The organism is Streptomyces sp. NRRL B-1347 (assembly GCF_000720325.1).
Taxonomy (GTDB): domain Bacteria; phylum Actinomycetota; class Actinomycetes; order Streptomycetales; family Streptomycetaceae; genus Streptomyces.
The window spans coordinates 1-57671 of sequence record NZ_JOJM01000049.1; the positions used below are offsets into that span (position 1 = coordinate 1).

Annotated in this window: 48 protein-coding genes (1 of these 48 running past the window's edge); 26 read left to right on the plus strand and 22 right to left on the minus strand. The window is 71.1% G+C overall.

Annotation, left to right across the window (positions count from 1 at the left end; translation table 11 throughout):
* The first annotated feature begins 373 nt into the window (after positions 1–373).
* The 3 genes from IG74_RS0131670 to IG74_RS48190 all read left to right on the plus strand — a co-directional run bounded on the left by IG74_RS0131670 (position 374) and on the right by IG74_RS48190 (position 5363).
* On the plus strand, positions 374–892 hold the full coding sequence (locus tag IG74_RS0131670) for a flavodoxin domain-containing protein (protein WP_030684358.1): 519 nt from the start codon (positions 374–376) through the stop codon (positions 890–892).
* Positions 893–1538: 646 nt separating this feature from the next.
* Positions 1539–4715, plus strand: a complete 3177-nt coding sequence (locus IG74_RS0131680; RefSeq protein ID WP_051855722.1) for a S8 family peptidase — start codon at positions 1539–1541, stop codon at positions 4713–4715.
* Between the two features lie 222 nt (positions 4716–4937).
* The gene (locus tag IG74_RS48190; RefSeq protein WP_234334514.1) at positions 4938–5363 is read left to right on the plus strand and encodes an STAS domain-containing protein; all 426 of its coding nucleotides are present in this window, start codon (positions 4938–4940) and stop codon (positions 5361–5363) included.
* On the opposite strand, the gene IG74_RS46410 is transcribed toward IG74_RS48190, so the two are convergent.
* The 3 genes from IG74_RS46410 to IG74_RS0131700 form a co-directional block, all read right to left on the minus strand.
* Complete coding sequence (locus IG74_RS46410) at positions 5309–5746, minus strand: cyclic nucleotide-binding/CBS domain-containing protein (protein ID WP_030684361.1); 438 nt, start codon at positions 5744–5746, stop codon at positions 5309–5311. The genes IG74_RS48190 and IG74_RS46410 overlap by 55 nt on opposite strands.
* 140 nt (positions 5747–5886) lie before the next feature.
* Positions 5887–6321: an Hsp20/alpha crystallin family protein gene (locus IG74_RS0131695; RefSeq protein ID WP_030684362.1), complete on the minus strand. Its 435-nt coding sequence runs from the start codon at positions 6319–6321 to the stop codon at positions 5887–5889.
* Positions 6318–7310: a CapA family protein gene (locus tag IG74_RS0131700; protein WP_051855726.1), complete on the minus strand. Its 993-nt coding sequence runs from the start codon at positions 7308–7310 to the stop codon at positions 6318–6320. The genes IG74_RS0131695 and IG74_RS0131700 overlap by 4 nt, the downstream gene beginning before the upstream one ends.
* A 981-nt stretch (positions 7311–8291) precedes the next feature.
* Between IG74_RS0131700 and IG74_RS54250 the strand changes: the two genes are divergently transcribed.
* The 5 genes from IG74_RS54250 (at position 8292) to IG74_RS0131725 (ending at position 16593) form a co-directional block, all read left to right on the plus strand.
* Complete coding sequence (locus IG74_RS54250) at positions 8292–8420, plus strand: hypothetical protein (protein ID WP_267885617.1); 129 nt, start codon at positions 8292–8294, stop codon at positions 8418–8420.
* Between the two features lie 142 nt (positions 8421–8562).
* Positions 8563–11247, plus strand: a complete 2685-nt coding sequence (gene ppdK, locus IG74_RS0131710) for a pyruvate, phosphate dikinase (protein ID WP_030684364.1) — start codon at positions 8563–8565, stop codon at positions 11245–11247.
* Positions 11248–11435: 188 nt separating this feature from the next.
* On the plus strand, positions 11436–14111 hold the full coding sequence (adhE, locus tag IG74_RS0131715) for a bifunctional acetaldehyde-CoA/alcohol dehydrogenase (protein WP_030684365.1): 2676 nt from the start codon (positions 11436–11438) through the stop codon (positions 14109–14111).
* A gap of 572 nt (positions 14112–14683) precedes the next feature.
* A complete protein-coding gene (locus IG74_RS0131720) occupies positions 14684–15904 on the plus strand; it encodes a sensor histidine kinase (protein ID WP_051855740.1) in 1221 nt (406 codons plus the stop codon).
* Positions 15901–16593: a response regulator transcription factor gene (locus tag IG74_RS0131725; protein WP_037826363.1), complete on the plus strand. Its 693-nt coding sequence runs from the start codon at positions 15901–15903 to the stop codon at positions 16591–16593. Before IG74_RS0131720 ends, IG74_RS0131725 begins: the two co-directional genes overlap by 4 nt.
* Before the next feature lie 204 nt (positions 16594–16797).
* Here the strand turns inward: IG74_RS0131725 and IG74_RS52305 are convergent, their stop codons facing one another.
* A complete protein-coding gene (locus IG74_RS52305) occupies positions 16798–17085 on the minus strand; it encodes a hypothetical protein (RefSeq protein ID WP_158857843.1) in 288 nt (95 codons plus the stop codon).
* A 380-nt stretch (positions 17086–17465) separates the two neighbouring features.
* Here IG74_RS52305 and IG74_RS0131735 point away from each other — a divergent pair, with 380 nt between their 5' ends.
* Positions 17466–18656, plus strand: a complete 1191-nt coding sequence (locus IG74_RS0131735) for a serine hydrolase domain-containing protein (protein WP_051855728.1) — start codon at positions 17466–17468, stop codon at positions 18654–18656.
* Between the two features lie 513 nt (positions 18657–19169).
* Positions 19170–20294, plus strand: coding sequence for a serine hydrolase domain-containing protein (locus IG74_RS0131740; protein ID WP_051855729.1), 1125 nt, complete (start codon positions 19170–19172; stop codon positions 20292–20294).
* 436 nt (positions 20295–20730) lie between these two features.
* On the opposite strand, the gene pflA is transcribed toward IG74_RS0131740, so the two are convergent.
* The 4 genes from pflA to IG74_RS52310 form a co-directional block, all read right to left on the minus strand.
* Entirely contained in the window at positions 20731–21477 is a 747-nt protein-coding gene (gene pflA, locus IG74_RS0131745; protein ID WP_030684371.1) for a pyruvate formate-lyase-activating protein, read from the minus strand.
* Positions 21474–23735, minus strand: coding sequence for a formate C-acetyltransferase (gene pflB / locus IG74_RS0131750; protein WP_037826364.1), 2262 nt, complete (start codon positions 23733–23735; stop codon positions 21474–21476). The genes pflA and pflB overlap by 4 nt, the downstream gene beginning before the upstream one ends.
* Before the next feature lie 626 nt (positions 23736–24361).
* Positions 24362–24949, minus strand: a complete 588-nt coding sequence (locus IG74_RS0131760) for a GNAT family N-acetyltransferase (protein ID WP_030684373.1) — start codon at positions 24947–24949, stop codon at positions 24362–24364.
* Between the two features lie 817 nt (positions 24950–25766).
* Positions 25767–26348 carry a DUF305 domain-containing protein gene (locus IG74_RS52310; RefSeq protein ID WP_158857845.1) on the minus strand — a complete coding sequence of 194 codons (582 nt, stop codon included), beginning with the start codon at positions 26346–26348 and terminating at the stop codon, positions 25767–25769.
* Between the two features lie 616 nt (positions 26349–26964).
* Here IG74_RS52310 and IG74_RS0131775 point away from each other — a divergent pair.
* The 3 genes from IG74_RS0131775 (at position 26965) to IG74_RS0131790 (ending at position 29875) form a co-directional block, all read left to right on the plus strand.
* The gene (locus IG74_RS0131775) at positions 26965–27687 is read left to right on the plus strand and encodes a DUF998 domain-containing protein (protein ID WP_030684376.1); all 723 of its coding nucleotides are present in this window, start codon (positions 26965–26967) and stop codon (positions 27685–27687) included.
* Positions 27688–28398: 711 nt separating this feature from the next.
* A complete protein-coding gene (locus IG74_RS0131785; protein ID WP_030684377.1) occupies positions 28399–29295 on the plus strand; it encodes a universal stress protein in 897 nt (298 codons plus the stop codon).
* Between the two features lie 187 nt (positions 29296–29482).
* The gene (locus tag IG74_RS0131790) at positions 29483–29875 is read left to right on the plus strand and encodes a DUF2934 domain-containing protein (RefSeq protein WP_030684378.1); all 393 of its coding nucleotides are present in this window, start codon (positions 29483–29485) and stop codon (positions 29873–29875) included.
* A gap of 30 nt (positions 29876–29905) precedes the next feature.
* On the opposite strand, the gene IG74_RS0131795 is transcribed toward IG74_RS0131790, so the two are convergent.
* The 7 genes from IG74_RS0131795 to IG74_RS0131825 all read right to left on the minus strand — a co-directional run bounded on the left by IG74_RS0131795 (position 29906) and on the right by IG74_RS0131825 (position 37122).
* Positions 29906–32728: a hypothetical protein gene (locus IG74_RS0131795; protein ID WP_030684379.1), complete on the minus strand. Its 2823-nt coding sequence runs from the start codon at positions 32726–32728 to the stop codon at positions 29906–29908.
* Positions 32712–34622: a S1 family peptidase gene (locus IG74_RS0131800; protein ID WP_078869175.1), complete on the minus strand. Its 1911-nt coding sequence runs from the start codon at positions 34620–34622 to the stop codon at positions 32712–32714. Before IG74_RS0131800 ends, IG74_RS0131795 begins: the two co-directional genes overlap by 17 nt.
* A complete protein-coding gene (locus tag IG74_RS48195; RefSeq protein ID WP_158857847.1) occupies positions 34609–34941 on the minus strand; it encodes a CU044_2847 family protein in 333 nt (110 codons plus the stop codon). Before IG74_RS48195 ends, IG74_RS0131800 begins: the two co-directional genes overlap by 14 nt.
* Before the next feature lie 214 nt (positions 34942–35155).
* Positions 35156–35674 carry a universal stress protein gene (locus IG74_RS0131810; protein ID WP_051855733.1) on the minus strand — a complete coding sequence of 173 codons (519 nt, stop codon included), beginning with the start codon at positions 35672–35674 and terminating at the stop codon, positions 35156–35158.
* Between the two features lie 97 nt (positions 35675–35771).
* Positions 35772–36107, minus strand: coding sequence for a hypothetical protein (locus IG74_RS0131815; RefSeq protein WP_030684384.1), 336 nt, complete (start codon positions 36105–36107; stop codon positions 35772–35774).
* 227 nt (positions 36108–36334) lie between these two features.
* Complete coding sequence (locus tag IG74_RS0131820; RefSeq protein ID WP_030684385.1) at positions 36335–36550, minus strand: hypothetical protein; 216 nt, start codon at positions 36548–36550, stop codon at positions 36335–36337.
* Positions 36551–36657: 107 nt separating this feature from the next.
* Positions 36658–37122 (minus strand): OsmC family protein, encoded by a 465-nt coding sequence (locus IG74_RS0131825; protein WP_078869177.1) that lies wholly within the window; start codon positions 37120–37122, stop codon positions 36658–36660.
* Between the two features lie 732 nt (positions 37123–37854).
* On the opposite strand from IG74_RS0131825, the gene IG74_RS0131830 reads away from it, so the two are divergent.
* The gene (locus IG74_RS0131830) at positions 37855–38880 is read left to right on the plus strand and encodes an Acg family FMN-binding oxidoreductase (RefSeq protein WP_051855735.1); all 1026 of its coding nucleotides are present in this window, start codon (positions 37855–37857) and stop codon (positions 38878–38880) included.
* Between the two features lie 28 nt (positions 38881–38908).
* Here the strand turns inward: IG74_RS0131830 and IG74_RS0131835 are convergent, their stop codons facing one another.
* Positions 38909–39778, minus strand: coding sequence for a universal stress protein (locus IG74_RS0131835; RefSeq protein ID WP_030684388.1), 870 nt, complete (start codon positions 39776–39778; stop codon positions 38909–38911).
* 397 nt (positions 39779–40175) lie between these two features.
* Between IG74_RS0131835 and IG74_RS0131840 the strand changes: the two genes are divergently transcribed.
* The gene (locus tag IG74_RS0131840) at positions 40176–40460 is read left to right on the plus strand and encodes a hypothetical protein (protein ID WP_030684389.1); all 285 of its coding nucleotides are present in this window, start codon (positions 40176–40178) and stop codon (positions 40458–40460) included.
* A gap of 273 nt (positions 40461–40733) precedes the next feature.
* On the plus strand, positions 40734–41186 hold the full coding sequence (locus IG74_RS0131845) for an STAS domain-containing protein (protein WP_078869179.1): 453 nt from the start codon (positions 40734–40736) through the stop codon (positions 41184–41186).
* A gap of 36 nt (positions 41187–41222) precedes the next feature.
* Here IG74_RS0131845 and IG74_RS0131850 read toward each other — a convergent pair whose 3' ends face one another.
* The gene (locus IG74_RS0131850) at positions 41223–41729 is read right to left on the minus strand and encodes a hypothetical protein (RefSeq protein WP_030684391.1); all 507 of its coding nucleotides are present in this window, start codon (positions 41727–41729) and stop codon (positions 41223–41225) included.
* 221 nt (positions 41730–41950) lie between these two features.
* Between IG74_RS0131850 and IG74_RS0131855 the strand changes: the two genes are divergently transcribed.
* The 6 genes from IG74_RS0131855 to IG74_RS0131880 all read left to right on the plus strand — a co-directional run bounded on the left by IG74_RS0131855 (position 41951) and on the right by IG74_RS0131880 (position 48785).
* Positions 41951–42442: a Gmad2 immunoglobulin-like domain-containing protein gene (locus IG74_RS0131855; RefSeq protein ID WP_030684392.1), complete on the plus strand. Its 492-nt coding sequence runs from the start codon at positions 41951–41953 to the stop codon at positions 42440–42442.
* A gap of 650 nt (positions 42443–43092) precedes the next feature.
* Positions 43093–44931 carry an acetate--CoA ligase gene (gene acsA / locus IG74_RS0131860; RefSeq protein ID WP_037826366.1) on the plus strand — a complete coding sequence of 613 codons (1839 nt, stop codon included), beginning with the start codon at positions 43093–43095 and terminating at the stop codon, positions 44929–44931.
* Entirely contained in the window at positions 44928–45953 is a 1026-nt protein-coding gene (gene pdhA / locus IG74_RS0131865) for a pyruvate dehydrogenase (acetyl-transferring) E1 component subunit alpha (RefSeq protein WP_030684396.1), read from the plus strand. Before acsA ends, pdhA begins: the two co-directional genes overlap by 4 nt.
* Entirely contained in the window at positions 45950–46930 is a 981-nt protein-coding gene (locus IG74_RS0131870) for an alpha-ketoacid dehydrogenase subunit beta (RefSeq protein ID WP_030684397.1), read from the plus strand. The genes pdhA and IG74_RS0131870 overlap by 4 nt, the downstream gene beginning before the upstream one ends.
* Positions 46923–48506 (plus strand): dihydrolipoamide acetyltransferase family protein, encoded by a 1584-nt coding sequence (locus IG74_RS0131875; RefSeq protein WP_030684398.1) that lies wholly within the window; start codon positions 46923–46925, stop codon positions 48504–48506. Before IG74_RS0131870 ends, IG74_RS0131875 begins: the two co-directional genes overlap by 8 nt.
* 36 nt (positions 48507–48542) lie before the next feature.
* Positions 48543–48785: an acyl carrier protein gene (locus IG74_RS0131880; RefSeq protein WP_030684399.1), complete on the plus strand. Its 243-nt coding sequence runs from the start codon at positions 48543–48545 to the stop codon at positions 48783–48785.
* Between the two features lie 177 nt (positions 48786–48962).
* Here the strand turns inward: IG74_RS0131880 and IG74_RS0131885 are convergent, their stop codons facing one another.
* Both IG74_RS0131885 and IG74_RS0131890 read right to left on the minus strand, forming a co-directional pair.
* Positions 48963–49394: an Hsp20/alpha crystallin family protein gene (locus tag IG74_RS0131885; RefSeq protein ID WP_030684400.1), complete on the minus strand. Its 432-nt coding sequence runs from the start codon at positions 49392–49394 to the stop codon at positions 48963–48965.
* Between the two features lie 69 nt (positions 49395–49463).
* Positions 49464–50360 carry a universal stress protein gene (locus tag IG74_RS0131890; protein WP_030684401.1) on the minus strand — a complete coding sequence of 299 codons (897 nt, stop codon included), beginning with the start codon at positions 50358–50360 and terminating at the stop codon, positions 49464–49466.
* Positions 50361–50720: 360 nt separating this feature from the next.
* Between IG74_RS0131890 and IG74_RS0131895 the strand changes: the two genes are divergently transcribed.
* Positions 50721–52463, plus strand: coding sequence for a GAF domain-containing protein (locus IG74_RS0131895; protein WP_030684402.1), 1743 nt, complete (start codon positions 50721–50723; stop codon positions 52461–52463).
* Here the strand turns inward: IG74_RS0131895 and IG74_RS0131900 are convergent.
* The 3 genes from IG74_RS0131900 to IG74_RS0131910 form a co-directional block, all read right to left on the minus strand.
* Positions 52449–53441 (minus strand): Acg family FMN-binding oxidoreductase, encoded by a 993-nt coding sequence (locus IG74_RS0131900; protein ID WP_030684404.1) that lies wholly within the window; start codon positions 53439–53441, stop codon positions 52449–52451. The genes IG74_RS0131895 and IG74_RS0131900 overlap by 15 nt on opposite strands.
* A gap of 171 nt (positions 53442–53612) precedes the next feature.
* Positions 53613–54314 (minus strand): response regulator, encoded by a 702-nt coding sequence (locus tag IG74_RS0131905; protein ID WP_030684405.1) that lies wholly within the window; start codon positions 54312–54314, stop codon positions 53613–53615.
* A gap of 100 nt (positions 54315–54414) precedes the next feature.
* On the minus strand, positions 54415–54879 hold the full coding sequence (locus tag IG74_RS0131910) for a cyclic nucleotide-binding domain-containing protein (protein WP_030684406.1): 465 nt from the start codon (positions 54877–54879) through the stop codon (positions 54415–54417).
* A 269-nt stretch (positions 54880–55148) separates the two neighbouring features.
* Here IG74_RS0131910 and IG74_RS0131915 point away from each other — a divergent pair, with 269 nt between their 5' ends.
* The 3 genes from IG74_RS0131915 to IG74_RS0131925 form a co-directional block, all read left to right on the plus strand.
* Entirely contained in the window at positions 55149–56039 is an 891-nt protein-coding gene (locus tag IG74_RS0131915) for a universal stress protein (RefSeq protein WP_030684407.1), read from the plus strand.
* 291 nt (positions 56040–56330) lie between these two features.
* Entirely contained in the window at positions 56331–56945 is a 615-nt protein-coding gene (locus IG74_RS0131920; RefSeq protein WP_030684408.1) for a DoxX family membrane protein, read from the plus strand.
* A gap of 130 nt (positions 56946–57075) precedes the next feature.
* On the plus strand, positions 57076–57671 hold the 5' portion of the coding sequence (locus IG74_RS0131925; RefSeq protein ID WP_030684409.1) for a universal stress protein. It continues 256 nt past the right edge of the window; 596 of the gene's 852 nt are visible here — the first part of the coding sequence; its start codon is at positions 57076–57078; its stop codon lies off the right edge, out of view.

Consider the following 57671-nt stretch of genomic DNA (forward strand, 5'->3'; position numbering starts at 1 on the left):
GAGACAAGCCATCACCCGAACGCGAGGGTCCATACGCCACCCCGGAATCCTCCCACCCACACCACCACAACACCCACCGAACTTACGAAAAGATCAGTAAGGTGCACGGTGTGGTGCCCCAGTCCCCTGGCACCCGCACAACCACGGCTTCTGCTCCTGGACATCACCCGGCCGCACACCACTGGTCACTCGTGCCTCTCCGGGTGCCCCTCACCACAGGAAGTGCCCTCGGGAAACCGGGAGAACGCCAGGACCCGGCCCCACACGGGTCACGGTGAGCGAAGAGCCCGTCCGGGAGCGGCACGCGTCCCCCGTCGTGCCGCTCCCTGGCAAGCGGCCGACGTGCCCCCTCCCGCACAGAGGAATTCGCCCCATGGCCGTCCTCGTGGGATACGCCAGCGCACACGGCTGCACCCGGTACGTCGCGAAACGCATCGCCGCCCGGCTCACCGAACACGATCTGACCGCCGACGTCAGAGCCCTGCGTCCGCACCGGGAGAACGGCGCCTACGACGCCTTCGTTCTGGGCAGCGCCATCCACCAGGCCTCCTGGCTACCGGAGGCCCAGGGCTACCTGCGTCACCACACCTCCCTGCTCATCCGATATCTGGTGCGGCTGTTCCGCACCGGCGTAGCACATGTGACAGGCCGTACGGCCCGTGTGGGCGTCATCCCACCCCGCCAGCTGAGCCGCTACCACCGCGTCCTCGAACCGCGCGGCTACCATCTGTTCGCCGGTGTCGTGGAACGCAGTCACTACGACTTCCTGGGGCGTTTGGTGTTCCGCGCGCTCGGCGGTCGTTACGACGACTACCGCGACTGGCGGAACCACACAAAGGGAGCGCCCGGCTCCGAGGATCCCGTGGGGGGAGCCGGGCGCTCCGTACGATGAGGCCGACGCCGCCGGGCCGGATCGCGGCGTGCACGTCCTTGGACCGCTGCTGACCGTCTGCCCGCGAACCGCCGACGGCATCCGTCTCAAGGACTGGCGTAACGCCTCCACAGGCCACCCCTCGCGCACGACGAGGCCCGCGCGCGGAGGACGGTGCCGCAGCAAGGTACAGGACGGACCACGACAAGGACCGCCCGGCCTCATGTCATGCCCTCCGCCCGCCCTGAACAGTTGAAGTACGCCCGGCGACCCGAGGGAGGGCTCAGATGAATGCGCTCGTCCCGATCGGGTCGTTGGTCGCGGTCGCCTGTCCGGTGTTCGGCGACAGCTCGTTCGCCATCGGTGTCACGCACCGCCGCTGATCACCTGCGGTGCAGGGAACCGGGCCCCGAACGGGGAGGTTCGAGGTCGTCAGGCGCCGCGTTGTTCGTGCTGTGCGCTCGATAAAGAGCGCCGGTTGGGAGGGGACATGCGCAAGACGAAGAAAGGGCTCCTCAGAGCCTCGCTGGCTGCGGCACTGACCACAACGGCGCTGGTGATGCCCTCCGGGGCCAGTGCCGTCGGCGGGGGGCGAGAGGCTGACACCGCTGAAGCCGCACCGTCAGCAGCGATCACTGCCGAGGCCCGTACGGACGCGCCGAAGCAGTTGACACTGATCACAGGCGACCGGGTCACCACGAATGCCGAGGGCGCCCTCACCGGGTTCCGCCCCGCGAAGGGCCGGGAGGACGTTCCCGTGTCCGTCTCCCGCTCCGGGGCACACACCTACGTCATCCCCAGGGACGCCGTCACCCTGATCCGCGCGGGCCGACTCGACCTGCGCCTCTTCGACATCCGCGCTCTCGTCACATCCGGCTACGACGACGGGAGCCGGGCACGGCTTCCGTTGATCGTCGGCTATCGGGGCGCGGGCGGCACCGCCAAGAAGGAGTTGCGACACTCCCCCGCCCAGGTCGGTCGCGCCCTGCCCGCCATCAACGCCGAAACCGCGAGCGTCCGGAGGAAGGACGCGGGAAGCGTGTGGGAAGCCCTCACCGACGAGAAGCACGAGGGCGACCGCCGCGCGGTCGGAGGGCTCGAGACCCTGTGGCTGGACGGCAAGCGACGGGCCACCATCGACAGGAGCGTGCCGCAGGTCGGCGCACCCAAGGCCTGGCAGGCAGGCTATGACGGCAAGGGCGTCACCATCGCCGTGCTGGACACCGGCGTCGATCAGAGCCACCCGGACCTCTCAACCCGCGAGGTCGCGGAGCGCAACTTCTCCGACTCTCCCGACAGCCTCGACCGCTTCGGGCACGGCACGCATGTCGCGTCCATCGCCACGGGCTCGGGTGCGAAGTCGGACGGCACGTACAAAGGCGTCGCACCAGGCGCGCGCGTGCTCGACGGCAAGGTCCTCAACGACGGGGGCATGGGCTACGAGTCCTGGATCATCGCCGGGATGCAGTGGGCCGCCGACGAGGGAGCGAAGGTCGTCAACATGAGCCTCGGCGGCGGGGACACGCCGCAGACCGATCCGATGGAGGAGGCGGTCAACACGCTGTCGGCCGAGCACGGCACGCTGTTCGTGATCGCGGCCGGGAACAACGGGCCCAGTGAGCGGAGCGTCCTGACACCGGGCAGCGCGGACGCGGCGCTGACCGTGGGCGCGGTGGGCCGGGCCGAGGAACTCGCCGAATTCTCCAGCCGCGGACCGACGGCGGCCGGCGCGCTCAAGCCCGATCTGACCGCCCCAGGCGTCGGCATCGTCGCGGCGAAGTCGGCCCACGGACAGATCGGGGACCCGGTCGTAGACGGTTACGTGTCGCTGTCGGGCACCTCGATGGCCACCCCGCACGTGGCCGGTGCGGCCGCGATCCTGGCCCAGGAGCACCCGTCCTGGTCCGGAGCGCGCATCAAGGCGGCGCTCACCGCCACCGCTCGGGGCGACGCGGCGTCGTCACCCCTGTCACCGTTCCAGCAGGGCACGGGGCGGCTGGACGTCGCCCGAGCCGTCGAGCAGAGCACTGTGGCCGAGCCCGGCGTGCTCGACTTCGGTCTCCAACGCTGGCCGCACGGCGACGACGAGCCCCTGCGCAAGTCCCTCACGTACCGCAACGACGGCACCGCGTCGGTCCGACTGGATCTGGCCGCCACCACGTACGCGCCGGACAACAATTCCCAGCCCACGAGCCTGTTCACCGTCGAACCGACGACCCTGACCGTGCCCGCGGGCGGCACCGCGACAGCGACCGTCACCGCGGACACCAGGACGGGCACCGTGACCGGCGTCTTCTCCGGGGTGCTTCAGGCGACCGGCGACGGCCAGTCGGTGCGGACCGCGCTGACCGTGGACCGCGAGCACGAGTCGTACAGCCTGACGCTCCGGCACACCGGGCGCTCCGGCAAAGCGACCGGGGACTATTCGACGTCCCTCTCCGGCCTGGACCAGGACTACTACGACTTCCCGTACGACGCGGACGGCACGGTCACCCTGCATCTGCGCAGGGGCCACTACACGCTGGACAGCACCTTGCTGACCATGGCCGGAGGACGGATCACCGGGACCGACTGGCTCGCCCAGCCGATGCTCAACCTCACCAAGGACACCACCGTGCAGCTGGATGCACGCAAGGCCAAGCCGATCACCGTCTCAGTACCCGACGCCAAGGCGGAACAGCGGTGGGGGTCCGTCGGCTACAACGGCTCCTACAACGGTCGTGGATTCGCCGCCTCCCAGTGGCTGGAGGACTTCCGCGGCCTGCGCACCGCGCACCTCGGCCCCCAGCTGCCCGCCGGAGACCTGATGGCGTACGTCAGCGGAGTCTGGCAGCGCGCGGCCTCGACCGGCACGGTCGTCAACTACCGTCTGCCGTACACCCGCACCGGCTCCGTGTACACCGGCTTCAACCACAAGACGTCGGTCAAGGAACTGGCCAAGGTCACCCTCGGTCTCGGCGCCTCGGTACGGAACAGGTCCGGGGCGCTGGTCGTGACTCCGCACATGGACCGCGTCTGGACCGGTGGCCTCAGCGTCCGTCACAGCCTGCCCGGCACGTCGGTCGAATACCTCAAGACGTCCGGGGTCCGGTGGGGCTTCGAGTTCCAGCAGCTCAACGCATGGCAGGAGCCGGACACTTCGTACAGCTGCGGGCCCAAGGCCTACACCGCGGGCAAGAGTTACGCCGACCGGTTCAATACGGCGGTCTTCGGCCCGTCCCTGTCGGGCGAGGCCGGCATCCTTCGCTCCGGTGACGGCATCCGCGCCTCGATTCCGCTGTTCACCGACGGGAAGGGGCACTCCGGCTACTCCGCCTTCCGGACCGCCAAGACAGCGCTCTACCAGGACGGCAAGCAGGTCTGGCGGAGCGACTGGCTGCCGGAGACCGACTGGATCCCGGTTCCCGCGGGGAAGGCGGCCTATCGACTGACGACCGACGTGTACCGGCCGTCGACCGTCACGGCCGTCACCACCCGCGTCACGGGGGCCTGGACGTTCACCTCTCAGCGGACGCCTCCCGGCCAGGAGAGCCGGCTCGCCGCTTCGGCGGTGCGGTTCAGCCCGATCCTGAGCCTGGCGGGTACGGCCAAGGCGGGCACCACGTTGAAGGTCCCGTTCGCCGTCCAGGGCAGCGCCCAGGGCAAGAACCTCAAGAAGCTCACGCTCGAGGTCTCGTACGACGGCGGCGCGACCTGGAAGGCCACGAAGGTCGTCAACGGCGCGTACACCACGCTGACGCACCCCAAGGCCCCCGGCTCGGTCTCCTTGCGGGCCAAGGTGACCGACGTGCACGGCAACACCCTCACCCAGACCGTCTACGGCGCCTACACCACGACCAAGTAGTACCGGAGCCAGGCGTCCTGAGCGTGCCGCCACCAGCGGCGCGCTCAGGACGGCGTGCGACTCCACGGACGAGAGAATGGCCGGTTCCGGGTGTGTGGCGGCACGTGACAGCGGCAATAGTGCGAACGTCGGCAGCCGCGTCGCCCTCAGGGGCCGCCGGCCGCCTCCATGAGGTCGAAACGGCAGAGTCGAGGACCCATGCCCCAGCGGGACGCCTTCCGAATGAGACGACGGCAAGCGGGCCAGGCCCTGGTGGCCGAGCTGCACGGCGAAGTGGACATCGCCGCTGTGAAGGCGCTGGCACGCACCCTGCACGAGCTGACGGGCGACCAGAAACGGGAGCTGATCGTGGACCTGCGCCACGTGACGTTCATCGACTGCAGCGGCCTCGGAGTGCTGTGTGCCGCGCACAACCGACTGGCCGCGCGAGGGCTGCGGCTACGGCTCGTGGTGGACCGGCCGTTCACCCTACGCATGCTGCGGATGTGTAAGCTCGACCGCGCTTTTCTCGTCTTCGACTCGCTGTCCGCCGCGCAGCACCGTGTACAGGACGGGCAGCGGCTGCTCACTGAGCACGTGAGCCTACGGCGGCCTCACGTGGCCCGGAACGGAGCGGCCTGCTCCAGCAGGCTGTCCACCGCGCCCTGAGGCTCCGCGAGCCCCCGCGTCGAGAGCCGGACCAGCTCGTCGAAGGTCACCACCCCCACGAGCCGGCTCCCGGAGACGACGGGAACGCACAGCACCCGCCGTGCGCGCATGGTGCGGTAGGCGGCCATGAGGTCGTCTTCGACGTCGACGGCGACCGGCCGCTCGGTCATCACCGTGCCCACCCGGACCTGCGCCGATGCACCTCGCGCAAGGACGCGGATGACCAGGTCGCGGTCGGTCACCGTGCCGAGCAGACGGTTGTCGTCGGCGACGACGAACAGGGTCCCGACGCCCGAACGCCTCATGCGCCGGGCCACGTCCTGCACCGAAGCCGTGTCCGGCACGGCGACGGCAGGTGAGGACATGGCGTGCTGGATCCGCATGGCGCACCTCCAGGCTGAGCATGCCGAAAGACTGCCTGCGGCGCAGGCCTACAGGCGCGGGGCCGAAGTGCGGGCACCTCCGTGGTGTGCGGACGCCGGGCGTCCGGCGTCCGCACACCGCGGGCGGCGCGGCCACCGCGTCAGCCGGTGACGCGGCGGACCGGAATGGTCTTCCCCTCGGTCTTCTTCGTGGCGGTGAGCGGGACGGTCACGATGAGGATGCCGTCCTTGTACTCCGCCTGGATCTCGTCCTCCCGCGCTCCGGCGGGCAGCCGTACGGCACGGGCGAAGGAGCCGTAGCGGAACTCACTGTGGTGCTTGCGCTCAGTCTGCTCGCTGCGCTCCGCCCGCAGCGTGAGCACGCCTTGGGCAACGGTCATCTCGATGTCCTTCTCCGGGTCCAGGCCGGGGAGCTCGGCTCGCATGCGGTAGGCGTCGTCCGTGAGCTGTTCCTCGATCCGGATGCCGTGCAGCGCGGCGGCGGTCCGCCGCATCGGCAGCCCTGTGAGGCCCGATTCGAGCCAGTCGAAAACGTCCGGCAGCACGGGTGGCCGCCATTCCAGCAGGTTGGTCATTTCGATTCCTCCTTCGAGCGCCCGGACGGCCAGTTCACGACGAGGGAGTTGCCCCGGCGCTTGACCGTGGTTCCCAGCGCGGAACAGGCGCCGGTGAGCCGGTCCGCGATCCAGTCGTACTCAGCCTGGTCGGCCAGGCGGGTGTGGGCGTGGTCCAGGGCGATGGGAACGGCCTCCGTGCGCTGCGGTCCGTCCTCGTCGAGCGTCACCAGCCAGAGCAGCCCCAGGTCGTTGCGGAGCGCGGGATGCGTGGCGTAATCGTCGATGAAACCGCCCAGGTCGAACAGGACATGACGGGTGAACCCGTGGAAGAGATGGGCCGCGTGGCCTGCCACCAGCGTCGCCCCCGCCTCGACGAAGGCGTCGGCCGCGCGGCGCACGTACGGTGCCGGGCGGCCCACCATCGCCGGTCCCCAGTGCACGCTGACCAGGGTGACGTCGGTGTCGCGGCGTACAGCCAGGATGCGGTCGGCCAGCCAGTCCGGTACGCCGCGTCTGAGGTCGGCGTGTGCCACACCGGGCCTGCCGGGTCCGGCGGCACAGTCCGCGGGGTGGTCGGTGACAGCGACGAGCCCGACGGTGAGACCGCCGGCCTTGAGGATCGCGGGGGCCCTGGCATCGTCGGCGTCCGCACCGGCACCGACCGCCTGAATGCCGGACCCGGCGAGCAGCAGCCGGGTGTCGGACAGGGCGTCGGCGCCGTAGTCCAGGGCGTGGTAGTTGGCGAGCGAGACCGCGTCGACGCCCAGTTCGGTCAGGACCGCGACTGCCCGGGGCGGGGCGCGGAAGAGGAAGGGCTTGCCCGGGACGGGGGCGGGGGTGCCCCGCTCGGAGACGGCGCACTCCAGGTTGAGGACGAACAGGTCCGCCTGCGCGGTCAGGTCCCGGATCCGTTCCGAGAACAGCGGCCGCGGCCGGGTCCGTCGCAGTTCGTCGGCCACCCCGCAGCCGAGCATGGTGTCACCTGCCAACGCGATCGTCAGTGTCATCGCACGCCTTCCTGCAGGCCGCGGGAGAGGAGGAATTCGTGGGCCTGGCTGACCCCGCCCCGACATCGTCCTGCGGCGTCTGCTCGTCTCACCTCGCGCTCGCAGCGGGGACTTCGGTCACGGTCGTGGTCGGAGCCGCCTTCTGCGGTCATGCCCAGTCTTGCCGCCACGTGCCGGTGCGGGGCAGGGCCGATGAGGGCAGCGGCGGGGGCCGATCGGCCTCCGTGACCCGCGGGAGCGGTGCCGGGTGGCGTTGTGCGTCGGTTGCACGGGCGTCGAGCAGGGCCCGGACGACTCCGGAACGGGGCCGGTCGTTCCTGTCGGACCGGACGGCCACCGGCTGCAGTGAGGAGGAGACGGCCGCTGTGGCCTGGTCCGACGGCCGGGGGCGGGCATGCGATGCGTCTGCCGAGGGACGGCCGGACGGGAGCTGGCCTTCGCACCGTGTCACTTGCGCGGCTCCGACCAGATGATTCCGACGCTGTCGCGCGACGGGGCGCCTGTGGCGTTGCAGATGGCACGGAAACGGGGCGCCTCCTGGACGTGATCGCCGCGTGCAAGCCGGGCGTGCTGGACCGGCCGGAGGTCGGTTTCGGAGCGATCGGCGAGGACGGCACCGCGGCCTCAACGACGACGTGGTTCGCCAGACCCGGCTCGGCGCCGAAGAGCGGGCGGTTGCGAAGCGAGCGAACGCGCGGAACTGCAGCCCCGCGTGATCCGGTGCAGCGTCGCGTGCTCCGGTAAGGAGGCACCAGGCCGCCTGCCCGGCGCACGGCCGTGGTGGTCGACGACGGACTCGCCACCGGCACGAGTGCGGCCACCGCCCGCCGGGGCGTACGGGCCCTGGGCGCGGCCCGGATGGTTTCGGTACCCGTACGACGCGTACGACGACTGGCTTCCAGCTCGGGCAAGGACCCTGCCAGGAGGCACAACGCGTCACGTGGGGTGGGACCGGGCGGGCCCGGCTCCCGCCGTCGTGCCTTGCCGCTGCCCGGGTCCGACGACCGGGCGGTCGTCGAGCCGGTGGCGGAGGCGGGCGAGGCGGTGCCGGACGGCCGCGCGAGCGGGACCACGCGTCACGGACCGTCCGACGCGGAGGTGTGGGCCTGACGGGCCGGCATCAAGGACTTCCAGCACCTGTCACGACGCGCGCCCCGTGCTCAAGGCTGAAGCGACCGATCGGCCGCGTACGAGGAGCGACCGGCCGCCAGCGCCACTCCCCCGAACCCCCGGAGGAAGGAAGCACACCGCCATGGTCCAGTACGTGTACGCGTTCACCGAGGGCACCCGCGACATGGCCGGCCTGCTCGGCGGCAAGGGCGCCAACCTGGCCGAGATGACCCGGCTCGGCCTGCCCGTGCCACCCGGCTTCACCGTCACCACCGAAGCCTGCCGCGCCTACCTCGCCACCGGAACCGAACCGCACGGCCTCGCCGACGAGATCGCCGCACATCTGGCCGCCCTGGAACGGGGCGCCGGGCGCCGGCTCGGGCAGGCGGACGATCCGCTGCTGCTCTCCGTGCGGTCCGGGGCGCGCTTCTCCATGCCCGGCATGATGGAGACCGTCCTCGACATCGGCCTCACCGACGACTCAGTGCGGGGCCTGGCCAAGGTGTCCGGGAGCGAGCGCTTCGCCTTCGACTCCTACCGTCGGCTCATCCAGATGTTCGGCAGTACGGTGATGGGCGTCGACGCCGCCCTGTTCGAGGAGGCCATCGCCGGCCTGAAGGAGTCCCGTGGCGCCCCGGACGACCTGCACCTGGACGCCTCCGACCTCGCCCGGCTCGTCGAGACGTACAAGAACCTCATCCGCGAACAGACGGGCCTGGACTTCCCCCAGGACCCCGCCGAGCAGCTGCGCCGCTCGATCCGCGCCGTCTTCGCGTCCTGGAACGGCGAGCGGGCCCGCCTCTACCGCCGCCGCGAACACATCGCCGACGATCTGGGCACCGCCATCAACGTCCAGCGCATGGTCTTCGGCAACGTCGGCCCCGACTCGGGCAGCGGCGTCGCCTTCACCCGCGACCCGGCGACCGGCCGCGACGGACCGTACGGCGACTACCTGTCCAACGCCCAGGGCGAAGACGTGGTCGCGGGCATCCGCAACACTGTGCCGCTGACCGAACTCCAGCTCCTGGATCCGCCGTCGTACGCGCTGCTGCGCCGGCATCTGGCAACCCTGGAAACCCACTACCGGGACCTGTGCGACATCGAGTTCACCATCGAGCGCGGCACGCTGTGGATGCTGCAGACCCGGGTCGGCAAGCGGACCGCCGAGGCTGCTTTCGCCATCGCCGCCGCCCTGGTCGACGAGGGGCTGATCACTCCTGACGAGGCGCTGGCCCGCGTCGGCGGCGAAGGCCTGGCCCGGCTGATGTTCCCGCGGTTCGACGCGTCCGCCGCCGGCGAGGCCCTTGCGCACGGCCTTCCGGCGTCGCCCGGCGCCGCGGTGGGCGCGGCGGTCTTCGACTGCGCCGAAGCCGTGCGCCGCGCCGCCACGGGGGAGAACGTCGTCCTGGTGCGGCAGGAGACCACCCCGGACGACCTGCCCGGCATGGTCGCGGCCCAGGCCGTCGTGACCAGCCGCGGTGGCAAGACCAGCCACGCGGCCGTCGTCGCCCGCGGCATGGGCAAGGTCTGCGTGTGCGGCGCCGAGGCACTGGCCGTGGACCCGCAGGGACGTCGTTTCACGGCGAGCGGTGTCACCGTCGAGGAGGGCACGGTCATCTCCGTCGACGGCTCCACGGGGGCCGTGTACGCCGGGGCGCTTCCGCTCGTCGACTCCGTGGTCATGCGGTACTTCGAGACGGGTGAGCGCTCCGCCGGGCTCGTCGACGCCGTGGCCCGCGCCATGGGCCGGGCGGACGACGTCCGCCGCCTGGAGGTGCGGGCCAACGCCGACACCCCTCAGGACGCGGCGCGGGCCCGTCGCTTCGGCGCGCAGGGCATCGGCCTGTGCCGCACCGAGCACATGTTCCTCGGGGACCGGCGACAGCTGGTCGAGGCAATGATCCTGGCCCGCACCGAGGAGGACCGCGAGCGAGCCCTGGACGCGCTGCTGCCACTGCAACGGCAGGACTTCGTCGGCATTCTGCAGGCCATGGACGGCCTGCCGGTCACCATCCGCCTCCTCGACCCGCCGCTGCACGAGTTCCTTCCCGACCGCACCGAACTCGCCGTCCGCATCGCCGCCGCCGAGGCGCACGGCGAGGGAACCAGCGAGCACGACGCCACCCTGCTCGACGCCGTGAACCGCATGCACGAGGAGAACCCGATGCTCGGCCTGCGCGGCGTGCGTCTGGGTCTGGTGGCACCGGGCCTGGTCGCCATGCAGGTGCGGGCCGTCGCCGAAGCGGTCGTGGAGCGCAAGCGGGCAGGAGGCGACCCGCAGGCCGAAATCATGGTCCCCCTCATCGACACGGTCGAGGAACTGCGCCTCGTACGCGAGGAAGTGGAACAGGTGCTCGCCGAGGTCTCGGCGGCCGCGGGCGTCCCGGTGTCGTGTCCGGTCGGCACCATGATCGAGCTTCCCCGGGCAGCGCTCACCGCGGGGCGCATCGCCCGCGAGGCCGAGTTCTTCTCCTTCGGTACGAACGACCTCACCCAGACCACCTGGGGCTTCTCCCGCGACGACGTCGAGGCGGCCTTCTTCTCCGCCTACCTCGACAAGGGCATCTTCAAGGTGTCTCCGTTCGAAACGATCGACCGCGAGGGCGTCGGTCGGCTGGTCCGGATCGCCGTCACCGAGGGCCGGGCGGCTCGGCCCGGACTGAAGATCGGCGTCTGCGGCGAGCACGGCGGCGACCCCGACTCGGTCGGCTTCTTCCACGCGGCGGGGCTCGACTACGTGTCCTGCTCCCCGTTCCGGGTGCCGGTGGCCCGGCTGGAGGCGGGCCGGGCGGCGCTCGCCGGTACGGACACGAGCGACAGCAGGTGACGCCCCTCGCGGGGCCGATCGGCCCGTCCTCTCAGGGCCGTCAGCCCCTCACTCGTGGCCCAAGAGGGGATCGGCTCCCGCCAGGGACATGAACGAAGCTGCTGGTGGTGGGGGCTCCGACGCCCCGGAGCCCCCTCTTCTCGCCAGCCGCGCCGCGGCCCGGCCCTCGACGACGGAGGCACACTCTCATGACCCTCCACACCGACCCCCCGCCCCCTTCCGGAGCGGACGAGCCGTCCGGCACCGCTGCCACGATCGACCGACTGGTGTCGGCCGGGCTCACCACCCTCACCGCGTACGAGCACCTCACCCAGGAACAGGTCGACCACATCGTCAACAAGGCCTCGGTCGCCGCCCTGGACCAGCACACCGTGCTGGCGCGCCTCGCGGTCGAAGAGACCGGGCGCGGCGTCTTCGAGGACAAGGCCGTCAAGAACATGTTCGCCTGCGAGCACGTCACGCACAGCATGGGTCCGATGAAGACGGTGGGTGTCATCTCCCGTGACGACACCGAGGGCATGGTCGAGATCGCGGAACCGGTGGGTGTGGTGTGTGCGATCACGCCCGTCACGAACCCCACCTCCACCACGATCTTCAAGGCGCTCCTCGCCCTGAAGACCCGCAACCCCGTCGTCTTCGCCTTCCACCCCTCCGCCCAGCGGTGCAGCGCGGAGGCCGCGCGGATCGTGCGCGACGCGGCCGTCGCCGCGGGAGCGCCGGAGCACTGCGTCCAGTGGATCGAGGCCCCGTCCATCGAGGCGACCGGCGCACTGATGCGTCACCCCGGTGTCGCACTGATCCTGGCCACCGGCGGCAACAGCATGGTCAAGGCCGCCTACTCCGCAGGCAAACCGGCCTTGGGCGTGGGCGCGGGCAACGTTCCCGCCTACGTCCACAAGAGCGCGCGCCTTCGCCGGGCGGTCAACGACCTGGTGCTGTCGAAGGCATTCGACAACGGCATGATCTGCGCCTCCGAACAGGCCGTCATCCTGGACGACGCGATCCACGACGCGGCACTGGCGGAGTTCCGCACCCTGCACGCGCACCTGGCCACGGCCGAGGAGAAGAGGAAGCTGGAGGCGTTCCTGTTCCCCGCGGGGGCCGCGGGCTCGGGCTGCTCGCCCAAGGTGAACCCCGCGGCCGTGGGCCGGAGCCCGGTCTGGATCGCCGAGCAGGCGGGCTTCACCCTGCCCGCCGACACCTCGCTCATCCTGGTCGAGGCCGAACGGGTCGGCCCTCAGGAGCCGCTGACCCGCGAGAAGCTGTGCCCGGTGCTCACCGTCCTGCGGGCCGGATCCGAGCAGGAGGGATTCGACCTGGCCGCCGCCATGGTCGCCTTCCACGGCCAGGGCCACAGCGCCGTCATCCACGCCGAGGATCAGGAACTCGCGGAGGCGTACGGCAGGCGCCTGCGGGCCGTGCGGATCATCGTCAACGCCCCGTCCTCGCAGGGTGCCATCGGCGGCGTCTACAACAGCCTGCTGCCGTCGCTCACCCTCGGCTGCGGATCGTGGGGCAGCACCTCGGTGTCCAACAACGTCTCCGCCGCGCAGCTGTTGAACATCAAGCGCCTGACCACGCGCCGCAACAACCTCCAGTGGTTCAAGGTCCCGCCGAAGATCTACTTCGAGCCGCAGGCCATCCGCTATCTCGCCGACATGCCGGACGTCCACCGCGTCACCGTCGTCACCGACGCGACCATGACCCGCCTCGGCTTCGTCGACCGCGTCAGGCACGTCCTGCGCAACCGTCAGGAGAACGTCACCGTCCAGGTCATCGACGACGTCGAGCCCGAGCCGAGCATCGACTCCGTCCAGCGCGGCGCGCGCCTCATGCGGGACTTCCGCCCGGACACCATCATCGCGCTCGGCGGCGGCTCGCCCATGGACGCGGCGAAGGTGATGTGGCTCCTGTACGAGCAGCAGGCCGACGGCAAGGACATCGCCTTCGCCGACATGCGGCACAAGTTCTTCGACATCCGCAAGCGCGCCTTCCGCTTCCCGGTCCTCGGCGCACGGGCCCGGCTGGTCTGCGTGCCCACGACGTCCGGAACCGGCGCCGAAGTCACCCCCTTCGCGGTCATCTCCGACCCGGCCACCGGCAAGAAGTACCCCCTGGCCGACTACGCGCTCACGCCCAGCGTGGCGATCATCGACCCGCAGCTCACCACGGACCTGCCGCCGGCGCTCGCAGCCGACAGCGGCTTCGACGCGCTCACCCACGCCGTCGAGGCGTACGTGTCCGTGTACGCCAACGACTTCACCGACGGCCCGGCCCTGCACGCGATCCGCATGGTCTTCGAGCACATCGAGGCGGCGGTGAACGACCGCGCCCGGCAGCCGGAGGCCAGGGAGAAGATGCACAACGCGGGCACCGTCGCGGGCATGGCGTTCGGCAACGCCTTCCTCGGCATCGTCCACGCGATGTCGCACACGCTGGGCGCCACCTTCCACATCGCGCACGGGCGCACCAACGCCGTGCTGCTGCCGCACGTCATCCGCTACAACGGCACCGTCCCCGCGAAGCTCACCGGCTGGCCCAAGTACGAGCACTACCGCGCCCCCGAACGCTTCCAGGACATCGCCCGCACCCTCGGCCTGCCCGCCGCCACCCCGCAGCAGGGCGTGGAGTCGCTCGCCCACGCGGTGGAGCAACTGCGCGACGCCGTGGGCATCGAACCGTCCTTCCAGTCCCTCGGCGTCGACGAGCAGACCTTCCTCGACGCCCTGCCCCAACAGGCCCTGAACGCCTACGAGGACCAGTGCGCGCCCGCGAACCCGCGGATGCCGATGCTGGACGACATGCAGGGGCTGATGCGGGCGGCCTACTACGGATCAGGTGCCGAGCCGCACGCCGGAAGCTGACTGCCTTGGCTTCCCCGGCGCGGGCAACGACGTACAGCAAGTTTCTTCAGCGTTTCCGCTCCAGGGGGGACGGCTTTCGCGATGGACGTCATGCGGTTCGGGCTGCGCCGGGATCTGCGGAAGACCGCCACGACTTCAGGCGTGCGACGCCGCCTTCGACCGACGTTCGTGCCGTAGAGCCCGGTTGACGGTCTTCCCGGGGCGAGGAGAATCTTCCTGCAGGGGCCCGCGTTTGATGCCTTGCCTTCGACTGGGACGGCAGCTGCGCAGCGTGGAGGTTCATCCTCCGCGGTGAGCCTTGTACGCCGACCCACCGGGCGCCGTCGTCCGCGCGGGGGACGAGGACGCCTGTAGGACCTGGGTCCGGCGCATGGCCCTGACTGGGACCAGGGTCCTGGTCAGGCATCGCTCCCGGGTGTCTGTCCGGGGCCGGGAGCCGATTGCGAGAATGGACCGCGGGCGCCGGTTCCCTTCCGGGATGGCGGGCCGCTGCGGGAACGGCTCACGAATGAGGGGTGCGGTAGACCGGCGGAGGCCGGGATCGGCCGGCCATGGAAAGGACCATCATCAGCATGTCGACCCACCACCGGCCCCTGCCGCCGTCACCGAGAGCCGACGGCCTGCCCTGGACCGCCAGTGACGTGCTCGTGGCTGTCGTGGCTGCGGCTGTCGATCTCCTCGGTTACACGGTCGGCGGCCCGGACGGCGGCCAGCCGGTCTCCCCGACTGTGTTGGTCCTGCTCGTACTGGCGGCCGTACCGCTGCTCACCAGGCGCCGCTACCCGCTGGCGTCACTGGCGGGTGTGCTGGTCCTCGGCCTGGCACTGAACCTGAGTGAGCCGGTGTCGCACCACTTCAACGGCACGCTCGCCGTGGCGCTGTTCGCCGTGGCCCGGTCCCGCGGTCTCGTGGTGGCGGCGCCGGCCGCTCTCGTGGCGGCCGCCGTGACGCTGCTGGGCCGGGGACACCCATTGCCTCCGCCGGTCGCGGACGTGGTGAGCAGCGTGCTCGCGGCGGCACTGGTCATCGCTGCGGCCGAGGCACTGAAGCGCTGGCAGCACATGGTGGAGGTCCGGCGCAGGCTGCTGGCCGACCGTGCGGTGGCCCAGGAACGTCGCCGCATCGCACGGGAGCTGCACGACATCGTCGCCCACCACATCACCACCATGCAGCTGATGGCCGGTGGCGCCAGAGCCAACCTCGGGAGCGACAGCGAGGTGGTGCGCGACGCTCTGGTCACCCTGGAGGGCTCCGGGCGAATAGCGCTGCGAGAGATGCGTCAGCTGCTCGACGTGCTCCGGGCCGACGACGAGCCGGACCAGGCGCTGGCCACGCCGCAACCCGGTGTCGAGAGCCTCGGACAGCTCTTCGAAGAGTCCCGCAGGGCCGGCCTGCCCGTCGACTTCGCCGTCCACGGGGCGGAACGCCCGCTGCCACCGAGCACCGGCCTGGCGGTGTTCCGGATCGTCCAGGAGTCCCTCACCAACACCCGTAAGCACGCCGGCCAGGCCCAGGCGCGGGTGCGGCTGACGTACCACCCGGACCGGATCACCCTCGAGGTGTCCGACAACGGCACGGCCGCACCGACCGACACCCTGGTGGCCGCCCTGGCGGCAGCGGGCGGTACGGGTGGTCCGCGAGCAGGCCGCACCGGGTACGGGCTGATCGGCATGCGTGAGCGCGTCGCGCTACAGGGCGGCACCCTGGTGGCCGGCCGCCTCGACGGCGGTGGCTTCCAGGTGGCGGCCACCCTGCCGGTGGCGCCGGTCGACGAGAAGGAGCGGCTCGGGTGACGGAACCCTCGGAACGGATCAGGGTACTGATCGCGGACGATCAGCCGCTCGTGCGGCGGGGCGTGGCCCTGGCCTTGAACCACGACCAGTTCGACGTGGTGGCCGAGGCGGACAACGGGCAGCGGGCGGTCGAGCTCGCGCACCAGCACCGGCCCCATGTCGTGGTCATGGACATCCGGATGCCGGTTCTCGACGGCGTCCAGGCAACCGAGCGGCTCACGCGGGAGCTGCCCACATGCCGAGTCCTGGCGCTGAGCACCTTCGACATGGACGAGTACGTGGTCGCCGCCCTGCGCGCCGGCGCCTGCGGATTCCTGCCCAAGGACGCCTCTCCGGAGGAGCTTGTGGCGGCCGTGCGCACCGTGCACACCGGGGAGGCGGCCGTGGCACCCCGCCTGCTCACCCGGCTGATCTCCGCCTACGTCACCGCGCCCCGCCGTCCGCAGCCGCCGTCGCCGGTGCCCAGCATGGGCAAGCTGACGCCCCGCGAGGTCGAGGTGTGGCACCGGCTGGCCACCGGTCTCGACAACGCCGAGATCGCGTCGGCGATGGGCATCAGCGCCTCCACGGTCAAGAACCACATCACCAGCATCTTCGCCAAGCTGAGTGTCCGCGACCGTGCCCAGGCGGTGATCGCGGCCTACGAGTCCGGCCTGGTCGAGGCCCGGTCGGCGAGCCCGGTGGGCTGAACCTGACCGTCCTGTGCTGGCAGAGGACGGCCGCGCAGGAACCCGAAAGAGAGGGATCGCGGCCCCGTCCACGGGAGCCGCGATCCCTCTGCTCGGTGTCGGGCTCCGCGCGGGCAGAGGGCTGGACCGAGGCGAGTCAGCGGCAGCGGGCCGCATCCACCGTGGCCCCCTCACGCTGCCCGGCCGCGTCACTTGGGATCATGGTCACCGCGATGTTGGCGGAGCGTCCGTCATCGGTGGCTTCCCCGGCGGTGTAGTAGCCCGGAAGGGTCCCGCCGTGGCCCGGTACAGGCCTTTGCACGACAGGGATCTGCTCACCAGGACCAGCCCGTAACGGACGCCTGGGCTTATCTCCTCGGCGCGGACGGTGGTGCGCATCTGCTTGCGCTGGACACTCTTGAGGACAGGGTTGCCCTTGTCCTTGAGCAGCACGGAGAGGAAGCGGTTGAAGTCGGAGTTGGTGGACACCACGGCGGCCGCGACAGCCAACACCCGGCGTCGGCCACCCCGACGGGAGCTCGGGAAGCGACTTTGATACGTGCTCGTGCACGGAGGAACCCCTCTGCTGGATGGCACCGGTGATTACCGGCCTTCGCCAAGAGGATTCAGGGCAGGAAAGTTCATCCGCCTCCAGGACGAGCCCGGCCCTGGGAGCGGACTCCCCCGGGACGGCTCCAGGCAGGACCGTGCTCCTGGCCGACGTCGATCTCCCGGACGAAATGCGCCAGGAGCGTCAACTGGCCTGCATCCGGGCGCAGTCCATGCCTGTGACCACGGTCCACCGCGTCGCCTCAAGCTTCACGAGAGGCGCACGGGCCAGGTGAGTGCCGCGAACTGCGGCACGGCACACTCAGACCGCAAAGGAGCACGACATGGCAGTACGTCGACGAGTGCACACCGGAGTGGTGGGGCTCGCTGCGGCGGCAGTGGCCGCTACCGCGTTCACCGCCCCCGCACACGCCGAGTCCAGGAAGGGGCACGCGGCGACCCAGCGTGCGATGGACGCCATGGTGGCCGACGGGGTTCCCGGGGTCGTGGCCGCGGGAGTGGACAAGGGTGGTGCCTGGCGGAGCACTTCGGGTGTCGGCAACCTGAGGACGGGCAAGCCTCGAAGCGCCGACGACCGGTTCCGGATCGGCAGCATCACCAAGACGTTCGTGGCGACCGTGCTGCTGCAGATGGAGGCCGAGGGCAGGCTCGACCTCGACGACACCGTGGAGCGCTGGCTCCCCGGCCTCGTACGGGGCAACGGCAACGACGGCAGCAGGATCACCGTCCGCCAACTCCTCAACCACACCAGCGGACTCTTCAACTACACCAGCGACAAGCAGTTCGCGAAGGACATCCTGCTGGAGGGCTTCCCCGCGCACCGCTACGACACCCACACACCGCGGGACCTGATACGGGTGGCACTGGCACACAAGCCGGACTTCACGCCCGGAGCCAAGCACTCGTACTCCAACACCGGTTACATCCTGGCCGGGTTGATCATCGAGAAGGTCAGCGGCAACAGCTACCAGCACGAGATCCGTGAGCGCGTCATCAACCCGCTCAACCTGCGGACGACCCGCCTCCCGGGCGCCGATCCCTTCCTGCCGAAGCCGAGCAGCCGGGCGTACTCGAAGCTGAGCAAGGACCCTGCCGCGACGAGGATCCACGACGTCACCGAGAACAACATGTCCTGGGCCTGGGCGGCAGGCGACGGCATCTCCACGACTCGCGACCTCAACCGGTTCTTCAGCGCCCTGATGCGCGGCAAGCTGATGCCCGACAAGCAACTCGCCGAAATGCAGACGACGGTACCCACGCCCGACGACCCCGCCTACTCCGGCTACGGCCTCGGGCTGTACAGCGTCAAGACGAGCTGCCACGCGAAGCTGTGGAGCCACAGCGGTGGAACCCCCGGCTCCATCACGGAGACCGTGACCACACCGGACGGACGTCACACCTTCGCGTACAACGCCAACGGCGACTGGAGCTCTAGGGGCAACGTGGTCGACGCGGAGTTCTGCGGAGCGGCCGGCAAGGGCAAGCAGGGGGAGCGTCCGGCGCCGCGACTGTGAAGTGCCACCGGGAGGGGTGAAATGAGGGCCCCGGCAGCGCGCGGAAGCTGCTCCTGCGGGTGCATCTGACGCGCGCACCAGGGCACGGTCGAAGGCGGGCGCGGGCCGACTCGGTGCACGATGGCCGAGCGGGCCCGTGCCCGCCACGACTTTCTGCCGTTGCCCAGATGGATGGCCAGGAGCGGGACACCGCGTACGTGGTGCGCCTCTGCCACCGTCCAGACCGCCCGCCACATCCTCGTCCCGGACGACGGCCGGACAAGCCAGGGCCGCTTGCGATGGCCACAACGCCCAGACGGACGTGCCCCACATGGAGGCGGAGGGGCGCACCCAGTAGACCGGTGGGCCGTGTCTCAGCGCGAACTGGGAGTTCACTCCCAGGGCGACCACCGGGAGTCCGCTCCTGGGAAGGCTGGGGACAGATCAGGGTGATTCCTGATGGGCAACGGCGCCTGATCCCGGCAGAGTTGATGTTGCCACCAAGGCCCGTCACCACCCTTTGGAGGAACCTCGATGCGTAGACATCTCGCCCTGACCACCCTCGCCCTGGCCACCGCTGTCACCGCCGGCATAGCGGCACCCGCGAGCGCCGCCCGGCCGGACCCTGTGCGACAGGGACTGGAGACGCTGGTGCACTCGGACCACGCACCCGGCGCGCTGGCGAGCGTGTTGGACGGCAAGGGGAACGTCCGTACCTACACCGCAGGCGTAGGGGACCGGGACACGCACGCGAAGATGCCCCGGAACGGTCAGGTGCGGATCGGCAGCGCCACCAAGACGTTCACCGCGGTAGTCGTGCTGCAACTGGTCGGCGAAGGCAGGATCAGCCTCGACAAGCCGATCGACAAATACCTGCCGGGACTCGTCCGGGGCAAGGGGATCGACGGAGACCGCATCACAGTGCGCCAGCTCCTGCAGCACACCAGCGGACTTCCCGACTACGAGAACGACGTCACAGGCGACATCCTGGAGCGCCGGTACCTCTCACCCCGCGACGCGCTTGACATCGCCCTCAAGCACAAGGCCGACTTCGAACCCGGCAAGAAATGGTCGTACAGCAACACCAACTACCTCGTGGCCGGACTGATCGTGGAGAGGGTCACAGGCCGACCTCTCGCTCAGCAGATCGACAAGCGCGTCATCCAGAAGGCAGGGCTGCGTCACACCTACTTCCCCGCCCCCGGCGAGACGACCATCCGGGAACGCCACCCCCAGGGCTACCGCCCGGAGCCCATGGGCGCGCCCTCACGCAACGTCACCGAGATCGACCCCTCCGCGGCCTGGGCGGCCGGCGCGATGGTCTCCACCAACTCCGACCTCAACCGCTTCTTCTCCGCGCTGCTCAAGGACGACGGCAACCCTCTCCTCAAGCGGGCCCAGCGCAAGCAGATGCGCACTACCGTCCCCATGCAAAAGGGGAACTCCCGTTACACCATGGGACTGGGGATCATGCGGGTTCAGCAGTCGGACAAGTGCGCCTTCTGGGGCCACAGCGGCGGCATCCCCGGCTTCGGGACCTGGGCTGCGGCCACCGACGACGGCCGCGCCGCCAGCGTCACGATGAACCTTGAACCGAAGACCGACGAAGCCGTAGAGCACCTTAAGGAGACCGTGACGGCAGCCCTGTGCCGACGCTGAACCAGGCCGCCCGCCCGGCTGACGCCGCGCGGCGCTGACCAGAAGGAACAACACCACGCGGCACGAGCAAACACCATCGATCATGGATTCCGCCCCGCTCGTTCCCTCCCCCCGATGGCGTAGGCGAGCGTCCGATGCTCGATCGTGCCTACCGCGAGGCCGGAGCGACCATCCGCACCCCGCACTGCGGAGGTGCTCTGCCCTAGCAGTACGCGCAGTTCGGCCGGGGCCCCGGCCGTCTTCGCGCCCCTGGCGAGCGCGCCTTCGCACGGCTGAAGCAGTGGCGGATCTTCCGCAAGGCCCGTCGCAGCCCCAGCCGAATCAGCCGCACCATCGCCGCAGTCCACGCCATCGAGGTCGCCCGGCGTTCAGGAGGCAAGGGACGGGAGCACGAGGGTGCATCCTCGTACACCAAGGCAGGGGAATCCCAACCCGCTCAAAACGCCCGCAATCCATGCCTTCGAAACTGCCCCCGCACCCGCTCGACGACCTCGGGCCCCGGCCCCGGCGTGTCGCGCAACGCGAAGCGAAGACCGAGGGACTCGTACTTGTGGGCACCCAGCTTGTGGAACGGCAGGACGTCCACCCGCTCGACATGGCGCAGGCCGGCCAGGAAGGCGCTCAGGCCGTCCACGCAGGCCGCGTCGTCGGTCCAGCCGGGGACCAGGACGTAGCGGATCCACATCGGGACGCCGAGGCGGTTCAGGCGGGTGGCGAAGCGGAGGGTGGGGGCGAGTTCACCACCGGTGAGCCGGCGGTACACCGCGGCGTCGAAGGACTTGATGTCCAGGAGCACCAGGTCGGTGTCGGCGAGCAGGGCGTCGTCGGCGCGGGTGCCGAGGAAGCCGGAGGTGTCCAGGGCGGTGTGCAGCCCCGACTCCTTGCAGCGGCGCAGGACGGAGGCGGCGAAGGCGGGCTGGAGCAGGGGCTCGCCGCCGGTGAGCGTCACCCCTCCCCCGGCGGCGGTGACGAACGCCCGGTAGGTGCCGATGCGGGCCATGACGTCGTCGACGGTGGTCGGCTGCCCGTCGCGCATGTGCCAGGTGTCGGGGTTGGCGCAGTACAGACAGCGCAGCGGGCACCCGCTGACGAACAGCACGAAGCGGGTTCCGGGGCCGTCCACCCCCGTGGACAGGTCCCAGGAGTGGACGCGCCCCGTCACCTCGTCGGTCGCGGTGTTCACAGTGCTCCGTGGAAGGTGCGGCTGATCACGTCGAGCTGCTGTTCGCGCGTCAGGCGGACGAAGTTGACAGCGTATCCGGAGACGCGGATGGTCAGGTCGGGGTACTTCTCAGGGTGGTCCATGGCGTCCTTGAGCGTGGCCCGGTCCAGGACGTTGACGTTCATGTGGAAGCCGCCGGAAGCCGTGTAGGCGTCGAGCATGCCGACCAGGTTGCCGGGCCGGTCGTCCGGATGGTGGCCCAGGCCCTCGGGCGTGATCGTGGTCGTCAGCGAGATGCCGTCGTACGCCTGCTCGTAGGGGATCTTCGCCACGGACAGCGCCGAGGCGGCCACTCCATGGCGGTCGCGCCCGTTCATGGGGTTGGCGCCGGGGGCGAAGGGCTCTCCCGCGCGGCGTCCGTCGGGGGTGTTGCCGGTGTGCTTGCCGTAGACCACGTTGGAGGTGATGGTCAGGACGGACTGGGTGTGCTCGGCTCCGCGGTAGGTGGGGTGCTTGCGCACCTTCGCCATGAACGACTCCACGAGGGCCACGGCGATCGCGTCCGCGCGGTCGTCGTTGTTGCCGTAGGCCGGGTACTCGCCCTCGGTCTCGTAGTCGACGGCCAGCCCGGTGGCGTCCCGGATCACCTTCACCCGCGCGTACTTGACGGCGGAGAGGCTGTCGACGGCCACCGAGAGCCCGGCGATGCCGCAGGCCATGAAGCGGTGCACGGGGTGGTCGTGGAGCGCCATCTCGATGCGCTCGTAGGCGTACTTGTCGTGCATGTAGTGGATGACGTTGAGCGCGTCCACGTAGGTCTGCGCCAGCCAGTCGAGCATCCGGTCGTACGCCGCCCGCAGCTTGTCGTACTCCAGGTAATCGCAGCGCAGCGCGGGCGCTTTGGGGGCGATCTGCTCGCCGGTCAGCTCGTCGCGGCCGCCGTTGATCGCGTACAGCAGGGCCTTGGCGAGGTTGACGCGCGCGCCGAAGAACTGCATCTGCCGGCCCACGGCCATCGCCGAGACGCAGCAGGCGATAGCGGTGTCGTCGCCGGTGCGCGGGCGCGTCAGCTCGTCGGACTCGTACTGGACCGCGCTCGTGTCGATGGACACGCGGGCGCAGAACTCCTTGAAGCCGGTGGGCAGCCGGGGTGACCACAGCACGGTGAGGTTGGGTTCGGGCGCCGGGCCGAGGTTGTAGAGGGTCTGCAGGAAGCGGAAGGAGGTGCGGGTGACCAGGGGGCGGCCGTCGACGCCGATCCCGCCGATGGACTCCGTCACCCAGGTCGGGTCGCCGGAGAACAGGGCGTCGTACTCGGGCGTGCGCAGGAAGCGTACGATCCGCAGCTTGATGACGAAGTCGTCGACGAGCTCTTGGGCGCGGCGCTCGTCGATGGCCCCTTCGTCCAGGTCCCGCTGGAGATAGACGTCCAGGAAGGTCGAGGTGCGGCCCAGCGACATCGCGGCGCCGTTCTGTTCCTTCACGGCGGCGAGGTAGCCGAGGTAAAGCCATTGAATCGCTTCGTGCGCGGTGACGGCGGGGCGGGTGACGTCACAGCCGTACGTGGCCGCCATGGCCGCCAGCTCCGCCAACGCCCGGATCTGCTCGGCGAGTTCCTCACGATCGCGGACCACGTGTTCCGTGGAGGGGCGGGCGTCCAGCACGGCGCGCTCGGCACGCTTGGCGGCGATCAACCGGTCGGTGCCGTACAGGGCCACGCGCCGGTAGTCACCGATGATCCGGCCGCGACCGTAGGCGTCCGGCAGGCCGGTGATGATTCCGGCCTTGCGGGCGGCCCGCATGCCGGGCGTGTAGGCGTCGAAGACGCCGTCGTTGTGGGTCTTGCGGTACGTGCCGAAGACCCTCGTCACGAACGGATCGGGTTCGCGGCCGTAGGCGCGCAGCCCGTTCTCGACCATGCGCAGGCCGCCGTTCGGCATGATCGCGCGCTTCAGCGGGGCGTCCGTCTGGAGGCCGACGACGAGCTCCAGGTCGCGGTCGATGTATCCGGGGGCGTGTGAGGTGATCGTCGAGGGCGTGGCCGTGTCGACGTCCAGGATTCCCTTGCGCCGCTCCTCGGGGAAGAGCGCACTGACCTTCTCCCACACCGCGCGGGTGCGGCCCGTGGCACCGGTCAGGAAGGCCGCGTCGCCCTCGTAGGGCGTGTAGTTGGCCTGGACGAAGTCGCGCACGTCGACGCGCTCGCGCCACCGCCGCCCCGCGAAGCCGCGCCACGCGGTTCCCGGAACTGCCGCGTTCGTCGGAGTCACCGTCGCCATCACTGCCTCCGCATCAGCTGGCGTTGCCGCCCGCGGAGCTCCGCGGGCGTCTCTGGAGCCGATGCTCGTCCTCACGGCAGGCCCGTCGACAGGGCCGCAGGGGGCCTTTCCCGCGCCGTCCGGCCCTGTTGTCGCACGATGGCGAGGCCGAACGGTCCTCCGCACCGCCGGGCCGGAACCGGTGCGGGGCGCTTCCGGCCTGCGCGTCGGATCAGGCGGGCTCGCGCCCCTTCTCCTCGTCCATGCGCCCCGGCCTGCGGGCCGCGCCCGTGGGCTCCGCACCCACTCCACGGGACAGGCGCTCCCCCCTCTCTGTCTGCCCGTTCGGCACCCCGCGCAAGCCGTTCGGCACGCTGCGCACTCGCTCCTCAGGCGGTGCGATGAAGTCGGAAGGCAAGTCGGACTCCCGACGAAAGGGGGGCGTCTCATGGCCACGTCCTTGTCTCCGGACTTCTGGAGGCTCTTCGTCGCACTGCTGATCGTCACGGTGGTGGCCACGGTGGTGATCAGTGCCGCGCTCGACGCCCTCGTGGTACGGCTGCGCCGACGCGGTGCGGACGGGCCGCCACAGCGGACGAAAGGGCCGCGAGAGCCGGATCTCGGCACGCCCGGGCTCCCGAGTCCGCTCAGCCCGCCCGGCCCTCAGGGCCGGCCGTCCGCTCCCAGTCGTCGCGGGTGAGGCCGTACTCGACCTCACCGTGCTCGAGGCCTTCGAACGGATCGGGCCACCGCCGGGCGAGGTACCCGCGGTAGGACAGGCCTGCTTTCTCCATCACGTGCCGGGACCGGGTGTTCACCGCCATGGTGTTCGCAGTGACCCGTCGCACGCCGAGGTCGGTGAACCCCTTGGCGATCAGTGCCCGGGACCCTTCGGTGGCGTATCCCTTGCCCCAAGCGGCCGCGTGCGGCCGGTAGCCCAGCTCGGCCACGGTGGCGTCACGGTCGTCGCGAGGACGGAACTCGAAGCGGCCCAGGAACCCCCCGGCGCTCTTCTCCTCTGCGGCCCAGTAGCCACGCGCTCCGAAGCAGGGGCAGTCGTGGAGAAGCCGGGGCAGGACCCGCGTACGGATCGCCTCGCGGCTCACAGGCCTGCCGCCGTTGATGAAGCGCATGACCTCAGGGTCGTTGTCCAGTGGCAACAGGCGGTCGACATCGTCTTCGGCGTCGGTGAACGCGCGCAGCACGAGCCGGGCGGTTTCCAGGAAGGCGCACATGCCGCGATCGTCCCCCGCTGCGGTTGAGGACGCCTGTCAGGGAGCCGGGCTCCTGGACCGAGCAGGCCCGTGCGGCCCTGAAGGCGGCGAGAGTGGAAGGCGTCCATGGACATCCGGATCACACCCCTGGATGGATCTGGGCAGATCGCGCGCTCGCGGCCGCGCCGAGCAGCCGCCTACGGCGATGCCGACCCCGAGCCCGAGGCCCAGATGTTGCGCAGCATCCTCTTCTTGGCCGTCTCTCTCGCGGTGATGACGGGCAGCCCGCTCCTGCCGCCACCCCCACGCTTCCGGACGGGAAGGCGGCGGTCATCGCCACGTCCGCCACGGCGGGTCGGGCTGCTCAGGACGATCCGCCTCCGCCCAGTCCCTGGGAGAGCGCGAGGGTCCCTCGACACGGAGGCCGAATGCGCCGACGCGGGCCGGGGACAACGCTTCCACTTCACGTGCCGCCACGAGTGGTGGGAGATCGAGTACCGCTGGAGGCTGTGGGTCCACGAGGGCGACCCCGTCGCCAGGAACGCAATCGGGCGGGCGGAACTCGTGCCCGCCCTGGCCGGCCGCGCCGCGGGACGCCCGGCGGTCGGGCGGCAGCGGCCCGACTGGGAGTTCGAGACCAGCTACTACCGACATGCCTGGTGCGCTCACGCGGGAGCCAACGGCTTCCCCCGGTACTGGACGGCCTGCCAGTGCCGCACGGTGCACCTTGGCGGCGGCGATGTGTTCCGCTACGGCCTGTGGGTGTGCCACAGGCCGAGTGCCGGAGCCGAGCCCGTTCCTGAAACCGCGACGTGATGCCGCGCCTCCTCCGAGGCGGTCAGCTGATGCCCATCATCACCTTCATGCGGATGATCTCCGCGCTCTGGGTGCTGATGACGGTGTCCGCGAGGGCCTTGGTCGCGGCGTGTGCGCCGGTCGACTTCACCGCGCGGGCCTCGTGGATCGCCTGCTGGTGGCGTTCGGTCATCATGGCCAGGAACGTCCTGTCGAACTCCGCGTCGCGGGTGCCTTCCAGGTGGCGCATCCGTTCTTCGTGCGTCATCCCGCGTGGACCGTGGTGGCCCTCTCGACCGTGCCCGTGGCCCCGATGACCCGTACCACCCGCACTCCGGGGGATTTCTTCTCCCCATTCCTCCAGCCAGGCGCACATCGTGGAGAGTTCGGCGGTTCGTGCGCGCTCGACCTTCGCCGCGAAAGCCCTGATCTCGGTGGAGGAGGTGTGGGTCCGCGCCATCTCAGCCATCTGGATCGCCTGGCGGTGGCGAGGGACCATCTGCTGGGCGAACGTCACGTCCGCCCGATTGTGCTCCCGCCATCGGGCCGTGGCGGATGCACGGGCATCGGAAGTGGTGTCGGTGGTGCCACCGTCGCTGCCACAGCCGCCGAGCGCGATCGCCACGCTCGCGAGCACGGCGACGGGGGCGGTGCGACGGGGCACGGAACGCATCGTGGACATGATGAGGTGGCTCCTAGGTTCGTACAGGCCGACTCGGCTTGCGCCGAGGACTCGTCCCGGCCCCGGCACGCGTTCCGGCGGCCAGAGGGCATCGGGTCCGCCGTGCGTCGGTTCCGGCCGTAGACGCCATTCACGCGGTTGGCGTACCGGTGCATGGCGCATCACTTCTCTGCGGGCGGGGAGAGCTGCGGCCTGCCCGCCACGGGCCCTCCCCACGCCACAACCTGCCATGTCCGCCGCTGTCCGCACAGTGCCGACCGGTCCTGTCCCGGGACCCCTCAGCCCCTGAACGGCGGCGTGCGGGCCTCCTTCCTGTCTCAGGGGATTCGAGGCAGGCCCAGTCACCGAAGGCATCGGGGCCGCACGCCTGAGACATCACCGGCCCAAGGTCCCAGGCAGGTCTCGCTCCACGGCAAGCCGATGCCGGTGAGCTGCTGATGTCCGGAGAGAAGGTCACCTGCTGTCAAGTGACCACAAGGCACAGCCGACGTGACCTCCCGTCCTGGACCCGGGCTTTCGGACGCTCCACGATGGAATCTGGATACGAGGAGGCGGTGACATGGACACCGTCATGAAAGCTGACTCGTGCGGTGACGCAGTCACGCAGTGGTGGCGAGGTCGAGGCGCAGCGAAGGGCCTGTTGTTGGCACCGGCCGCGGCCGTTGGCGTCTACATCGCCGGAGACGTTCTTTCGGGTCTCTTGTACAACGGCTACAGCTACAGGGACCAGGCGATCAGCGAGTTGAGTGCCTTCGGAGCGCCTGTTCGACCGCTGATGGTGACAGCCATCCTCATTCACAATGTGCTGCTGCTGGCCTTCGGCATCGGGCTCCTCCGGGTCGCCCGGCAGCGGAGCCTGCTGTGGGTCGGCATCCTTCAGGTCGCGGGATTCTTGGTGGTGGGCATTGCGACGCACACGTTCTGGGCGATGAGTTCTCGCGACAGGAGCACGGGGTTCAACGACACGATGCACATCGCCTTGTCCGCCGTGTTCAGCCTGTTCGTCGTTGTGACGATGGTGCTCTCGGCTGTCGCCTACCGAGGCTGGTTCCGTGTCTATGCGCTCGCCACGGTGTTCGTGACAGTTGGTTTCGGAATCGCGTCCTCGTTCGCGATCCGCGGGATCGAGCAGAACGACACACCATGGGCCGGGGCCTTCGAGCGGATCGACGCCTACGCCTACTTCGCGTGGCTCGTCGTTCTGGCCGTCACGGTCACGCGCCATGAGCTCGGTCCGTCACGACCGGCAGGCCGTCGACGAGACACGAACCGGATCGTCTGAGATGCGGGCCATGTCGACAGAGACGGGACAGTCCGCCTCGGCTTGGCGAGCACCGCCAGCGGAACGTCTCACTCGAGTCGAGGCACCGCAGCTCAGCATGGTCCGCTACCTCAGACTGATGGAGACCGGACAGCCCCCGTCGGCCGAGGACAGCAGTGCTCCCTCGCCGTGGCAGCGGTGCGACCGCATCGCCTTCACCGAGGCCGGGGTCCGGGATCGCGCGCCAGTGGCCCTACGGGCCTGGCGCTGCCCGGCGCACGAGACGGTCGACCATCCGCTCCCGGCCGGGGGGAGCCTGCCCGCGTCTGAGAGGGGCGCCCGTCCCTGCTCGACCGGGCGCTGTGGAGCGGCGTCGTCGAGTGCCCCCCCTGGCGCGGGACACGGGCACTTCCGACCGCGGCTCGGACGCGCGGGCCGCGCCGCGATGCAGGTCGCCGCGTGCCGAACCGCCGCCGGCCACGACCGCCGACGCCTCCATGGGCCGCCTCCTGTCCGTGCTGTGAGGTCTCCTTGCCCGCGGCTCTTCGCCCTCGTGCCCCGAAGGCCGCGGTCCGCAGGGGCCCAACGGTCCGATCCGGGGCCCGAACGCCCCTGCGTCCGGGCGAGCCCCGGCGGCATGCTGGAGGCGGGGAGGTGGGCGCGCCGGACCCGATGGCCCCCACCGCACAATCGCCAGGGCTTCAGCGAGAGCGGGTGACCGAAGTGACCAGCATGCCCAAGCCCATCGTCGTCGGTGTCGACGGTTCGAGAGAGAGTGCAGCCGCGGCGCACTGGGCCGCGCGCGAGGCCCTGCGACGCGGCCTGCCCTTGCGCGTCGTCCACGCGTGGGAGGGGCTGCCCGAAACGGCCGAGTCGGAGTCCCCGAGCGAGCTGCGCGCCCCGCACTACTGGGCGCGTCGTGTGCTGCGCACCGTTCTCGACCGTCTGACCTCCCATCACCCCGGGCTGTACGTGTCCGCGGAACAGATCGGGAAGCCACCCGAGTCGGCGCTGCGGGCCGAAATGGACAACGCGGAGCTGCTGGTGCTCGGCAGCCGGAGCCACAGCGGCGTCGGCGGACTGTTCACCGGCTCCGTCGCCCTGGCGACCGTGGCCCACTCCTTCTGCCCGGTCGCCCTCGTCCGGGCGGGGTGCTCCGAAACCGACGGGCGTCTTCCGGACGGCACGGGCTCGGCCTTCCCACGAGCCCCCTACCGCGACGTGGCCCTGGCCGTGGATCTGCTGCGGCCCAGCGACGAACTGCTGGAGTTCGCCTTCCGGGCCGCGGAGTACCGCAGGGCACCGCTGCGCGTGATCCATGCCTGGCATCACCCGCACGGCCTCGGTCTGCCGGACGCGGACGAACGCGCCCGCGTCCGGGCCGCCGTAGAGCACGCCTTGGCCGAGGCCGTCGCGCCTTGGCGGGAGAAGTTCCCCGCGGTCTACGTCCGCGAGACGCTGACCGAGGGGCGCCCCGCCCACGAGGTGCCCAAAGAGGCCGGCGGTGCCGGTCTGCTCGTCGTGGGCCACCGGCAGCGCCGGCCACGGATCGGCACTCGCACCGGTCCGGTCACGCACGCGGTCATGCGCCACGTCACCTGCCCGGTCGTCGTGGTGCCGCACGCGTGACGGGTGCACGCGGGTCAGGCGCACGCGACCGAGCTGGCGGACGTGACCTTTCGTCCCCCCGGGCAGACCGACGTGACCCGAAAGCACATAGGCGCGGGCACCCTCCTCTGCGACGTTGAACGTGTGCCTTTCGGCCCGTGGCACACCGCGGGTCGCAGGGCCGGCGCCGAAGGGAGGGGCCGGACGCATGCATGTGACCTTTGATGTGCACGAACTCGCCCAAGCCTTATGGACGGCGAGCGGACGGTATGAGGGGACTCCCGACGAGTACGTGGACAAGAGCCGGGAGATGCACCGCCGGTGGATCGCTGAAACCGCCTACTTCCGCTGGCTGAACAGGGGCAGCCCGATGGGCGACGCGTGGGCCGATTGGTTCGCCGCTGAGGCGGAGTACGCACTGCGGGCAACTGCTGCGGGTGACGTGTTCGCGCCCGACCACGTACGTCAGGAGGCCCTCGAGGTGGCCGCCTACCACGAGTGGCTGCGGCGGGGACGCGTGAACGGAGATCCGGACACCGATTGGCGCGCCGCCGAGACGCGTGCCTCTGCGTCCGAAGGCGGCGAGCTCCGAGCCCCGTGACTTCATCACCAGCAACTCGGTGCACCCACGTCACCCGTCACCGCGGACCACGTCTCCGAAGCGGTCCACCACCACTTCGCAGGCCGACTCGGTGAGCAGTTCCGCCAGTCCGCCCATGGCCGCGACCGCTTCTGCGCGCACAGCCAGGCCGTGTGCGGTTCGGGTCACGCTCTGCGCGGCGTCGAGCGCCGTCGGCAACAGTGCCAGCGCCTCCTCGGCGCAGTAGCGCAGCTCCGGATCCACGTGGCCTTCTGCCAGCAGTTCGTCACCGACGAGGATCTGGTAGCCGTCCGGTTCCAGGTCCTCTTCCACTTCCACATGCACCGGGGGCACCTCACATTCGGTCCTGCTCCGCAGCGCGGGCAAGTGCCGCGCGAACAAGGGGTGCTGCCGAACGGGATCGCCGTACGCGGCGAACCACGAACCGGGCAGCCGCAGCCGCATCGTGGGCGGTGGGGGCTGAGGCGCGTCCGTCGTGTCCTCGGCGGTGAAGCGGTGACGGCGCAGCGACTCGGCCTCGGCGGCCAGCTCTTCCTCGGTCGCGAGCGTGTCCAGTAGCTCGTCCCGTTCTTCGGACGTGCCGAAGGATCGCAGAACGGCTTCCGTGAGGCGGACGGCCAGGCCTGCCTCGCCGGGTACGCGGTGCGCTACCGCATTCCGCAGTTCGGACAGCGCGTCTCCGCCGCGCAGCCGGGCGTGCTCCACCGCCGCGTCCGTGCGGCTGAAGCTGAGCACGCTGCCTGATTCGTCGGCGAGGGCGATGAGAAGCGGGCGCACGCAGTGGTCCCACGTATCGACGGCGGTCGGCTGCTGATCGGTCTCAATCGCCGTGGCGAGCAGGTCCCAAGCCGCCGGGTTGCCCAACAGGGCCCATGCGACCCCGAGCGCCATCGCGCCTTCGGTCTCTCCCGGCAGATCGGCTTCGCGGAGCAGCCGTGCCGGCCGCTCCGCGTCGGCGGGGCGGCCCTGGACACAGGCGTCGTAGGCGGTCGCCATGAGGTGCTCCCGCGGGGACAGCATGCCCGCCGAGGCGTGCAGGAAGGAACGCGAGTGATGCCGTGCGGAGGCCGTATCGCCTTCGAGGAGCAGGGCGACCACATAGGGGTGCCAGGCCCAGTGCCAGCCGGGGTCGATGGCCCCGGCAGCGAAGTACCGGACGGCCTCGTCCGGTTTGCCGAGCTGTAGGGCGACGTAACCGCACACGCACCTGCTCCAGTCGTGGAGATCGTCGTCGTGCAGGGCGCTTTGCAGGAGCTCCAGTGCTTCGTCGTACCGGCCGACGTTGGCGAGCGCCTCGACGTAGCGGGCTGCCGCCGGTTGGTCCTGGCTGATCTGGTAACTGCGTACGGCCGCGGTCTCGCCGAGCCGGAACAGGCGGAGCTTCTGGGCGGTGTGCGCCAGTTGCTGCCAGGGCGGCGCCCACTGGGGGTCCAGTGCCACCGCACGCGCCGCCGAGAGCAGTGCGCACCACCCCTGCCGCTGTCTGTCGGCGTCGGATACCTCGGCGAGTTGGTCCCTCAAGTAGCTCTCGGTGAGGTAGTTCCAGGACTCGCCACCACTGGCGCCCGCCTGTTGACGCGCGTCGAGCAGCTTCGCCAGAGCGTCCGCCAGGCGTGCCCCGCGCTCCCGGACGGGCCACCGGCTCCCCGTCCGTGCGGCGATGTCCGCCAGGTGCATCTGCGCCACTGCCCGGGTGCGCTCGTCCTCCCGGCTCTCCGGTCCGCTCTGGACGGCAGCGTCGAAGTCTCGGCGCGCGTGGTCCAGACGGCCCGCGCCCAGATGCCACCTTCCCGCGCACAGCAGGGCGCTGCGGCGCGCGGAAGCCGAGCCGAGCAGGTCGGCTCGCTGCTCCTCCACCACCGCCATGGTCTTGTCGTCGCGCTCCTCGGCCGCACGGTCGAGGAGGCACAGTGCGGACGACCGGTCGCCCTCGCGGCGCAAGCGCTCGGCGAGTGCGACGTACAACTCGCCCGGTATGTCCACGAGCCGGTTGATGTCCCCCTCGACGTCGCTGAGCGAGGAGAAGGCCTCGGCCGCGGTCCGTGCCTCGTCGAGCGCGAGTTCGGGCATGCCGTTCTGCCGGGCTCGCGTGATCGCTTCGACAGTGGTGTCGAGATCGCGAGGGTCGAGCTCACGAGCCTCTCTGAACAGCCGGTCGGCCTTCTCCGTGGCCCCCCGTAGGCGCGCGGTGCGCGACCGCAGGGCGAAGTGGGCCGCGCTGGACGGCTGAGAGCCGCCGAGAGCCTTGTCGGCCTCTTCGGGGAGGTGGTGCAGCAAGGCCAGTCGTGCCAGGAGCAGCCGGAGGTCGTCCCGCACCCCGTCGTCGAGGCCTTTCCAGCGACCGATGTCCAAGTCCTGGCAGCCGAGTGCGAGGACCTCGTGGCACAGGTCCCAGTCACTGCGGGCCAGAGCGCGGGTGGCCAGGGAGATACGTCGGGTGAACAGCGCGCCGACGGGCGGCGGAACGCCGGTGCGGAGCCGATCCATCGCGTCGACGCGACATCGGCTCGCAGCGGTGAACCAATAGCCCAGCCAGTGGCCCAGGCCGGTACGCACGTCGGAAGCGAGCGCTTCCTGAAGCCGGTCGCGTTGCTCGGACCAGCCTTCAGGGAGGAACGGCAGGGCGGCGAGGCGGTGCTTCACGTCAGCGGTGAGCTGGTCGAGGCTCGCGGAGGCCTTCTCCACGCCCCTGTGCCGCTCGGCCAGCAGCCGTAGTGTCGCCTCCTGCCCGTTGCCGTCCCCCTGCGCGATGTCGTCTGCACGGGCGGCCACCTCCTTCAGTCCGGCGTCCACGCCGCACCGTTCGCGGATACGCCCGTCGGCACGCCGGATCATCTCAGCGATGAAGGACATCCAGGGTCTCCCTCGGATGAGGCTCGTGCCGAACGGGCCGCTTCGCCACGGGCGTATGGATCGCGGGCTTCGAAGCATCGGGCGACTCCTGGATCACCAGGCGCACGTCCGACTGGGAGCCGGTGGTGAGGGCGAACCAGCCGAAACCCGCCGCGTCCTCGACAGGACGATCGAGCCTGAGGGTCCTGCGGCCCGCCTGCACGGCGCTCTCGATCCGTTCGGCGCGGCCCAGCGCCTCGTAGAAGGAGGAGTTGAACGCGCGGCACTGCACGGGATGCACCGGAAGCTGCGTGAGCACCACCGCGGTCACGCTCCGGGCGATGATCTCGCCGAGCGCGCTGGGGGTCAGCGGCTCGAAGTCGCAGTCCATGGGCGGCAGCAGCAGCTCCAGGACCACGAGACGCACCCCGCTGGCCGCTGCCGTGTCTATCACCTCTCGTGGGTCCTGCCACGCCTCGCCGTTGCCGTCGTCGTCGACGAAGGCGATGAGCGGAGTTCCGTCGATCTCCCGCTGCCCCACTCCCATGAAGTGCAGTACGGAGAAGCTTCCGGACTTGAGGGCGTCCTTGACGACGCTCCACCGCGGCGGCACGTGGAGCAAGTCGAGTTCGGGGGTGAATCCGGCACGCTCGATGCTCTCCCGGAGTGAGGCCCGCATCTCCGTCAGGCCGACCCATTTGTAGGGCGGGCCCCGGTGCCGGGGAAGGATCACGGGGTATCTGTTGCGCCAGTGCTTGGGCTGTGCGACCGCGGCCAGCACGCGGACATCGGCTGCGACCCGGGCGGGGGCCGCGGAGGACAGCGCGTCACCGTTCACACGATCCGTGTCCGGGACCCGAACGAACCCGAACTTCTCCTCGGCTGCCAGGAATCGCGCCCGCCCCCGTGCGCGTGGAGCCGCAGCGAGCTCCCACGGAATGTCGGCGAGATCGCAGCCGCTCTTCAAGTGCAGCCGGACCAGCAGGTCGTCGGCCGCCCGGACCTGCTCGAAGCGGCGGGCCACCTCACTGGGGAAGAGAGCACTGGCGAGCAGTGGGCCGATCAGTTCGACCTCCTCGTTGGAGTGAACCCGTCGCCGCTGCACCCAGCGGAACAGCGCTTCCGCGACACCCTCACCGAGGTCACGGCCGGTCAGCTCGTGGCCGTGACCAGGCTCCTCCATAGAGACCTGCCAGGAGTTTCGGCTGCCGCTGACCCACAGGTCGAAGAGGGCGTCGACGGTCCGGGACCGGCCGAGGCGCTGCCAGTCGGGGCGGCCGAGTGCCGTGCGCCACGGCACCATCTGCGGTGTCGACTCCTGCAGGACACGGGCGATCTCCCCGAACTTCGCGGCCGCCAAGCCGATCGGCACCGCGTTGCCGCCGAGAGCGTCGTCCGTGTTCCGGCTCGCACGCGTCACCGCGACCACGGCGCCGCTTTCGGTGCTGAGGGCGGGGCCGCCGCTCATCCCCCACGTGATGATCTCACCGGCGCTGAGTTGCAGCATCTGGTAGCCGCCTCGTGGGTCCTCCCGGCCGTGCCCCGTGAACTTGCGCGGCTCGTAGCCCGGGCTCGTCCCTTCCTCGCGTGGATATCCGACCAGCCAGTACTCGCCGTCGTGCAACGTCGTGTCCAGCACCGCGCAGGGGATGACGGGTTCGTCACGGGCCTGTGCCTTCAGCAACGCGAGGTCGGTGGCGTCGTCCCATTCGACCACCTGGGCCTCGCGGCAGTCACGGCCGTCGGGCTGGATCTCGATGCCCGCGTCCCGATCGACCACATGTGCGCAGGTGAGCAGGAGTTGTGTGTCCACGTAGAACGCCGTCCCCTGGAACTCCCCGTCGGCGTAGACACGGGCGGTCGCCTGCTTCAGCACGTCCTTGAGTCGACTGATCGTCGCATCAGGCAGAGACATCGGGCGCCTCCTGTCCGTCCCGGTCCCATTCCAGCGTCACCTTGATCGTGGCCTCGCCCCGGCCCCTGCCGAGCAGCGCCACCAGCTGACCGGACTCGACGGCGAGGCCGAATCCCAGTTCCACCACGGCCTTGGACGGACCGGCACGACGGGCGGCCTTGAGGACGTCCTGGCCCACCCGCTCGATGGAGGAGGTGATCTCACCGAACTTCCCGGAGACTTTCCTGTCGGCGACCAGTGTGCTGCCCCCGGTCTCGGCCACGACGACCATCGTGCCTGCGTCACCCAGGTCCACTACGACTCTCTGCTCACCGGCCATGGCGCACCTCCGGCACCCGTGGGGCCTTGTCCCTGCTGACGGTAGGAGGCGCGAGTTCGGCCCGCGAGGGGCCGATGGGCTCTCCTCCGGTGTCGGTGGTCCTGTCCCAGCACGGATTGAACGTCCATGGATACGGACGTCCCGGCCCGTCGTGCCCCGTGCCGCCCCACGGGCCGGGACGAAGCAGACACCGCCCCAGGCGGAACCGGAGGGGTCAGGCGGGTTCCAAGCCAACCGCCATGTCGTCCCGCAGCCACGGCGGTCGGGACTCCTCCGCGTCCGGTGGCGGCTCCGGCACGGTCACCACGGGGCATTCCGCCAGCCTCACGCAGGCGCGGGCGACCGCGCCCAGCGCGGGCCGGGTGACGTCCGTCCGAGATGTGCGGCCGAGAGCGAGGAACAACGCGTCCCGGGTGTACCTCAGCAGGACCGCGGCGGCCGGGCCTTCGTGCAGGAGCATCACGACGTCGGCGTCGGGGTGTGTGCGGAGCAGTCTGGCCACGTTCTGCTCTAGCGTGGCCGCGGCACGGGCACGGTCCTGCTCGGGTGTGGACCGCTCGAGCGCCGGCGCGTAAGGCGCGCGCATGGAGCCGGAGGGCAGCCAGGCGTGAACGGCCAGCACGCCCGTGTGCAGCAGCCGGGCCTTCGCCGCCGACCAGCGCAGCGCGGCGAGCGCGGCGGCCGAGCCGTCCACGCCCACGACCAGGGCTCCGTTGGTCGCCTCCTGTGCCATGGCCAGCCTCACTCTCCCTCTTGGCTCCGGGTACGAACCGCGGGCTGGGAGGCCGGGGCTCGTCGCCCCGGCCCCCTCCTCGTTCTGCAGCCCCGGTTCAGGCGACGCGCCGCAGCTGCTCGGTCTTCTCGATGGTCTTCGCCTCGTCGGTGAACTTCCGTGCGAGGCCGGCGAAGAAGCGGAGTACCTCGTGCCAGAAGTAGCCCGCTCCCGCGATGAGGAATCCGGTGAGCGTGGTGCCGATGGCCTCGGTGCGCACGTCGAGCCCCCAGGCCTCGAAGAGGCTGAAGTCGGCGAGCCACGCCGCGCCCACCCCCAGGGCTGTCAGCGCGAACGCCCAGAACTCCTGGGCCGCGGACAGGTAGCGGTGCACCGCGTTCCCCACGACCAGTACAGCAAGCCCCAGAAGGACCAGCATCCCGAACTCGTACATGAGGTCTTCCGCCTTTCCTTTTCTGGTACCTGACGTTTCCGGTTTTCTGGTACCTGGCGTTCCGGGAGGTACGGCTCCAGACGCACGGCCCCGCAGAGAGCCCGGTCTGGCCGCAACCTGGTGTTCCGGTTCCAGCGTCGCGCGGGCCGGACGAGACCGACAGGGGCCTCCTGGCCCCAACCGGAGGACCAAGGGGAGCTGTTGGAGACGCCACTGCGCCGCCACTGTCAGTCACGCGCACTGACGATCGCGTCGGCTGCGGCACGCAGCGTGCGCCGCTCCTCCCACAGCTGTCGGCCTTCCTGCCTCCAGGCGCGTCGCGCGTGGGGGTGCCAGAGGCCGGGCTTGCGCAGCCACCAGGAGAGTACGGCCGCCTGCCAGCACGCGTCCTCGGCCAACAGATGCAGCAACGCGGGGTCGGCCACGAGGTCCTTCTCGGCCACGACCCGTCCCGAGGACCCGAGCAGTACCTTGCCTTGGAGGGTGGTGGGTTCACCTGGTGAACCCCATGGGTTCGGCAGCCCACGCATGACGGTTCTCCTCGTCGGGATCAGGCCACGGCGACGCTGACGTCGGGTGGCTGACGCAGGGTGTTGTGGATCGTGCAGTGGTTGACGACCGCCAGCAGTGCCCCGCGCTCGGTCGCCGTGAGCCGAACGGGCAGTACGATCCTCATGCGAACGGCCGCGACGCGGGCGGGCCTGTCGTCGGCCATGTCGAACTCGCACCGCACGCGGAGGTTTTCGTACGGCAGGTGGTGGCGCTGGAGGAACCGGCCGGCGTAATAGGCGACGCAGGTGGCGAGCGAGGAGACGAAGAGTTCGACCGGGGTGGGCCCGTCGTCGTCACCGCCCGCCGCGAAGGGTTGATCGACGGTCAGTTCGTGGTCACGGATGAACACACCGTACGCCTGCCCGGATACGTGGGTGACGTCGACGTGCTGTGCTGTCTGCGCAGACAGCAGTGGCGTGTGGTGCGGCTCTCCTGAGGCAGGCACGGTGGCCTGGTCGTTCATCTCTGTGCCTCCTTCACGCACGTCGTTCCGCGAGTTCCGTTCGGTCGGCCGGTCGCGGTCCGTGAGCTCCTGCCGGGCCGGCCGAACGCGTTCGGCTCGTCGCTGCTTCCAGCCCAGCGCGTGGGTGCGCGATCCACCACGGGCCGGGTGGCCCGCACCGGGACCGATGGGCCCGTCAAGAGGGCCGTGCGCTCGCCACTCAGGCACTGGCACACCGAGACGGTGGCCGCCTCCACTACCGTGGCCGGTTCGGGGGTCACCACCTGGCGCACCGCCGTGTCACCCGGCACACCGCGCAACACCGTCCCCGGGGCCTGCACCCCGCCGCACAGTCGCGCGACCCCGCCGAGCAGCCACAACGTGATGCCAACTCGTGGGCCGGAAGCGAGACGAGGAACATCCCAGCCGTGATGCCGCCGCTCTTCGGCCCTGGCCGGACATCAACAGCTGTCGGGCCCGGTCCGGACCTCGTCCGGGCCTTTGGCGAGAAGCCCCCACGGCGGGCCTCGACGAGGCCCGCCGAACCAGCCATCCCCGGGGACGGTGCCCAATACGCCCCCTCTTCCCTCCCTCCATGGTCCCGCTCCGTCACCGGCACCGGGCGGGCCGCTCGGGCCGAGTCCAGGGACACTCGGCCCCTCATCCGGTCCCGGGGCTCCCGTCACGCTGAAGCCGCCGGCTCTGACGATGTGGCACACCACGGGGTGGGCCGGGAGAAGGGACGGGCAGACCATGACCGCCGAGCGGAATCCTTCGCCCCACATCCGTGCGGCCCGCCACCTGGTGCGCGCCGCCGTACTGGCGCCTTCGCTGCACAACTCCCAGCCCTGGCTGTTCGCGTGCTCCGACAGCACGCTGCTGCTGTACGCCGACTACCGGCGGCGGCTGCAGTTCTGCGACCCCTACGGGCGGCAACTGATGATCAGCTGTGGCGCGGCGCTGTTCAACCTGAGGCTCGCCATGCGGCGGCTGGGCTTCAGGCCGGTGGTACGGCTTTTCCCCGACCCGGGAACGCCTTGGCTCCTGGCGCGCGTGCAGTGGGGCGCGTACGCGCGGACGACCCCCGACGTGGCACTGTTGCACCAGGCGCTGCGGCATCGGCATACGCATCGCGGCCCGTTCACGTCCGCCGGAGTACCCGCCCCGTTGATCGAGGCCCTCGCACGGCACGCACGCGCCGAGGGCGTCCAGTTGGTCGCCCTGGAGGACACGACGGCGCGCAGGCGCCTCAGTCGGCTCGTCCACGAGGCCGAGGCGCGGGAGCGTCGCGTACCCGGCTTCGGCGGGGAGTTGCTCCAGTGGGCTCGTCCCTTCGGGAACGACCGCGGCGACGGGGTGCCCGCCGAGGCCTGCATGTTCCATCCGGACTGCGTCGCCCTTGCCGGACGCGACTTCACCGGCCTCACCCGACGCAGGGCCACGGCCCGGCCGCGCGAGACGTGGCCCGCGCGCACCGGCCTCATGGTCGTTCTCACCACCCCGCACGACACCCATCAGGACTGGTTGCGCGCGGGCCAGGCCCTGCAGCGCGTGCTGCTGTGCGCCGCGGGCCACGGGTTCGCCGCCGGATTCCACAGCCAGCCCTTGGAGTTCGCGGACCTGCGAGCCCTGGTGCGTACCTTGGCCCCTTCGGGGCAGCATCCGCAGATGGTCCTGCGTCTCGGCCGGATCGGCTGGCAGGCGCGGACGCCCCGGCGTTCCGTGGCCGAGGTGCTGCCCCACGGCGGTGTGGCACCCGCCGAGGGACACGCCGCATGAGGCCACCGCCCGGCACCCTGATCAGCGGTCAGTCGTGCGGTACCACCGCCACGGGGCACGCGGAGTGGTGCAGGACCGCGTGATTGACCGGGCCCAGCTGCATGCCGATGTGCCCTCGCCGCCGACGGGCGCCGACCACGAGCAGGTCGGCGGTCGTGGACGCCTCGAGCAGCGCCGCACGGGCCAGGCCCTCCACTGCGTCCCGTCGCACGCTCACGGCAGCGTGCTGCGGCCCGATGGCCCTCAGTGCTTCGTCAAGCCGCATCTCGGCGCGCATCTGGTGGAAGTCCGTCGCGTCCGCCGCGCGGGGCGGTTCGGGCGCCTGGTGGGCGGGGCACCGCCAGGCGTGCACCGCGTGCAGTTCGCCGCCCCGCAGTTCGGCGGACCGCAGGGCGAAGGCGACGACGGCCGCGGCCTCGTCCGCCTCGTCGATGCCGACGGCGACCCGCTGGAACCCGCCGTCGCGGTTCTGCCGACCGCCGCGGACCACTATCACGGGGGCCGCGGCGTGCGCGGCCACCGACAGGCTCACGGATCCCAGGAGGAGCCCCGCCAGTTCGCCCCTGCCCCGGCAGCCGACGACGACCGCGCCCGCACCCGCGCTCTCGCGGGCGAGCGCGGTCGCCGGGTCCTCCGCGAGCACGTCGCTCGTGACCTTCAGCGCAGGCGCGCGGGTGTGCGCCCGTGCGACCGCCTGCGCGGGGATGTGATCGGTGTAGGTGCTCGCCGCGCCGCGGCGGACGGCGAAGGACGGCTTGTGCCCCTCGTACCGCTCCCAGGCCGAGGCGTACACGATCCGAAGCGGTGTCCCTCGCCGCACGGCCTCGTCCACCGCCCAGTCGACGGCTGACAGGCTCTCCTCCGAGCCGTCCGCACCGACGATCAGTTCTCGCTCCACGACTCTCAGTCCCTCCGTCATCCGGTAGTCGGAACTCCGCCGCACGTCTCCCGGCGCGGCGGGGCACCCCACTCCAGCGAGGCAGAGGTGCACCGACCGCGGAAGGGGCCGACCGGCCCCCGAGTGGTGGGCGCCGCCCAAGCGGGCCGAGCACGACCTCGGCACCACACGGCCCCTGGGGACTGGCCCCACAGGTCCCGTCCCGGGGCCGATCCGGTCCTGTGGCGGGCCTTCACGCGGGCGTTGACTGGCCGTAAGAGGCCGATACGAGCCTTCGTACGGCATCGCAGGCCGAGCCGGGCTGACGCGCTCCTGCGCCACATCCGCTCCTGCCCGCGCGGACCGTTCGCCGTCCGACGTCGTACACCTGGTCGCGTCCCGCGTGCGGAGGAGAGCCATGCCTGTTCTGATCATCGTCCTGCTCCTGTTCCTGGTCGTCCTCGGCTTCAAAGCCCCCCTGCTGTGGCTGCTCGCCGCGGGACTCGTCTACCTGCTGCTCCGGGGCCGCGACCGCGGCTCCATCAAGACCGACCCCGACAACAGGAGCAGCGGCGGTGACGGAGGCGGCCGGGGCAGCGGTCCCAAGACGTATCGCGAGTACAGCGATCGTCGGAAGCGCAAGGAACGCTGGGAGCGCAAGTACCGCCGCAGGCACCCCTCGTCGACGTCGAGCAGCCGGTAACACCGGACGGGCAAGTGATCCGCCGGAGCAGGAGAGGACTTACTTGAGCGCGGCTGAAATGGGTACACCTTAGGAACCACTCCGAGGAGGGAGTACACACTGGAGAAGCCCTCCAGCGCCCCTCTCCTCGCCTGGTGCTCCGTGTCCGTGACGCCGGCTCCAGACCCAGCACACCTCGCACCACTGTCGCCCGGGCCCCCGGTGACCCTCCTCCGCAGCTGCTTCGCCTGCACCACTCAGGGACAGGCCGACACGCACCGAGGTGAAGCAATTGTGACGCCAGGGACCCCCCTCCCCCCTTCCACCCGACACGTACGCACGTACCGCGCCCAAGGACACACGGTCCTGGAATTCCACGGCGAGATCGACATCGCCGCCGCCCTGGAGATCACTCCCTGTTTGGACCACGCCACCGGCCCGCACGAGGCGCTGGTCGTCATCGATCTGACCTCGACCACTTTCATCGACTGCTCCGGCCTGGGGCTGCTCTGCCGTGCCAGGAGTCGTGTCGTGGAGAAGCGCGGACAGCTCCTGCTGGTCTGCCCGCATCCGCGTACCCTGGCTCTCCTGCACATCGTCCGGCTCTGCGGCGTCTTCCGCCCCTACCCCACCCTGCACGCCGCCCTCGCCGACGCCGCTCCGGCGGAGCAGCGCGCGAAGCGGCGGTCCAAGTGGACGGAGGGCCGCCTGGCCTGTCGCCGGAGCAGGACCCGCGCACCGTCGTGAAACAGGTGGCGGGGCTCCGGCCCCGCAGCGCAGCCGTCACGCGTCGGTCTTGATGGCGGAGATCAATCGGGTCGTCAGGTCGGACTGGACCATCAGACGGGTGTGATGGACGTGCCCCCTGGAGTCCTTCCAGGTGAGAGTCACCCTGCTCCAGCAGCGCCCCATACCGCTGTCGTTGTAGACGACTTTCCAGGCGGTCGGGACGCCCTTGACGCGCAGCACGCCGTCCTTGTGGTGGGTGGATTCCCAGCGGGCCAGGCTGTGCCGCAGCCCGGCGGTCAGGTAGTGACCACGCAGGGCCCGGGCAAGCCGCCCGTTACCGGTGTCGTACAGGACGTCGATGTACGCACCGTAGAAGTCGGCGACCCGGTCGACGGTGGACGTCGGAGTGCCGCTGCGGCTGGGAGCCGCGGCCGGGGTGTCCGTGCGCCCGGAGGACTGTGTGTGCGCCGCCCCGCTCGTCGCTGTCGCGGTCACGAGTGTTCCGGTGGCCAGCAGCGCAGCAGGGAGCGTGATGAGACGGCGCGTACCTGACGTGGCCATGTCGCTCTCCCCTTCCCTCTCGAAACTCGAAGGCGGAACGGTTGTGTTCCTCACCGCCTACTACAACGCACCGGGGCCACACGCAGAGCAGGCCGACCGGCCCGTCCTACGGGTCGTTCGGCGGTTGCCGTCATCGTGCCCGAAAGAAGCTCTTGCCCCACTCTGGGAAAGGAGTTGAGTGGACGGGAAGGAGCACGTTCCTTCTCCTCACGGGAGAGTTCATGACGAACCGGATCGACCAGCCGCGCAAGCTGGACCTCGTGGCAAGCCCGATCCACGTGGGCGGCGTCGGCACGGGCCACGAGGCCACGCTGCAGTACCGCGTCGGTGACGGTCACGACGAGGTGGCCGGCCACTTCACGGTCGGCGGTGGCACGGGCGAGCACGGGCAGTTCCATGTCCAGGTCGACGTGCGCAAGGCCTCGTTCAAGGCCGACCAACTGCTCGTCCAGGTCTTCGAGAAGAGCCCCAAGGACGGCAAGGAGATCAACGTCGTGACCGTGCCCGTGCTCTACGGGCCGCGCATCGTGCCGGGCTACTACGGCTACCGCGAACACAAGGTGGTCAAGGGCGACACCCTTTCCGGCCTGGCCAAGACCTACTACGGGGACGCCGCTCTCTACCAGCGCATCATGCGCGCCAACCCGGACCAGATCACCGACCCCGACAAGATCATGCCGGGGCAGCTGCTCCGCATCCCGATGGGCACCTGAGACCTCCCTCGGCCGCCGCCGTCACAGCGGCGGCGGCCGAACCCGGTGCCACGCCACCGCGCGGCCGTGTTTCGATCCACGGGACGACGCCGACAACTCGCCCTTCACGCAGAACCTTCGGCGCACACCTCGACCACGTGCGGAACACGGCCGCTCTCGTCTGCCGGGCCGCCGCGAAGCGCGGCTCCGCATCCCTCCCCAGCTCTCTCCGGTCGCCCCCCGCCCGTAACGGCAGACCCCGCACGCGTCCACGCGAAGTGGCCCGAGCGGCCCCCACCGGGGGAAGGACGGCCTGCGGCGCTCCGCCCTCATGACGGGTTTCCTGGAGGCAGAGCCAGCCGCGGACGCACACGACAGCAGACGGGGCCCTCCGTCGCCGAAAGCCGCCCGCGGCCCTGAGAGGCACTCGGCCAGGGGAGGCGAGAGCCGTGCGTGCCACACCGGCCACCCGCGTCCGGCAAGACGCACTACTGCTCACCCGACGCGCGCGTCGTCACGAGGGCGACTCACCGCTCCCTGCCCCCCTGCCGCCCAGCTCCTTCCCACCACATTCGTCATCGGCCGAGGCGGCACCAGGGGGGCGGACTCCGCGTCGCGGATCCCGCCGGCTCTCGTGGTCCCTCGGCGTGCCCAGAGGGGACACCGAAGCCATGGCCCACGAGGTCATCACCAAGGCGGCGCGACCGCACGTCCTCCCGGACTACGACACCGCCCGCGCCCGGTTCGACTGGGCCCAGGCCCGCGACCTCCTGGCCGGACTCCCGGACGGCGGCCTCAACATCGCCTACGAGGCGGTGGACCGGCACGTCACCGAGGGTCGCGGCTCGCACACCGCGCTGCGCTGCGTGCGTCGTGACGGATCCGTGGAGTCCGTCACGTACGCCCAGCTCGCGCTGCGTTCCAACCGGTTCGCGCACGCGCTGCACGGCCTCGGGGTCGGCCGGGGCGATCGGGTGTACACCCTGCTCGGTCGCTGCCCCGAGCTGTACACGGCCGTACTCGGCACGCTCAAGAACGCCGGTGTCGTGTGCCCTTTGTTCTCCGCGTTCGGGCCCGAGCCGGTGGCCCAGCGCATGCGTCTGGGCAACGCCCGGGTTCTGGTCACGACCGAAGCCCTCTACCGGCGCAAGGTGGCGCCGATACGCGATCGGCTGCCCGACCTGGCCCATGTGGTCATCGTCGGCCCGCGACGGGAGGAACCGCCGGACACGCACTCCTTCGACGCGCTCATGGCCATGGCGAGCGCGGACTTCACCGCACCGCGCACCCGTCCAGAGGACATGGCGCTGCTGCACTTCACCAGCGGGACCACCGACGTGCCCAAGGGCGCCGTCCACGTGCACGAGGCCGTCGTCGCCCACCACGTCACCGCCGCGTACGCCCTCGACCTGCACCCCGACGACGTCTACTGGTGCACGGCCGACCCGGGCTGGGTCACCGGCATGTCGTACGGGATCATCGCCCCGCTCACGCACGGCGTGACGATCGTCGTGGACGAGGGCGACTTCGACGCTCGCCGCTGGTACCGGGTCCTCGCCGACGAGCACGTCACCGTCTGGTACACCGCGCCCACCGCGCTGCGCATGCTCATGCGGGCCACCCCGCGCGAGGGCCCCTACGACCTGCCGCGCGCCCACGACCTGTCCGCGCTGCGCTTCGTCGCGTCCGTGGGCGAGCCGCTCAACCCCGAGGTGGTGCTGTGGGGTCAGGACGTCCTCGGGCTGCCCGTGCACGACAACTGGTGGCAGACGGAGACGGGCTGCATCATGATCGCCAACATCATTTCGGCCCCCGTCAAACCGGGCTCCATGGGCCGCCCGCTGCCAGGCGTCGAGGCCGCCGTCGTCGCGCGCGGGCCCGACGGCCGGGCCTGGCGCTCACCGGAGGGACAGGTCCGCCTCGTCCAAGAGCCGGGGCAGGAGGGCGAACTGGCCCTGCGGCCCGGCTGGCCCTCGATGTTCCGCTGCTACCTGCACGCCGAGGAGCGCTACGCGGCGGCGTTCGCCGACGGCTGGTACCTGACCGGCGACATCGTCCGCAGGGACACCGACGGCTACTTCTGGTTCGTCGGGCGTGCCGACGACGTCATCAAGTCCGCGGGACATCTCATCAGCCCCTTCGAAGTGGAGAGCGTCCTCCTGGAGCATCCGATGGTGGCGGAGGCGGGAGTGATCGGCCGCCCGGACGACACCGCGGGCACGATCGTGAAGGCCTACGTCTCCCTGCGCCCCGGGGCCGATGCCGGTGGCGCGCTGCGACGCGACCTGCTCGCCTTCGCCCGGCGCAGGCTCGGCCCCGCCGTCGCGCCCCGGGAAATCGCCTTCGACCAGCACCTGCCGCACACCCGCAGCGGCAAGGTCATGCGGCGCCTGCTGCGCGCACGCGAAGCCGGGTTGCCCGCAGGCGACACGTCAACGCTGGAAACCCCACAGGCACCACATCCACCCGACGCTGCCCCGCGGCCGGACACCCCCGAGGACACGTCATGACCACCACCCGCCGCAAGAAGGCGCCGCGCGCCCGTCCGTCCCAGAGCGCCGTGGCCAAGCACCACCGCGACCTCCTCGCCGGCATGCTGCTGATCCGCCGCTTCGAGGAGCGCTGCGTCGAGCTGTACAGCGCGTCCACGATCCGCGGCTTCGTCCACCTGTGCATCGGCGAGGAGGCTGTCGCCACCGGCGTCACTGCGGCGCTCGAACCCGCCGACGCCGTGGTGTCCACCTACCGCGAGCACGGACACGCCCTGGCCCGCGGCATCCCCGTCGACGCCGTGATGGCCGAGATGTACGGCAAGACCACCGGGTGCAGCGGCGGACGCGGCGGCTCCATGCACCTGTTCGACGCCGACCGCCGCTTCTACGGCGGCAACGCCATCGTCGCGGGCGGCATTCCGCTCGCCGCGGGCCTGGCCCTCGCCGACAAGATGCGCGGCACGGACGGGCTCGTCTGCTGCTTCTTCGGCGACGGCGCCTTCGCCGAGGGCGAGTTCCACGAGAGCGCCAACCTCGCGGCGCTGTGGAACCTGCCGCTGCTGCTCGCCTGCGAGAACAACCTGTACGCCATGGGCACCCCGCTGGCCGTCGAACACGCGCAGACGGACCTGGCGATGCGCGCGGCCTCGTACGGCATGCCCGCCTGGACTGTCGACGGCATGGACGTGCTCGCCGTGGAGGCGGCGGCACGCCGTGCGGTCGACGGCATCCGCGCCGGACACGGCCCGCACTTCCTGGAGCTGCGCACCTACCGCTTCCGCGCCCACTCGATGTACGACCCCGACCGCTACCGCGACAAGTCCGAGATCGAGCACTGGCAGGCCCGTGACCCGATCACCGTCCTGACCGAACGCATGCGGACGGACGGCGAGTTGACCGAGCCCGTGCAGGAGGAGCTCGATCAGCGCACGATGCGGGAGATCGACCGAGCCCAGCAGGCCGCCGAGGCCGCACCCACCGAGCCCACCGCCACGCTGCTGCGGCACGTCCACACGGAACCCGAGGAGGCGCCGGCATGAAGACGACCTACCGGGAGGCGCTGCGCGCCGCGTTGCGTGAGGCACTCACCGCCGACGAGCGGGTGTTCCTCATGGGTGAGGACGTCGGCGCGTACGGCGGCGCGTTCGGGGTGAGCCTCGGCCTGGTCGAGGAGTTCGGACCGGAACGGATACGGGACACTCCGCTGTCGGAGTCCGCGTTCACCGGTATCGGCGTCGGCACGGCCCTGGCCGGTCTGCGGCCCATCGTCGAGATCATGACCGTCAACTTCAGCCTGCTCGCGCTCGACCAGATCCTCAACAACGCGGCCACCCTGCGGCACATGTCCGGCGGACAGTTCTCCGTGCCCCTGGTGATCAGGATGACGACCGGCGCCGGCCGGCAGCTCGCCGCCCAGCACTCCCACAGCCTCGAAGGCTGGTACGCACACATCCCCGGCATCCGCGTCCTGGCGCCCGCCACCATCGCGGACGCCCGTCTGATGCTCAGCGGCGCCCTCGCGGACCCCGACCCCGTGGTGGTCTTCGAGCACGGCTCGCTCTACAACCTCTCCGGCGAACTCGACGGGGACGGCGCCGAACCGGACATCGGCACGGCCGTGGTACGCCGCCCCGGGCATGACGTCACGCTCATCACCTACGGCGGGTCGCTGCCGAAGACGCTCACCGCCGCGGACGTGCTCGCGGCCGACGGCATCAGTGCCGAAGTGCTGGACCTCAGATCGCTGCGTCCCCTCGACGACACCACTGTGATGGCATCCGTGGCACGGACCCACCGCGCCGTGGTCATCGACGAGGCCTGGCGCACCGGCAGCCTCGCCGCCGAGGTCTCCGCACGCATCACCGAGCAAGCCTTCTACGACCTCGACGCGCCCGTACGCAGGGTGTGCAGCGCGGAAGCACCGATTCCGTACGCCCGCGCACTCGAAGAGGCCGCGCTGCCGCAGCCGGAGGGCATCGCGGCGGCGGCCCGCGAGGCGGTGGGACGCCATGGGTGAGTTCCGCATGCCCGCGCTCGGCGCCGACATGGCCGAGGGCACGCTCACAGAATGGCTGGTCTCCCCCGGCGACACCGTGGCCAAAGGCGACCCGGTGGCCGTCATCGAAACAGCCAAGTCCGACATCGAAGTCGAGTGCTTCGAGTCCGGAACGGTCGCGCGGCTCCTGGCCGAACCGGGAACGGTGCTCCCCGTGGGCACGGCACTGGCAATCATCCAGACGGCGGCAGCGCCCGTGACCACGGTCGACGCGACCGCACCGTCCCCGGAAGCCTCCCGCGCACGAGCGTCGGGGCCGCCCGCCGTCCCCAGCAACAGGGCACGCGCGCCGCACGTGTCCCGGTGCGACGGGGCGCCGGGCGCCGCACAGCCCCCGCCGGCGGCCCAGATGCTTCCGGACACCACCGCGGTCCGGACCGTGGATCCGCCCGCCCTCGCGCGAGGCACCGTCCGTGTCGAAACCGGGCCGCTCGTGCGGCGTCTGGCGGCCGAGCACGGCATCGACCTGACGGCGGTGCGCGGCAGCGGCCGTGGCGGCCGCGTCACACGGGCCGATGTGGAGCACGCCGCGCATCAGCGGGACGCTGCCCTGGGGACGCGATCCTTCGGAGCGGTCACCGGGAGAGTACGGGCGACGCCGTATGCCCGTCGCCTCGCCGTCGAGCTCTCCGTCGACCTGGCCGTTCTCACCGGCACCGGCGAGAACGGTGCGGTCAGGGCGGCAGACGTGCGCGAACACCTGCGTGCAAAGGCACGGGCGGACCGGCGTCAGAGCACGGCGGAGGCGGGGGAACCCGCCATCGCGCGTGCCGACGGTGTGGAAAGGCCTCCGGGGGCGACCGGGGCACTTCCCGCAGCGGCCCCGACGACCGCTGCGGGGACAACGGCGGATGCCGCCGCGCAGGCTCGTCGCGCCGCAGCGATGCGCCACGCCATCGCGGAGCTCATGAGCCGCTCGAAACGCGAGGTACCGCACTACTACTTGTCCAGCACGCTCGACCTCGGGGCCGCGACGCACTGGCTCCACGGTCACAACCGCGGCTGCCCGGTCACCGAACGTCTGGTACCCGCCGCGTTGTTGCTCAAGGCGACGGCTCTGGCCGTCCGCCAGGTGCCCCAGTTGAACGGGTTCTGGCAGGAGAACGGCTTCGTCCCCGGCGACGGGGTCCACCTGGGCATCGCCGTGTCGCTGCGTGACGGGGGCCTCCTGACCCCGGTGATCCACGATGCCGACGCGCTCACGCCCGCCGCTCTGATGGCACGGCTCAAGGACCTGGTGCGGCGGACCCGCACCGGACGGCTGCGCGGCACGGAGGTGTCCGGCGCCACGCTGACCGTCTCCAACCTGGGTGAGCAGGGTGCGGAGACCGTGTACGGCGTGATCCACCCGCCTCAGGTGGCTCTCGTCGGATTCGGCACCGTCGTCGAACGGCCCTGGGCGGTGGACGGCCTGATCGGCGTGCGGCCCCTCGTGACCGCCACGCTCGCCGCCGACCACCGGGCCAGCGACGGCGCGACGGGTGCCCGGTTCCTCGCCGCCGTGGACCGGCTCCTACAGCGCCCCGAGGAACTGTGACCCACACGACGGCGATCACTGCGCGAAGGAGTTGTGATGGACCGGACCGAAGCACTCACCATCGTCAAGGAGTCGATCCTTGAGATCGTCCCGGACGCTGACCTGACCACCATGGCACCCGACGAACCGCTGCGCGAAGCCCTGGAACTCGACTCAATCGACTTCCTGAGCCTGGTGGAAGCCCTGTCCGAGCGCACCAGCGTCCGCATCGACGAGGAGGACTACCCCGAACTCGGCACGCTGGACGGAGCGGTCAGCCTGCTCGCCGCCCAAACCTGACGGCTCCCGTCCGGCAGCGACAAGCAGCCCCTGGTCCGCCGGAGGGCTGCTGCCGCTCGGGACCCGTGCCCTCCGGTAGCCTCGCCGCAGCCGTCCGGGGCAGCGAGCGGCCGACGCGGACGGGCGGGAGCTGGGGTGCGGCCCCGTCGCCCGTGACGCACGGACCGCGGGCTGGGCTCAGGACGCCGCATCGCGCACCGGGACGGTCGTGACCGCCTCCACTGTGGTGGCGAGGGGCACGGTGACGGTGAGGATGCCGTGTTCGTACCGGGCCTCGGCCGCCGACTCTCGGGCCCCTCGCGGCAGACGGACCGAGCGGCGCAGGGAGCCGTATCGGAACTCGGTGCGGTGTTTCTCCCGGGTCTCTTCCGTGCGCTCCGCCCGGACGTGGAGGACGCCCTCATTGATGTCGACGCGCACGTCGCGCTCCGCGTCGAGGCCCGGCAGTTCCGCGCGCACCACGTAGGCGTCCTGGGCGAGCGTTTCCTCGACGCGGATGCCGTGCGCACCGCCCGTGCCTGTCGGAACGCCAAGGCCGTTCAGACCGGATTCGATCCACTCGAACAGGTCGGCCAGCACCAGTGGGCGCCAGCCAAGCAAGCCGTTCATCTCAACTCCCTCTCGCGGGCGCACCACAACCCCGCGTGCTTCTCGCCCGGTTCGGCGCCGCGCCCAGGCCTAGCAGTGAGGCACGACCGCAACCGGGCAGCGAGCGTGGCGGCTGACCGCATGCGTGACGGGACCGGTGCGCGTGCCCACGTGCGGCTCCTGAGGCGTCCGCCGCCCCACCACGAGCAGGCCGGCACCAGTGGCAGCCCGCACCAGCGCGGCCGATGCCCTGTCCTCGACGACGTCCCCGCTCACGGAAACGGCGGGGTACTTGTCCCGCCACGTGAACAGCACGGCGTCCTGGAAGCCCCGCCACTCCTCCGCGCGCCGCGGCCCGTCGATCAGGCCCACCTCACCCGGGCCGAGGGTGAGCGCCGACGGCGCGCTCCACGCGGACACGACCCGAAGCCGGGCGTTCCGCAGCCGCGCCGTGTCGAAGGCGAAGTCGATCAGCTCGTCGCAGGGATCGTTCAGGTCGAGCCCCAGCACGACGTCACGGTCGGCGGCGTGGATCGGGCCCGCGTGGCGGAGGTCGTCCCCCTGCGGGTCATCGACCCCGTGCCCGGCACGGATGAGCACCACAGGGCACGCGGCCCTGGCCACCACGGCCTGGGCGACCGACCCGAGGACGAATCCGGTGAGGACGCTCAGGCCACGGGATCCCAGTACCAGCACGTCCGCCTCTCCGGCGGCACCCAGTAGTGCCCTGGACGCAGGCCCTTCGGCCTGTTCGGCGACGAGGGGCACACCAGGGCACACGGCCCTCACGTGCGCCTCCGCCTCACGCAGAACACGCCCCGCCAGAAGTGGTCGCGACGCGTTCCCCGGGGCCCCGGGCGGGCTCCATGCCCACACGTGCAACAACCGCAGCGGAACCCCGCGGCGCTCTGCCTCGCGGGCCGCCCACACAGCGGCGGCGCGGCTCTCCTGGGACGCGTCGACCCCGACCATCACCGGACGCGGCATGGCGCTGTGCCCCCCCACTCGTGTGTCCCGATGCGTCGGCCCCGCCAAGCGACACGTTCCGCTCGGCTCCGTACGCTCTTCTTCTCGGCTCCGTACGCTCTTCTTCCGTCATCGTCATACCTGCGCGCGCCGGCGGGCAGGGGCCGAGAGGGCCGTTCACCAGGTCCGTACGTCCCTGCCGGGCCCGGCGGCCGCGGCACGGCCGAAAGGCCTTCCGTACGGCTGCCTGACGCCGAAAGCCGGACACGATCCGTACCGTCTCGACCCGATGACGCCCGGTACCGCTCCCTCGCCGGTACGGTGAGAACCGGTGCCATCGGTGACCCACACCACGTCGGTGCGAGCCAGGTGGAGGAAGCGATGACCGGGGACGGAACCCGCGACCGGGCCGGTGGCCCCGAACGGCATCTGCCCACGCTGCGCCTCGACGAGCTGCTCGACGAACTCCAGACGCGCATCGACGCCGCGCGGGGCACGCGGGACCGCGTGCACAGCCTGCTGGAGGCGGTGCTGTCCGTCGGCCGCGAGTTGGACCTGCCGCAGGTGCTGCGCCGCATCGTCGAGGCTGCCGTGGTCCTCGTGGACGCCGAGTACGGGGCCCTGGGAGTGATCAGTGACGACCGCACGCTGTCCCAGTTCCTGACCGTGGGCATCGACGAGGAGGAGCGGGCACGGATCGGTGACCTGCCCAGCGGCCACGGCATCCTCGGTGAACTGATCCGCCACCCGGTGCCGCTGCGGATGCCGGAGCTCTCGGAGCATCCGTCGTCGTACGGCTTCCCGCCGGGGCATCCCCCGATGCACTCGTTCCTCGGTGTGCCCATCCGGGTGCGGGACAAGGTGTTCGGCAATCTCTACCTGACCGAGAAGCGCGGTGCCGAGGAGTTCGACGCCGAGGACGAATCCGTGCTGTCCACGCTCGCCGTCGCGGCCGGCGTCGCCATCGAGAACGCCCGCCTGTACGAGGAGACGCGGCTGCGTGAGCGCTGGATGCGGGCCAGCGCCGAGGTCACGAGCACCCTGCTGTCAGGGGCGCCGAGCACCGACGTGCTTGAACTCATCGTCGAGCAGGCCCGGGAGATCGTGTCGGCCGACGTCGGAATGATCGCGGAGTACGTCGCGAAGTCGGAGGAGATGCGGCCGCTGCTCGCGGTCGGGGTGGACGCCGAGCGCCGCAAAGGGGTGGTGCTCCCGGCTCACGAGGGTCTGGTCGGAGCCGCTCTCGACGCCGCGGATCCCGTGGTGAGCGCCGACATCAGCCACGACTCCCGCGTGGGCGGCAACGGCTCGCAGTGGGCCGGGCTCGGCCCCGTGGTCGCGGTGCCGCTGGGCGTGAGCGGCAAGGCCCGGGGCGTGCTGGTGCTCGGGCGGCTGAGCGGCCGTACGCCGTTCTCCGACGCCGACGCCGGGCCGCTGCTGGGTTTCGCGGGCCAGGCCGCGCTGGCCCTGGAGCTCGCCGACCGGCGCCGCGACGCGGAGCAGGTCGCCCTGCTCCAGGACCGCGACCGGATCGCGCGTGATCTGCACGACCTGGCCATCCAGCGGCTCTTCGCGGTCGGGATGACCCTGCAGAGCACCCAGCGCTTCGTGGAGCACTCCGAGGCCGTGGAGCGGTTGTCGCGAGCGGTCGACGACCTCGACGACACCATCAAGATCATCCGGTCGACCATCTTCGGCCTGCGCACGCACGGCGGTGGGGCGGGACGCGAGGGGCTGCGGGGGCGGGTGTCGCGCGCGGTGGCTGACTCCGCCGCCGCCTTCGGCTTCACGCCCGCGCTGCGGATCGAAGGACTCGTCGACACCGACGTCCCGGCCGACGTCGCCGACCACGTGCTCGCCGTTCTCGGTGAGGCCCTGAGCAACGCCGCCCGGCACGCGCACGCGCGCTCCGCCGACGTGCACCTGCGCTGCGCCGACGGCGAGTTGACGCTCGCGGTGACCGACGACGGCCAGGGCATTCCCGAGGGGGCCAAGCACAGCGGACTGCGGAACCTGACCGAGCGCGCCCATGCCCTCGGCGGGACTCTCACACTGCGCCGAGGGCCGAACGGGAGCGGCACGCGGCTGGTGTGGCGGGTGCCGACGCCTTCACGGGAGAGCTGAACCGTCACCACCGGTCATCGTCTGCCGCGCGCTGCGGCGCGGCGTGGACGGTCCCGTCGGGCCGTACCCCATGCGGATCACCATGTGCGGGTGGCCGCTCCGGGATCCGGAAGGCGGTCCGAGCTGCTCGCGCAGATCCGGCCACTCCAGGGCCTGGTGGAGCAGCGATGCCCGCACGCCATGGGCGGTGGCCACCAGGAGCACGCGCTCCAGGGCCTGCCCGGCCCGCAGCCAGTCGGTCCGCCGGTCGTGCGCCGTGGACAGCAGCACGATCGTAGGGTGCCGTTCGAAGGCCTGGGCGGGCAGTCCGCCGGGGTGCAGGTGGGCGCCGTAGTCACGCATGGGCATCCGCTCCCGGAAGTCCTGGGGCCCCAGCGTCCGCGCGGGCATGCCGAGGCCCGACCGGTCCGGCTCGCGCACCCACTGGCGGCTCTCCGTGGCCCGGTCGGCCGAGGTGTTGTTGCGGTGCTCTCCCTCCCTGGTGAGGAGCAGCAGTCGCTGGCTCTCGACGGGAGGCGGGAAGGTCAGCAACGCGCCTTCGGCCAGCGCGGCTTCCGACAGCTCGGCGCGGACGTCGGCGGGCAACGGCCGCTCGGAGAAGGGGAACCGGCTGCTGTGGCGGCGCCACAGGGCGTCGTACAGGCGCGCTGAGCCCGGCCGCGCGCTGCCGCCGAACCGGACCGCGGCGAGCAGTCCCGGCGTGCTGGGGCGGGGCAGCAGGCGGGTCACCGGCTCCCAGCCGAAGTGGGCCACGGCGACCCGCAGGTTGAGGACCGCGCAGCCGACCGAGACGTGCAGGGCGCGCCCGGTCGGGTCGATGTGGCGCAGTCCGCGTTCGGCCGCGGCATGGATCTCCAGCGTGAGCGTGTCCGGGGCGAGCCGGAAGCGCCACGGCTGGGTGTTGTGCACGGACGGGGCCGCGACGGCCGCCGACACCAGCTTCTCCAACGTGGCCGCGTCGAGCGTCGTGGAACCCATCGCGTGCTCCTCCCCGCCCGGCGCCGCAGGGGCCGCAGGGCCGTTCCGCGACCGTTGATCGGTCGATCGGTCGATCGGTGCGGTGTGCCTGCCGACCAGCCTGAGGTGTCCGCGTTCCGCGCGGGAGGGGCCGTACGGTCTCCTGCCGCGGCCGGGCGGCCCGCGCGTGCTTCACCGGTCGGCGTCTTCGCCCCGATCGGGGGTTGCCAGCTGGGTGGCCATGACCGCCGCCTGCACACGGCGCTGGACGCCGAGTTTCGACAACAGCCGCGAAATGTGGTTCTTGACGGTCTTCTCCGAGAGATAGAGCCTCTTGCCGATCTCGCGGTTGGTGAGGCCGTCGCCGATCAGTGCGAGGATGTCCCGCTCGCGCTCCGACAGGCCCACCAGCTCGGGCGCGACGGCAGGCTCCTCGGCGGGCCCCGTGCGCAGCGAGCGCATCAGCCGCGCGGTCGTCGTCGGGTCGAGCAGGGACTGGCCGGAGGCGACGGTGCGCACCGCCGAGACCAGGTCGGATCCCTTGATCTGCTTGAGTACGTAGCCTGCGGCTCCGGCCATGATCGCGTCGAGCAGGGCTTCCTCGTCGTCGAACGACGTCAGCATGAGGACGGCCAGGTTCGGCAGCTGGTCGCGCAGCTCCCGGCAGACGGTGATGCCGTCCCCGTCGGCCAGGCGCACGTCGAGAACCGCGACGTCCGGGCGCAGTGCGGGGCCGCGCGTCAGCGCGCGTTCGGCGCTGTCGGCGTCGCCGACCACTGTGATGTCGGGTTCGGCGTTCAGCAGGTCGGCCAGGCCGCGTCGGACCACTTCGTGGTCGTCAAGGAGGAAGACGCGGACCGGGTGCTGCTCCGTGAAGGTGCGTGTATCGGTCATGACGAGACTGTTCCCCTGTTTGCCGGTGGCAGTGATGAGCGGCGGGCCGCCCGCGTGAGGGATCACGGCGTTCCGCCGCGAGGGCACGGAACGCGCGAGGTCACAGCGTGCTGCCGCTGCCGTACGGTGCGTACAGGTCCAACAGCCGGATGCGCGCCGAGCGCAGGCGGTGGGCGAGGGTGCCGCCCACCCAGTGGGCGATCGTCAGGCCGAACGCGGGATCGTTCTGGCACATGGCCCGTACGGCCACGGCGTCGAACTCGTAGGCGCGCACCGGCGACGCCGTCTCCGCGCCCAGGTGCCACGTCGGCGGCCCGAACAGCCAGGACCAGCCGACCAGTTCGTCGTGGCCGAGGGTCTCGATGACGGCCGCCCGGCGGCCGGGCACCTTCATGTCGAGGGCGATCGAGCCGGTGCGCACGACCCAGAAGCGATCGGCACGCCCGCCCTCCGAGAAGAGCCGCGTTCCCTGAGGGAACGAGACCTCGTGAGCGGCGCCCATCAGCCGCTCCCGGTGTTCGTGGGGCAGCGACCGCAGGGCGCTGGATGCGGACGGAGCGTTCATGACGTCCTCCAAGGCGGGCGGTGGACTCTCCTTCCAGCATGATCCGGAACTCCGTGCGGGGCCATGGGCCACTCGGCCCTCGCACCAGCCACCTGACCCCCATGGGCGCCGTCGGGCACACCGCGAAGCGGTGTCCGGGCCGCCAGGAGGCCGAACGACCTGCGGCCGGGGCCGTGCGGGCCCTTCCCGGCTCGGCGTACCGGCGCGACGGTCGGTCACGAGGACCGCGTCGGCCACGGACACGGCCACCGATACAGGAGGTGCGCAGCATGGATCGGTACGTCACCGCAGGTGTCGACGGCTCCACGGAGAGTCTGGCAGCCGCTCAGTGGGCGGCCCGGGAGGCCCTGCGCCGGGGCGTCCCACTGCGCCTGGTGCACGTGTGGAGGTGGCATCCGCACCCGGCGTCGTCCGTCCCCGCCGACAGCACCGAGCGCGCGGCCGCCGAGCAGGTCCTGAGCGAAGCGGTGAGCTGCGTCCACGCCGCTCACTCTCGGCTGCGGATCGACGAACGGTTGGTGTCCGGCGCCCCGGTCAGCGCTCTGCTCTCGGCGGCCGAGTCCTCTGACCTGCTGATCCTCGGGTCGCGAGGACTCGGCCGTGTCGTCGGGTTCGTCGTGGGGTCGGTGTCCCAGCGGGTCGTCGCCCACTGTCCGTGCCCGGTGGTGCTCGTCCGGGCGGGCGAGACCGTGGCCGCCGAGCACCTGCCCGCCCTGCACGGCATCTCGCCGGACGAAGTGCCCGGGACGCCCTTCCGCGACGTCGTGCTCGGGCTGGACACCGAGCACCCCTGCGACGAACTCATCGAGTTCGCCTTCGTGACCGCACGGGAGTACGGCGCGTCCCTGCGCGCCGTCCATGCCTTCCGCCCCTCGCTGTCGCGCGTGGCCGAGGGAGAGCCGCTCCCGGGGCCGGAGCTGCTCGCGGCCCAAGAGCGTGCTGTGATCGCGGCGTTGCGGCCGTGGTGTACGAAGTTCCCCGAGGTGTCCGTGACCGAGACCGTCTGCGAGGAGCGGGCCGCCGGTGCTCTGGTCCACGCGGCGCGGGAGGCCTCCCTCGTCGTGGTGGGACGCAGGACCTCCACCGGGCACCTGGGTGCGGTCACCCACGCCTTGCTGCACCACTCCGCCTGTCCGGTGGCCGTCGTCCCGCACGCGTGACGTCGACCGGCCGGCTCCGGGTCAGCGCCGCCAGGTACCCGCCGTAGAGCTGACGCCGCGTGTCCTGCCGCCGGGCCCTTGCCCCAGGAGCGTGCCCCAGTCCACGAACCCGCCCTGGAGCCGCGGCGGCGGACAGGGCCCCGCAGGACGACGGCCGCACCTGACCCGGTCGGCCTTCTCACAAGGACCTTCCGGCCCCGGTGTCCCGGACGTTCGGCACGCGGCGCGGCACGGTTCGCGTGACCAGAGTGGACCGTGTCCGACGAGGACACCGTCGAAAGGAGTACGGCCATGAGTACCCACGACCACCCGCACCGAGGCTGGGGGATCCCGCTGCCCTCGTTCCGGCGCCGTTCCGCGGCCCACGCGGCGACGGCCGCCCGCGCGGACACCGCGCGGGCTTACGCGCTCGGCTCGTTGCGCCTGTTCATGGGGGCGGTCTTCCTGTGGGCCTTCCTCGACAAGACCTTCGGATTCGGCTACTCCACCGCGTCCGGAAAGGGGTGGATCGACGGCGGTTCGCCCACCGAGGGCTTCCTCAGCGGTGTGGCGGCGGGCCCGATGGAGTCCACCTTCCACTCCTGGGCCGGTGACGCCTGGGCCGACTGGCTGTTCATGGCCGGGCTCCTCGGCGTCGGCCTGGCCCTGGTCGCGGGGGTCGGCCTGCGCCTCGCGGCCGCCGCGGGGACGGCGATGATGATCCTGATGTGGATGGCCGAGTGGCCGCCCGCCAAGCACCTCTCGGACGGCTCGCTGAGCCTGTCCACCAACCCGGTCGTGGACTACCACGTCATCTACGCCGTCGCCCTGATCGCACTCGCCGCCACCTGCTCCGGTGACGCCCTCGGCGCCGGTGGCCGCTGGGCCGGGCTGTCGTTCGTGCGCCGCCACCGCTGGCTGCGGTGAACCCGTCCGGCATCCGGGTGGCGGCCCGGGGGAGGGCCTGTCGGCCCTCCCCCGGGCCCTGCGGCCCCTGCCCTCACAGCGCGTCACGCGCGACGCTGACACGAGAACCCCGCACCAGGAGGTGGAGGACATGCCCCGAGCCGTCATCGTGGGCCTCGACGGCTCACCGGAAAGTCAGGCCGCCGCGGAATGGGCGGCCCGGGAGGCGAAGCTGCGCGATCTGCCGCTCACGCTCGTCAGCGTCCTGGAGCCCGCTCCGGAGCCCGTCGAGCAGGCGCCGCTCATGGGTCCGGAGACCCGCCAGCACTGGATCGACCGCATTCCCCGCGAGTACGCCGAAGGGCTGCGCCTGCGGCATCCCGGCGTCAAGGTCGGCGTGCGGCGGCTCTCCGGCAGGCCCGGACAACTGCTGCCCCGGCGGGCGCGGGATGACGAGGCGCTGCTCGTGCTCGGTTCACGCGGCCTGAGCGGAATCGCCGGCTTCCTGTTGGGCTCCGTCGCGCTCGCGGCCACTGCCCACGCCGTCCAGCCCGTCGTCCTGGTGCGCGCCGGGGAGCAGGCCGCCGACGAGCATCTGATGGACCCCGCGGGCGTCCCGTCCGCCGCCACCCCGTACCGGCCCGTCGTCCTCGGTCTGGACACCTCCAACCCGCACGACGCGGTCGTCACGTTCGCTTTCGAGGCGGCCGCCCGCCGCTCGACCTCGCTGCGCGTCGTGCATGTGGA

Bases quoted from the DNA above. Each gene is read 5' to 3' on its own strand.
- IG74_RS0131735 (WP_051855728.1), top strand. From the start codon at position 17,466: ATGGCAGTACGTCGACGAGTGCACACCGGAGTGGTGGGGCTCGCTGCG.
- IG74_RS0131905 (WP_030684405.1), bottom strand. From the start codon at position 54,314: ATGACCGATACACGCACCTTCACGGAGCAGCACCCGGTCCGCGTCTTC.
- IG74_RS46410 (WP_030684361.1), bottom strand. From the start codon at position 5,746: ATGCGGATCCAGCACGCCATGTCCTCACCTGCCGTCGCCGTGCCGGAC.
- IG74_RS0131815 (WP_030684384.1), bottom strand. From the start codon at position 36,107: ATGTACGAGTTCGGGATGCTGGTCCTTCTGGGGCTTGCTGTACTGGTC.
- pflB (WP_037826364.1), bottom strand. From the start codon at position 23,735: ATGGCGACGGTGACTCCGACGAACGCGGCAGTTCCGGGAACCGCGTGG.
- IG74_RS0131775 (WP_030684376.1), top strand. From the start codon at position 26,965: ATGGACACCGTCATGAAAGCTGACTCGTGCGGTGACGCAGTCACGCAG.
- IG74_RS0131720 (WP_051855740.1), top strand. From the start codon at position 14,684: ATGTCGACCCACCACCGGCCCCTGCCGCCGTCACCGAGAGCCGACGGC.
- IG74_RS0131700 (WP_051855726.1), bottom strand. From the start codon at position 7,310: ATGACACTGACGATCGCGTTGGCAGGTGACACCATGCTCGGCTGCGGG.
- IG74_RS0131920 (WP_030684408.1), top strand. From the start codon at position 56,331: ATGAGTACCCACGACCACCCGCACCGAGGCTGGGGGATCCCGCTGCCC.
- acsA (WP_037826366.1), top strand. From the start codon at position 43,093: ATGGCCCACGAGGTCATCACCAAGGCGGCGCGACCGCACGTCCTCCCG.
- IG74_RS0131890 (WP_030684401.1), bottom strand. From the start codon at position 50,360: ATGCCGCGTCCGGTGATGGTCGGGGTCGACGCGTCCCAGGAGAGCCGC.
- pdhA (WP_030684396.1), top strand. From the start codon at position 44,928: ATGACCACCACCCGCCGCAAGAAGGCGCCGCGCGCCCGTCCGTCCCAG.
- IG74_RS48195 (WP_158857847.1), bottom strand. From the start codon at position 34,941: ATGGCCGGTGAGCAGAGAGTCGTAGTGGACCTGGGTGACGCAGGCACG.
- IG74_RS0131850 (WP_030684391.1), bottom strand. From the start codon at position 41,729: ATGGCCACGTCAGGTACGCGCCGTCTCATCACGCTCCCTGCTGCGCTG.
- IG74_RS48190 (WP_234334514.1), top strand. From the start codon at position 4,938: ATGAGACGACGGCAAGCGGGCCAGGCCCTGGTGGCCGAGCTGCACGGC.
- IG74_RS0131870 (WP_030684397.1), top strand. From the start codon at position 45,950: ATGAAGACGACCTACCGGGAGGCGCTGCGCGCCGCGTTGCGTGAGGCA.
- IG74_RS0131785 (WP_030684377.1), top strand. From the start codon at position 28,399: ATGCCCAAGCCCATCGTCGTCGGTGTCGACGGTTCGAGAGAGAGTGCA.
- IG74_RS0131830 (WP_051855735.1), top strand. From the start codon at position 37,855: ATGACCGCCGAGCGGAATCCTTCGCCCCACATCCGTGCGGCCCGCCAC.
- IG74_RS0131695 (WP_030684362.1), bottom strand. From the start codon at position 6,321: ATGACCAACCTGCTGGAATGGCGGCCACCCGTGCTGCCGGACGTTTTC.
- IG74_RS0131880 (WP_030684399.1), top strand. From the start codon at position 48,543: ATGGACCGGACCGAAGCACTCACCATCGTCAAGGAGTCGATCCTTGAG.
- adhE (WP_030684365.1), top strand. From the start codon at position 11,436: ATGACCCTCCACACCGACCCCCCGCCCCCTTCCGGAGCGGACGAGCCG.
- IG74_RS0131825 (WP_078869177.1), bottom strand. From the start codon at position 37,122: ATGAACGACCAGGCCACCGTGCCTGCCTCAGGAGAGCCGCACCACACG.
- IG74_RS0131840 (WP_030684389.1), top strand. From the start codon at position 40,176: ATGCCTGTTCTGATCATCGTCCTGCTCCTGTTCCTGGTCGTCCTCGGC.
- IG74_RS0131855 (WP_030684392.1), top strand. From the start codon at position 41,951: ATGACGAACCGGATCGACCAGCCGCGCAAGCTGGACCTCGTGGCAAGC.
- IG74_RS0131800 (WP_078869175.1), bottom strand. From the start codon at position 34,622: ATGTCTCTGCCTGATGCGACGATCAGTCGACTCAAGGACGTGCTGAAG.
- ppdK (WP_030684364.1), top strand. From the start codon at position 8,563: ATGGTCCAGTACGTGTACGCGTTCACCGAGGGCACCCGCGACATGGCC.
- IG74_RS0131795 (WP_030684379.1), bottom strand. From the start codon at position 32,728: ATGTCCTTCATCGCTGAGATGATCCGGCGTGCCGACGGGCGTATCCGC.
- IG74_RS0131915 (WP_030684407.1), top strand. From the start codon at position 55,149: ATGGATCGGTACGTCACCGCAGGTGTCGACGGCTCCACGGAGAGTCTG.
- IG74_RS0131895 (WP_030684402.1), top strand. From the start codon at position 50,721: ATGACCGGGGACGGAACCCGCGACCGGGCCGGTGGCCCCGAACGGCAT.
- IG74_RS0131740 (WP_051855729.1), top strand. From the start codon at position 19,170: ATGCGTAGACATCTCGCCCTGACCACCCTCGCCCTGGCCACCGCTGTC.
- IG74_RS0131790 (WP_030684378.1), top strand. From the start codon at position 29,483: ATGCATGTGACCTTTGATGTGCACGAACTCGCCCAAGCCTTATGGACG.
- IG74_RS0131900 (WP_030684404.1), bottom strand. From the start codon at position 53,441: ATGGGTTCCACGACGCTCGACGCGGCCACGTTGGAGAAGCTGGTGTCG.
- IG74_RS0131885 (WP_030684400.1), bottom strand. From the start codon at position 49,394: ATGAACGGCTTGCTTGGCTGGCGCCCACTGGTGCTGGCCGACCTGTTC.
- IG74_RS0131910 (WP_030684406.1), bottom strand. From the start codon at position 54,879: ATGAACGCTCCGTCCGCATCCAGCGCCCTGCGGTCGCTGCCCCACGAA.
- IG74_RS0131670 (WP_030684358.1), top strand. From the start codon at position 374: ATGGCCGTCCTCGTGGGATACGCCAGCGCACACGGCTGCACCCGGTAC.
- IG74_RS0131810 (WP_051855733.1), bottom strand. From the start codon at position 35,674: ATGGCACAGGAGGCGACCAACGGAGCCCTGGTCGTGGGCGTGGACGGC.
- IG74_RS0131875 (WP_030684398.1), top strand. From the start codon at position 46,923: ATGGGTGAGTTCCGCATGCCCGCGCTCGGCGCCGACATGGCCGAGGGC.
- IG74_RS0131760 (WP_030684373.1), bottom strand. From the start codon at position 24,949: ATGTGCGCCTTCCTGGAAACCGCCCGGCTCGTGCTGCGCGCGTTCACC.